The 57671-nt window shown below is 71.2% G+C and carries 56 protein-coding genes and 2 pseudogenes (1 of these 58 running past the window's edge); 47 read left to right on the top strand and 11 right to left on the bottom strand.

Annotated features, from left to right (window positions below; all coding sequences use genetic code 11):
- The 19 genes from Aru02nite_RS30975 to Aru02nite_RS30885 form a co-directional block, all read left to right on the top strand.
- Positions 1-795: the 3' portion of a carboxypeptidase-like regulatory domain-containing protein gene (locus tag Aru02nite_RS30975; protein WP_203663624.1), read on the top strand. It extends 780 nt beyond the left edge of the window; only the last 795 of its 1575 coding nucleotides appear in the window; its start codon lies off the left edge, out of view; its stop codon occupies positions 793-795.
- Between the two features lie 51 nt (positions 796-846).
- Positions 847-2169, top strand: coding sequence for a histidinol dehydrogenase (gene hisD, locus Aru02nite_RS30970; protein ID WP_239077058.1), 1323 nt, complete (start codon positions 847-849; stop codon positions 2167-2169).
- A complete protein-coding gene (locus Aru02nite_RS30965) occupies positions 2166-2996 on the top strand; it encodes an SDR family NAD(P)-dependent oxidoreductase (protein ID WP_239077057.1) in 831 nt (276 codons plus the stop codon). Before hisD ends, Aru02nite_RS30965 begins: the two co-directional genes overlap by 4 nt.
- Positions 2993-4066: a 3-hydroxyacyl-CoA dehydrogenase family protein gene (locus Aru02nite_RS30960; protein ID WP_203663623.1), complete on the top strand. Its 1074-nt coding sequence runs from the start codon at positions 2993-2995 to the stop codon at positions 4064-4066. Before Aru02nite_RS30965 ends, Aru02nite_RS30960 begins: the two co-directional genes overlap by 4 nt.
- On the top strand, positions 4063-4989 hold the full coding sequence (locus Aru02nite_RS30955) for a dihydrodipicolinate synthase family protein (RefSeq protein WP_203663621.1): 927 nt from the start codon (positions 4063-4065) through the stop codon (positions 4987-4989). The genes Aru02nite_RS30960 and Aru02nite_RS30955 overlap by 4 nt, the downstream gene beginning before the upstream one ends.
- A gap of 104 nt (positions 4990-5093) precedes the next feature.
- Entirely contained in the window at positions 5094-5435 is a 342-nt protein-coding gene (locus Aru02nite_RS30950) for a RidA family protein (protein WP_203663619.1), read from the top strand.
- A gap of 36 nt (positions 5436-5471) precedes the next feature.
- Entirely contained in the window at positions 5472-6299 is an 828-nt protein-coding gene (locus tag Aru02nite_RS30945) for an IclR family transcriptional regulator (RefSeq protein ID WP_203663617.1), read from the top strand.
- Between the two features lie 89 nt (positions 6300-6388).
- Positions 6389-7972 (top strand): ABC transporter substrate-binding protein, encoded by a 1584-nt coding sequence (locus Aru02nite_RS30940; protein WP_203663616.1) that lies wholly within the window; start codon positions 6389-6391, stop codon positions 7970-7972.
- Positions 7969-8976 (top strand): ABC transporter permease, encoded by a 1008-nt coding sequence (locus Aru02nite_RS30935; protein ID WP_203663615.1) that lies wholly within the window; start codon positions 7969-7971, stop codon positions 8974-8976. The genes Aru02nite_RS30940 and Aru02nite_RS30935 overlap by 4 nt, the downstream gene beginning before the upstream one ends.
- A gap of 156 nt (positions 8977-9132) precedes the next feature.
- A complete protein-coding gene (locus tag Aru02nite_RS30930) occupies positions 9133-10005 on the top strand; it encodes an ABC transporter permease (protein WP_203663614.1) in 873 nt (290 codons plus the stop codon).
- A complete protein-coding gene (locus tag Aru02nite_RS30925) occupies positions 9998-10834 on the top strand; it encodes an ABC transporter ATP-binding protein (protein WP_203663613.1) in 837 nt (278 codons plus the stop codon). The genes Aru02nite_RS30930 and Aru02nite_RS30925 overlap by 8 nt, the downstream gene beginning before the upstream one ends.
- On the top strand, positions 10831-11673 hold the full coding sequence (locus Aru02nite_RS30920) for an ATP-binding cassette domain-containing protein (protein ID WP_239077056.1): 843 nt from the start codon (positions 10831-10833) through the stop codon (positions 11671-11673). Before Aru02nite_RS30925 ends, Aru02nite_RS30920 begins: the two co-directional genes overlap by 4 nt.
- Positions 11670-12647: a Gfo/Idh/MocA family protein gene (locus Aru02nite_RS30915; protein WP_203663612.1), complete on the top strand. Its 978-nt coding sequence runs from the start codon at positions 11670-11672 to the stop codon at positions 12645-12647. Before Aru02nite_RS30920 ends, Aru02nite_RS30915 begins: the two co-directional genes overlap by 4 nt.
- A gap of 94 nt (positions 12648-12741) precedes the next feature.
- Positions 12742-13485, top strand: a complete 744-nt coding sequence (locus Aru02nite_RS30910) for a creatininase family protein (RefSeq protein WP_203663611.1) — start codon at positions 12742-12744, stop codon at positions 13483-13485.
- A 10-nt stretch (positions 13486-13495) separates the two neighbouring features.
- On the top strand, positions 13496-14272 hold the full coding sequence (locus Aru02nite_RS30905; RefSeq protein WP_203663609.1) for an amidohydrolase family protein: 777 nt from the start codon (positions 13496-13498) through the stop codon (positions 14270-14272).
- A complete protein-coding gene (locus Aru02nite_RS30900; RefSeq protein ID WP_203663607.1) occupies positions 14269-15387 on the top strand; it encodes a mandelate racemase/muconate lactonizing enzyme family protein in 1119 nt (372 codons plus the stop codon). Before Aru02nite_RS30905 ends, Aru02nite_RS30900 begins: the two co-directional genes overlap by 4 nt.
- A gap of 24 nt (positions 15388-15411) precedes the next feature.
- On the top strand, positions 15412-16956 hold the full coding sequence (locus Aru02nite_RS30895) for a hypothetical protein (RefSeq protein ID WP_203663605.1): 1545 nt from the start codon (positions 15412-15414) through the stop codon (positions 16954-16956).
- Between the two features lie 62 nt (positions 16957-17018).
- The gene (locus Aru02nite_RS30890) at positions 17019-17909 is read left to right on the top strand and encodes an amidohydrolase family protein (protein ID WP_203663603.1); all 891 of its coding nucleotides are present in this window, start codon (positions 17019-17021) and stop codon (positions 17907-17909) included.
- A complete protein-coding gene (locus Aru02nite_RS30885) occupies positions 17906-18655 on the top strand; it encodes an amidohydrolase family protein (RefSeq protein ID WP_203663602.1) in 750 nt (249 codons plus the stop codon). Before Aru02nite_RS30890 ends, Aru02nite_RS30885 begins: the two co-directional genes overlap by 4 nt.
- 350 nt (positions 18656-19005) lie before the next feature.
- Here Aru02nite_RS30885 and Aru02nite_RS30880 read toward each other — a convergent pair whose 3' ends face one another.
- Positions 19006-21027 carry an AfsR/SARP family transcriptional regulator gene (locus Aru02nite_RS30880; protein WP_239077055.1) on the bottom strand — a complete coding sequence of 674 codons (2022 nt, stop codon included), beginning with the start codon at positions 21025-21027 and terminating at the stop codon, positions 19006-19008.
- A gap of 27 nt (positions 21028-21054) precedes the next feature.
- Between Aru02nite_RS30880 and Aru02nite_RS30875 the strand changes: the two genes are divergently transcribed.
- Together Aru02nite_RS30875 and Aru02nite_RS30870 are read left to right on the top strand one after the other, a co-directional pair.
- Entirely contained in the window at positions 21055-21933 is an 879-nt protein-coding gene (locus Aru02nite_RS30875) for an alpha/beta fold hydrolase (RefSeq protein WP_203663601.1), read from the top strand.
- 134 nt (positions 21934-22067) lie between these two features.
- Positions 22068-22493, top strand: a complete 426-nt coding sequence (locus Aru02nite_RS30870) for a hypothetical protein (RefSeq protein ID WP_203663600.1) — start codon at positions 22068-22070, stop codon at positions 22491-22493.
- A 196-nt stretch (positions 22494-22689) separates the two neighbouring features.
- On the opposite strand, the gene Aru02nite_RS30865 is transcribed toward Aru02nite_RS30870, so the two are convergent.
- Entirely contained in the window at positions 22690-22917 is a 228-nt protein-coding gene (locus tag Aru02nite_RS30865) for a hypothetical protein (protein ID WP_203663599.1), read from the bottom strand.
- Between the two features lie 754 nt (positions 22918-23671).
- On the opposite strand from Aru02nite_RS30865, the gene Aru02nite_RS30860 reads away from it, so the two are divergent.
- Complete coding sequence (locus tag Aru02nite_RS30860) at positions 23672-24022, top strand: hypothetical protein (protein WP_203663598.1); 351 nt, start codon at positions 23672-23674, stop codon at positions 24020-24022.
- A 170-nt stretch (positions 24023-24192) separates the two neighbouring features.
- On the opposite strand, the gene Aru02nite_RS30855 is transcribed toward Aru02nite_RS30860, so the two are convergent.
- On the bottom strand, positions 24193-24807 hold the full coding sequence (locus tag Aru02nite_RS30855; protein ID WP_203663597.1) for a hypothetical protein: 615 nt from the start codon (positions 24805-24807) through the stop codon (positions 24193-24195).
- Positions 24808-25101: 294 nt separating this feature from the next.
- The gene (locus tag Aru02nite_RS30850; protein WP_203663596.1) at positions 25102-26280 is read right to left on the bottom strand and encodes an ROK family transcriptional regulator; all 1179 of its coding nucleotides are present in this window, start codon (positions 26278-26280) and stop codon (positions 25102-25104) included.
- A 216-nt stretch (positions 26281-26496) separates the two neighbouring features.
- On the opposite strand from Aru02nite_RS30850, the gene Aru02nite_RS30845 reads away from it, so the two are divergent.
- The 8 genes from Aru02nite_RS30845 (at position 26497) to Aru02nite_RS30810 (ending at position 35509) form a co-directional block, all read left to right on the top strand.
- Entirely contained in the window at positions 26497-27945 is a 1449-nt protein-coding gene (locus tag Aru02nite_RS30845) for an ABC transporter substrate-binding protein (protein ID WP_203663594.1), read from the top strand.
- Between the two features lie 27 nt (positions 27946-27972).
- A complete protein-coding gene (locus tag Aru02nite_RS30840; RefSeq protein ID WP_203663592.1) occupies positions 27973-28902 on the top strand; it encodes a carbohydrate ABC transporter permease in 930 nt (309 codons plus the stop codon).
- Positions 28899-29723: a carbohydrate ABC transporter permease gene (locus Aru02nite_RS30835; RefSeq protein WP_203663590.1), complete on the top strand. Its 825-nt coding sequence runs from the start codon at positions 28899-28901 to the stop codon at positions 29721-29723. The genes Aru02nite_RS30840 and Aru02nite_RS30835 overlap by 4 nt, the downstream gene beginning before the upstream one ends.
- A gap of 55 nt (positions 29724-29778) precedes the next feature.
- Positions 29779-31224 (top strand): aldehyde dehydrogenase family protein, encoded by a 1446-nt coding sequence (locus tag Aru02nite_RS30830; protein ID WP_203663588.1) that lies wholly within the window; start codon positions 29779-29781, stop codon positions 31222-31224.
- Positions 31225-31338: 114 nt separating this feature from the next.
- Complete coding sequence (locus tag Aru02nite_RS30825) at positions 31339-32361, top strand: Gfo/Idh/MocA family protein (protein ID WP_203663586.1); 1023 nt, start codon at positions 31339-31341, stop codon at positions 32359-32361.
- 125 nt (positions 32362-32486) lie between these two features.
- Positions 32487-33527: a pyridoxal-phosphate dependent enzyme gene (locus Aru02nite_RS30820; RefSeq protein ID WP_203663584.1), complete on the top strand. Its 1041-nt coding sequence runs from the start codon at positions 32487-32489 to the stop codon at positions 33525-33527.
- On the top strand, positions 33524-35092 hold the full coding sequence (locus tag Aru02nite_RS30815; protein ID WP_203663582.1) for an N-acyl-D-amino-acid deacylase family protein: 1569 nt from the start codon (positions 33524-33526) through the stop codon (positions 35090-35092). Before Aru02nite_RS30820 ends, Aru02nite_RS30815 begins: the two co-directional genes overlap by 4 nt.
- Positions 35093-35275: 183 nt before the next feature.
- A complete protein-coding gene (locus Aru02nite_RS30810) occupies positions 35276-35509 on the top strand; it encodes a hypothetical protein (protein ID WP_203663580.1) in 234 nt (77 codons plus the stop codon).
- 389 nt (positions 35510-35898) lie between these two features.
- Here Aru02nite_RS30810 and Aru02nite_RS30805 read toward each other — a convergent pair whose 3' ends face one another.
- The 4 genes from Aru02nite_RS30805 to Aru02nite_RS30790 all read right to left on the bottom strand — a co-directional run bounded on the left by Aru02nite_RS30805 (position 35899) and on the right by Aru02nite_RS30790 (position 40279).
- Complete coding sequence (locus Aru02nite_RS30805) at positions 35899-36564, bottom strand: TMEM175 family protein (protein WP_203663579.1); 666 nt, start codon at positions 36562-36564, stop codon at positions 35899-35901.
- Between the two features lie 250 nt (positions 36565-36814).
- Complete coding sequence (locus Aru02nite_RS30800) at positions 36815-37762, bottom strand: sigma-70 family RNA polymerase sigma factor (protein WP_203663578.1); 948 nt, start codon at positions 37760-37762, stop codon at positions 36815-36817.
- Positions 37763-37772: 10 nt separating this feature from the next.
- On the bottom strand, positions 37773-38972 hold the full coding sequence (locus Aru02nite_RS30795) for an NAD(P)/FAD-dependent oxidoreductase (RefSeq protein ID WP_203663727.1): 1200 nt from the start codon (positions 38970-38972) through the stop codon (positions 37773-37775).
- A 476-nt stretch (positions 38973-39448) separates the two neighbouring features.
- On the bottom strand, positions 39449-40279 hold the full coding sequence (locus Aru02nite_RS30790) for a patatin-like phospholipase family protein (protein WP_275408760.1): 831 nt from the start codon (positions 40277-40279) through the stop codon (positions 39449-39451).
- A 187-nt stretch (positions 40280-40466) separates the two neighbouring features.
- Here Aru02nite_RS30790 and Aru02nite_RS30785 point away from each other — a divergent pair, with 187 nt between their 5' ends.
- The 15 genes and pseudogenes from Aru02nite_RS30785 to Aru02nite_RS37650 all read left to right on the top strand — a co-directional run bounded on the left by Aru02nite_RS30785 (position 40467) and on the right by Aru02nite_RS37650 (position 53472).
- Entirely contained in the window at positions 40467-40670 is a 204-nt protein-coding gene (locus tag Aru02nite_RS30785) for a MerR family transcriptional regulator (RefSeq protein WP_203663576.1), read from the top strand.
- A gap of 495 nt (positions 40671-41165) precedes the next feature.
- On the top strand, positions 41166-42128 hold the full coding sequence (locus Aru02nite_RS30780; protein WP_239077067.1) for a serine hydrolase domain-containing protein: 963 nt from the start codon (positions 41166-41168) through the stop codon (positions 42126-42128).
- Between the two features lie 167 nt (positions 42129-42295).
- Entirely contained in the window at positions 42296-42460 is a 165-nt protein-coding gene (locus tag Aru02nite_RS30775; protein WP_203663574.1) for a hypothetical protein, read from the top strand.
- 311 nt (positions 42461-42771) lie between these two features.
- The gene (locus Aru02nite_RS30770) at positions 42772-43668 is read left to right on the top strand and encodes a metal ABC transporter substrate-binding protein (protein WP_203663572.1); all 897 of its coding nucleotides are present in this window, start codon (positions 42772-42774) and stop codon (positions 43666-43668) included.
- A complete protein-coding gene (locus Aru02nite_RS30765; protein WP_203663564.1) occupies positions 43665-44387 on the top strand; it encodes a metal ABC transporter ATP-binding protein in 723 nt (240 codons plus the stop codon). The genes Aru02nite_RS30770 and Aru02nite_RS30765 overlap by 4 nt, the downstream gene beginning before the upstream one ends.
- Positions 44384-44971, top strand: a pseudogene (locus Aru02nite_RS30760) (metal ABC transporter permease); the annotation flags it as partial. The gene Aru02nite_RS30765 and the pseudogene Aru02nite_RS30760, both read left to right, overlap by 4 nt.
- Before the next feature lie 71 nt (positions 44972-45042).
- On the top strand, positions 45043-45120 hold the full coding sequence (locus Aru02nite_RS37655) for a hypothetical protein (protein ID WP_345710183.1): 78 nt from the start codon (positions 45043-45045) through the stop codon (positions 45118-45120).
- Positions 45117-45995, top strand: a complete 879-nt coding sequence (locus Aru02nite_RS30755) for a WD40 repeat domain-containing protein (RefSeq protein ID WP_203663560.1) — start codon at positions 45117-45119, stop codon at positions 45993-45995. Before Aru02nite_RS37655 ends, Aru02nite_RS30755 begins: the two co-directional genes overlap by 4 nt.
- Positions 45996-46734: 739 nt before the next feature.
- Positions 46735-47970, top strand: a complete 1236-nt coding sequence (locus Aru02nite_RS30750) for an FAD-binding oxidoreductase (protein ID WP_203663558.1) — start codon at positions 46735-46737, stop codon at positions 47968-47970.
- 13 nt (positions 47971-47983) lie between these two features.
- Complete coding sequence (locus Aru02nite_RS30745) at positions 47984-50617, top strand: sensor histidine kinase (protein ID WP_203663556.1); 2634 nt, start codon at positions 47984-47986, stop codon at positions 50615-50617.
- Complete coding sequence (locus Aru02nite_RS30740) at positions 50610-51032, top strand: roadblock/LC7 domain-containing protein (RefSeq protein ID WP_203663554.1); 423 nt, start codon at positions 50610-50612, stop codon at positions 51030-51032. The genes Aru02nite_RS30745 and Aru02nite_RS30740 overlap by 8 nt, the downstream gene beginning before the upstream one ends.
- Before the next feature lie 9 nt (positions 51033-51041).
- On the top strand, positions 51042-51422 hold the full coding sequence (locus tag Aru02nite_RS30735) for a DUF742 domain-containing protein (RefSeq protein WP_203663553.1): 381 nt from the start codon (positions 51042-51044) through the stop codon (positions 51420-51422).
- Entirely contained in the window at positions 51403-52005 is a 603-nt protein-coding gene (locus Aru02nite_RS30730) for a GTP-binding protein (RefSeq protein WP_203663552.1), read from the top strand. The genes Aru02nite_RS30735 and Aru02nite_RS30730 overlap by 20 nt, the downstream gene beginning before the upstream one ends.
- 35 nt (positions 52006-52040) lie before the next feature.
- Positions 52041-52928: a TIGR03619 family F420-dependent LLM class oxidoreductase gene (locus Aru02nite_RS30725; protein WP_203663551.1), complete on the top strand. Its 888-nt coding sequence runs from the start codon at positions 52041-52043 to the stop codon at positions 52926-52928.
- Between the two features lie 73 nt (positions 52929-53001).
- Positions 53002-53472: a M23 family metallopeptidase gene (locus Aru02nite_RS37650; RefSeq protein WP_373325022.1), complete on the top strand. Its 471-nt coding sequence runs from the start codon at positions 53002-53004 to the stop codon at positions 53470-53472.
- 372 nt (positions 53473-53844) lie between these two features.
- Here Aru02nite_RS37650 and Aru02nite_RS30715 read toward each other — a convergent pair whose 3' ends face one another.
- The 3 genes from Aru02nite_RS30715 to Aru02nite_RS30705 are packed head-to-tail and all read right to left on the bottom strand — an operon-like array spanning position 53845 to position 55353.
- Positions 53845-54336 (bottom strand): SRPBCC family protein, encoded by a 492-nt coding sequence (locus Aru02nite_RS30715; RefSeq protein WP_203663549.1) that lies wholly within the window; start codon positions 54334-54336, stop codon positions 53845-53847.
- Positions 54336-54983 (bottom strand): SRPBCC family protein, encoded by a 648-nt coding sequence (locus Aru02nite_RS30710; RefSeq protein WP_203663548.1) that lies wholly within the window; start codon positions 54981-54983, stop codon positions 54336-54338. The genes Aru02nite_RS30715 and Aru02nite_RS30710 overlap by 1 nt, the downstream gene beginning before the upstream one ends.
- Position 54984: 1 nt before the next feature.
- Positions 54985-55353 carry an ArsR/SmtB family transcription factor gene (locus Aru02nite_RS30705; RefSeq protein WP_203663546.1) on the bottom strand — a complete coding sequence of 123 codons (369 nt, stop codon included), beginning with the start codon at positions 55351-55353 and terminating at the stop codon, positions 54985-54987.
- A 154-nt stretch (positions 55354-55507) separates the two neighbouring features.
- Here Aru02nite_RS30705 and Aru02nite_RS30700 point away from each other — a divergent pair, with 154 nt between their 5' ends.
- Positions 55508-55708 carry a hypothetical protein gene (locus Aru02nite_RS30700; RefSeq protein WP_203663545.1) on the top strand — a complete coding sequence of 67 codons (201 nt, stop codon included), beginning with the start codon at positions 55508-55510 and terminating at the stop codon, positions 55706-55708.
- Positions 55709-55965: 257 nt separating this feature from the next.
- A pseudogene (locus tag Aru02nite_RS30695) lies at positions 55966-57637 on the top strand (alkaline phosphatase D family protein).
- The last annotated feature ends 34 nt before the right edge of the window (positions 57638-57671 follow it).

Genomic DNA, 57671 nt, shown 5'->3' with positions numbered 1-57671 from the left:
TTCGACCGGCCGGAACCGCTCAACCAGATCGGCGCCGACGAGCAGCCCCTCGACCCGATCCGCGGCCGGCAGCCCTGCCACCTCGCGTCGGCCGAGTGGCGGCTGCTGAGCTGGTTGGAGCGCAACGGATACGGCCACGACCTGTACGCCGACGCCCACCTGCACGACGGCACCCTCGACCTGGACGACTACCGGGTCCTCGTACTCAACACCCACCCCGAGTACTGGTCGGCCGAGATGTACGACCGGGTGTGGTCCTGGGTGCACGAGCGCGGCGGAAAGCTCGCCTACCTCGGCGGCAACGGGGTCGACTGCGAGGTCGAGTTCGTCGGCGACGCGCTGCGGTTTCGTACCGAGGCGGTCGAGGACGGGCCGGACGAGGGCCGGATGGCGCGCAGCCACCGACCGACCAGCGCGCTGCTCGGCGTCGTGTTCACCAGCGCGGGCGCGATGACCGCGGCACCGTACCGGGTCGTCGACGAGAAGCACTGGGCGTTCGCCGGTACCGGGCTGGTGGCCGGTGACGTCTTCGGTACGGCGACGTTGCACGAACGGTGCTCCGGCGGCGCGTCCGGCCACGAGACGGACAAGACCGGGGCGCACACGCCGGACGGCGCGGTCGTGTTGGCCCGCGGTACCAACGTCGACGACGGCGGCGCCGAACTCGTGCACCTGACCACCGCGAGCGGCGGCGAGGTGTTCGCCGCCGGCTCCATCACCTGGTCGACCTCGGTACCGGTGGACGCCGCCGCGGCCGCGATCACCCGCAACGTGCTGGACCGGTTCCTGGCCTGACCGCGAGGCCGGGCACCGAACGACGACCACGAGACAAGGGATGAGTGGGGCATGACCACGAGCCGGATGCTCAAGAAGCGCGCGGCGACTGCGGCAGGAGCCGGAGCCGACGACGGGGTACGGGAGCGGGTCGCGGCGATCATCGCCGACGTGCGGCAGCGCGGCGACGCGGCGGTACGCGACCACTCGGTCAAGTTCGACGGCTGGTCGCCGGCCTCGTTCCGGCTCGCGCCGGACGAGATCGAACGGATCGTCGACGGGGTGCCGGACCAGGTGCTTGCGGACATCCGGTTCGTGCAGGACCAGGTACGTTCGTTCGCGACGCACCAGCGCGAGTCGCTGCGCGACTTCGAGGTGGAGACGCTGCCCGGGATTCGGTTGGGGCAGAAGAACATCCCGGTCGCCGCGGCCGGAGCGTACGTGCCCGGTGGGCGTTACCCGCTGACCGCGTCGGCGCACATGACGATCGTGACCGCCAAGGTCGCCGGGGTCGACCGGGTCGCCGCCTGCACGCCGCCGATCCGGGGCGAGATCCCGGCGGCCACGATCGCCGCGATGCACCTGGCCGGCGCCGACGAGATCCTCCTGCTGGGTGGGGTCCAAGCGGTCGCGGCGCTCGCACTCGGTACCGAGACGATCGGCCGGGTGAACCTCATCGCCGGCCCCGGCAACGCGTACGTCGCCGAGGCGAAGCGGCAGCTGTTCGGTGAGGTCGGCATCGACCTGTTCGCCGGGCCGACCGAGATCCTCGTCGTCGCCGACGAGTCCGCCGACCCGTTCGTCGTCGCGGTCGACCTGCTCTCCCAGGCCGAGCACGGCCCCGACTCTCCCGCCGTGCTGATCACCACCAGCGAACGGCTCGGTACCGCGGTGCTCGGCCACATCGACGCGCTGCTGCCCGGCATGCCGACCAACGACATGGCCGGGCCCGCCTGGCGCGACCACGGCCAGATCCACGTCGTCGACGGCCTCGACGCGGCGTACGCGCTGGCCGACACGTTCGCGTCCGAGCACGTCGAGATCCTCACCGCACAGCCGCGCGTCGCGCTGGACACGATGCGCGACTACGGCGCCCTGTTCCTCGGTTCCGGTACGTGCGTCTCCTACGGCGACAAGGTGATCGGCACCAATCACGTGCTGCCGACCCGCGGCGCGGCGCGTTACACCGGCGGGCTGTGGGTCGGCAAGTACCTGAAGACGGTCACGTACCAGGAGGTGACCGATCCGGCGGCGAGCGCGCGGTTGGGGGAGATCTGCGGTCGCGCGGCGCGGGTCGAGCTGTTCGAGGGGCACGCCCGCAGCGGCGATGTCCGCGCCGCGGCGTACCGGGGCACGCCGCTGTCCTGGACCGACCACGTCCTGGACCGCGCGTGATCACACCACGCCCCGGCCCGCCCGTCGAGGCGACCGAAACGGCGGCGGCAACCGCGTCGGGGGGCCGCGCCGCGCCGTTGGCCGGCCGTACCGCGCTGGTCACGGGCGGCGGTCGGGGGCTCGGGTACGCCATCGCCGGGGCACTGACCGGCGCGGGAGTCCGGGTTCTCGTCACCGGGCGCGACCGGGCCACGCTCGGCGCCGCGGTCGCCGACGGTACGGCCGTCCGCGGCGAGGTGTGCGACGTGTCCGACCCGGCGCGGGTCGCGGCGCTCGCCACTGCGCTCGCCGGTGAGGACGTGTCGATCCTCGTCAACAACGCCGGGATCCCGGGTCCGGTCGCGCCGCTTCACGAGGTGACGCCCGCGCAGTGGGACGAGGTGTTCGCGGTCAACGTGCGCGGCACCTACCTGGTCTGCCGGGCGTTCCTCCCGGCGATGGTCGCCGCAGGCCGTGGGGATGTGATCAACCTGGCGTCGGTGTCCGGCAAGCGGCCGCTCGCCGGCCGCACCCCGTACTGCGCGGCGAAGATGGCCGTGCTGGGGCTGACCCGCACCCTGGCCGTCGAGGTCGGCGAGTCCGGGGTCCGGGTCAACTCGCTGTCGCCCGGACCGGTCGACGGGCCGCGGATGGACCGCAACTTCCGGCTGGAGGCGGACCGGACCGGGACGAGCGTCGCCGACGCGCGGCAGGCGTTCGCCGGCCGCGCCGCGTTGCGACGGCTGCTCACCGAGGGCGAGGTCGCCGCCGCGGCGCTGGCGATGCTGGCCATGCCGGGCCTGTGCGCCGCCGACATCGACCTCTCGGCCGGGATGGTGGCCCCATGACCCGGCAAACTGGTGCGCCGCAAGGAAACCCGGCCGCGAACCGGAACCCCGGCACGACCCCGGGCGGCGGCACGAGCCATGACGTCGGCGCGGGCTGGAGCGCCGGCGCGGAGGCTGCCGGCGACGCCGGGACCGCGGGCCGGACCGGGCCGGTACCGCCACGGTCGGTGGCGGTGATCGGTGCCGGGACGATGGGGCACGGGATCGCGCGGGTGTTCGCTGCCGGCGGCGTGCCGGTCCGGCTGGCCGACCGTACCGTCGAGCTGGCGCGGGCCGGCCGGGACGCCATCGCCGCCAGCCTGCCCGAGCGGGACGCGACCGTGGTCGACCTCGTCACGCCGGTCGGCGACATCGCGGAGGCGGTGACCGGAGCCGCGCTCGTGATCGAGGCGGTACCGGAGGATCTGGCGCTCAAGCAGGTGGTGTGGCAGGCGATCGGGGCGCACGCACCGCGTGACGCGACGCTCGCGAGCAACACCTCCTCGTACGACATCGGGCTGCTCGCGACCGCGGCGGGGGCGCCGGCGCGGGTGCTCGGGATGCACTGGTACAACCCGGCGTACCTGGTGCCGTGCGTGGAGGTGGTGCGCACCGCGGCGGTCGAGCCGGGCCGCGTCGAGGCGGTACTGGGCTGGCTGACCGCGCTGGGCAAGCGGCCGGCGGTGACCGCCAACACGGCCGGATTCGTCGGCAACCGGCTGCAGTTCGCGATGGTGGCGGAGGCGTTCCGGTGCCTGGCGGAGGGGGTCGCGACCGCTCGGGACATCGACGCGATCGTGCGCGGCTCGTTCGGCTTCCGGTTGGGCGACTACGGGCCGTTCGAGATCGCCGACCTGGCCGGACTCGACGTGTACCGGGCGATCCTCGACTACCTCGCCGAGCATCTCGGCGAGCGGTTCGCCACGCCGCCGAACCTGGTCGAGCTGACCGCGGCCGGGCGGTACGGCGCCAAGTCCGGCGGCGGCGTGTACGAGTGGCCCGGCGAGACGGCCCGGCGCGCCCGGGCGGACCGGGACCGCCGGCTGGCGGCCCGGCTGAACAGCATCGATGCGGGAGGGCAGAACCGATGACGGACGCGGCGGAGCTGATCAGGGGCGTTTCCCCGGTGCTGGAGGTGCCGTTCCACGACGACGGCTCGCTGGACGAGCCGGGTTTCGCGCGCGTGGTGGACCACGTGCTGGGCTGCGGGGTGAGCAGCGTGATGTTCCCGGGGTACGCCTCGGAGTTCCTCAAGCTGACCAGCGACGAGCGGGACCGGCTCAACACGGTCCTGCTCGACCGCACGCGGTCCCGGGACGACGTGGCGGCGGTCGTCGCGGTACAGGACCACGCGACGCGGCTCGCCGCCGACCATGCGCGCCGGCTCGTCGACGCCGGCGCCGACGCGGTGAACCTGCTCCCGCCGTACCAGCTCGGGCCCTCGGTACGCGACATCCACGAGCACGTCGAGACGGTCGCCGCGGCAGTGCCGGAGACACCGATCGTGGTGCAGTACGCGCCGGAGCAGACCGGTACGGCGCTCGACGCGGCGTCGATCGCCGCGATCGCCGCGGAGCGCCCGAACGTGCGGATGGTGAAGGTCGAGTCGACGCCGCCCGGCCCGTTCATCGCCGACCTGGCCCGCCAGGACCCGGTCCTGCCGGCGATGGTCGGGTACGCCGGCGTGCAGCTGCCGGACGCGTTGCGGCGCGGCGCGGTCGGCGTGCAGCCCGGCTGCTCGTTCACCGAGCTGTACGTCGACGTCTGGGAGCTGTACGCGGCCGGCGACGAGAAGGCCGCCTTCGACCTGCACCGCCAGTTCCTGCCCTACATCTCGTACTGGATGCTCGGCTCGGAGTTGATCGTGGCGGCCGAGAAGCTGATCTCACAGCGGCGCGGCCTGTTTCGCAGCGCGTACTGCCGGGCGCCGGCGCACCGGCTCGACGCGGAGGAGGTCGCGATGGTCGACCGGTTTCTCGCCGAGTTCGCGGACCGGCTGCCCGACCTGTCCTGACCTGCCGGGACCGATCGTGCGTCCCTGACCCTTTGGAGGAACCATGGAAGCCGTCCCGCTGGCCACCGCGGCCGCGCCGGCGCCGCGCGGCGCGTACGAGCAGGGTGGGTGTCGTCGCCGGTGACTACGTCTACACCGCCGGGCTCGGGCCGCTCGATCCGGCCACGAGGGCGATCGTCGGTACGGAGGCCGGCGAGCAGACCCGGCAGGTACTGCGCAACCTGGCCGCGATCCTGGCCGAGGCGGGCGCCTCGCTCGCGGACGTGGTCAAGGTGACCGCGCACCTGGCCGACGGCGAGCGGGACTGGGACGCGTTCGACACCGCGTACCGGGAGTTCTTCACCCCGCCGTACCCGGTGCGCACGACCGCCGGGTCGCAGCTCGGCGACATCCTGGTCGAGATCGACGTGGTCGCCTACCGGCCGCGCGATCGAGCGGCGGATTAGGCTCGGCAGCGGACACGGGTGATGGTGAGGGGTGGCATGGCCGGCTCGAACGGTGACGGCAGGACGTCCGGTGACGGCAAGGCGCCGTCGCCGGCGGTGGACCGGGCGCTGACGGTGCTTGAGACGCTGGTGGCGGCCGAGGAGCCGATGACGCTGACGATGCTCGCGCAGGTCACCGACATCCCGCTGGCGACCTGCGCGGCGATCACCCGCACCCTGGAGCTGCGGGGGTACGCGGCCCGCCGGGTGATCGGCCGCAGCCACTTCTGGCGGCCGACGCTGCGGCTCAACGGCCTCGCCGCGCAGCTGGTCAAGAAGGTCGACCTGATGCGCACCGCGCGGCCGTTCCTGAAGCGGCTGGTCGACTCGATCGGCGCGCACGCGCACCTGGGCGTACTGGAGGGCGGCCAGGTCATCTACGTGGCCAAGGTCGCCGCGCCGGGCATGCTGCAGTACGACACCTATCCGGGCAAGGCGTCGCCGTTCAACCTGACCGCGCTGGGGCGGGCGATCGCCGCGCAGCTGCCGGTCGACGCGGTCGACGCGCTGGTCAAGAACGCCGCCGTCGGCCGCGGGCCGAAGGCACATCCGATCCAGGTCGCCGAGCTGCACGCCGAGCTCGCCGAGGTGCGCGAGCGCGGGTACGCGACCGAGGACGAGGAGGAGGACCCGGGGATCGCCTGCGTCGCCGCGCCGTTCTTCGACGTCGACGGTGCGGTGGCCGGTTCGATCGGGGTCACCGGGTACGCGGAGCAGCTGCGTTCGACCGGGTTCGAGGAGATCGGCGCGCAGGTGGTCGCCGAGGCGGCGGCGCTGGGCCGGGAGTTGCAGGCCGGTACGGTCCAGCTGCCGTACGGCATGTAACCACTTCCGACGTCTTGTCATGACCTGCGCCGGGGACATATTCTTTTCCAAATCTTGAATCTATCTTCGAAATACGGAAGGTAGGCTTCGTGAAGATCACGCGTTCCCGGCTGGTTCCGGTCTGCGGCCTGGTGATCGGCGCGCTCGCGCTGACCGGCTGCGGCGCCGGACATGGTCCGGCGGAAACCGTGCACAAGGTCGGCGCCACCGCCGGCGGCCCGATGCGTACCGGTGGGACACTCCACTTCGGACAGTCGCAGGGCATCACCCAGCTCGACCCGAACACGATCGCGAGCAGCTCCCAGACCCAGCTGCAGACGCTGCTGTGGGACGGGCTGACGACGTACGCGCCGGACATGTCCGTGCGGCCCGACCTCGCGACGTCCTGGACCCACTCCGACGACTACCGGCACTGGACCTTCCGGCTGCGCACGGGTGTCCGGTTCGACAACGGAAAGCCGTTCACCGCAACGGACGCGGTCAAGAACATCGAGCGCGTACTCGACCCGAAGACCGCCGCGCAGGCCGCCGTCAAGATCTCGATGATCGACACGGTCCGGGCCGTCGATCCGGCCACGCTCGCCGTCGACCTGAAGACGCCGAACCCGCAACTGCCCAACGGCCTGGTCGACGTCAAGATGACCGACGTCGACCACATCGCCGACGTCAACCGCACCGCCAACGGCACCGGGCCGTACAAGCTGGCGAGGTTCGTGCCGAACCAGTCGGTCACGGTGGTGCGCAACGACCGGTACTGGGGACCGCGACCGAAGTTCGACCGGATCGAGATCCAGCGGTACGCGGACGCGACCGCCGCGCAGAGCGCCTTCCTGTCCGGCGAGCTGGACGTGCTGACGGAGTTGACGCCGGACACGGCAAGCTACCTGGCGGTCGGCACGACGCTGCTCGGGGCGCCACAGCCGGCCGGCGTCGCGGTGTGGGAACTCGACACCAGGTCCAAGCCGTTCGACAACCCGAAGGCACGACTGGCCCTGTCGTACGCCGCCGACCGCGCGGCGATGAACCAGGCGGCGTACGCCGGCAAGGCGGTCCTCAACGACACCGACCAGCCGGTCAACCCGCAGAGTCCTTACTACGCAAGCGATCTGCCGCACCACGCGTACGACCTGGTGAAGGCGAAGAAGCTGTTCGCCGAGGCCGGTGTCAAGCCGGGCACCACCCTGACGTTCTGGACCACCGCCGGGGCGAACCTGGAATGGACCACGATGGGGCAGATCCTGCAGAGCGACCTGAAGAAGATCGGCATCAACCTGCAGATCCGCAGCAACGAGGTGGCCACCTGGGCCGCGAAGGCGTACCCGAAGGGCAAGCGCTACCCGGGCCTGATCTACCCGAACTTCCTGTCGTTTCCGCCGCCGCCCGCCGACTACGCGATCAGCTGGTACTCGAACGAGGGCACCTGCGAGTGCAACTGGACCGCGCCCGACACGTACGAGCGGGCCGCCGGCGCGGTGTCCCGGGGCGCCGGCACGGATCGGGCCCGCGGGTTCACCGATGCGCAGCGGGTCCTCAACGCGAACGTACCGATCGTCACGCTTGCCAACACGTCGCCGCTGTCGGTGGCGCAGACCAACGTACGCGGGGTCTGGGTGCAGAGCGAGGGAACGCTGCACCTGGAGCGCGCCGGATTCGCCGCCGGGAGCCGCTCGTGATCGCCTACATCGTCCGCCGCCTCTGCCTGTCGCTGCTCATGATCGCGCTCGTCTCGGTACTCGTGTTCGTCGTGTTGCGGCTGCTGCCCGGCGATCCGACGATCACCCGGGTCGGTGCCGCGCAGTCGATCGACGCCAAGACGCTCGCCCAGATGCACCACCGGCTGGGGCTCGACGACCCGATCATCGTCCAGTATGGACGGTGGATCGGCGGGCTGTTCCACGGCGACCTGGGCCGCTCGTACTTCAGCGAGTACCCGGTCGGTGAACTGATCGGGCAGCGGGTCGGCGCCACGCTGCTGCTCGCCGTCGCTGGCCTGATCCTCGGCGTACTGATCAGCCTGCCGCTCGCGCTGCTGCCTGCGATCTCCCGGCGCCGGATCTGGCGCCGCCTCGTCGGCGGGTACGCCACCGTCGGGATGGCCGCGCCGCCGTTCGTCTTCGGCATCATCCTGATCGCCGTGTTCAGCGTCGGACTCGGCTGGATGCCGACCGGCGGCTACCAGTCGCTGTTCGCCGATCCGTTGCACAGCCTGCGATTGCTGGTGCTGCCGGCGCTGACGCTCGGCATCACGCTGTCGGCGCCGCTCGTGCACTACCTGCGTACCTCGATGCGGGAGGTCGACAGCGCCGCGTTCGTGCGTACCGCGACCGGCAAGGGGTTGCGCCGCCGGCAGGTCGTCAACGGGCACGTACTGCCCAACGCGATGCTGCCGACCGCCACCGCGTTCGGGGTCATGATCGGCTCGGTGCTCGGCGGAGTGGTCGTCGTCGAGTACGTGTTCCGCTGGCCCGGCCTCGGCTCACTCATCGTCGACGCCGTCCTGCAACGCGACTACGCGGTACTCCAGACCGCGGTGCTGCTGGTGGCCGCCGCGTTCGTGCTGGCGAACCTCGTCATCGACATCCTGCTCGGGGTGCTCGATCCGCGGCTGCGGGTCGGCGGCGCACGCGCCCGGCGCCGTACCCGCACCGCCGTCGCGGCCGTGGGAGGTGCCCAATGAGCGAGCGTCAGCGAGCGAATCAGAGGCATTGCGCGTGCTGGTGTCTCGTCGGCGTTCCGACGAAGGAGGAACGGCGATGAGCGGGCGTCAGCGAGCGATTCAGAGGCATTGCGCGTGCTGGTGTCTCGTCGGCGTTCCGACGAGGGAGGTGCGGCGATGAGCGTACTGTCGGTACGCCCCGAGGCGGCCATCGCGCGCTCGCGCGCCGGGGTGTGGCACCGGCTGGTACGCCGGCCGGCCAGTGTGGTGTCGCTCGCGATTCTCGTGCTGCTCGTCCTGCTCGCGGTGTTCGGGCCGCTGCTGTTCGGATCGCCGGACGCGATCGACGTACCGGCACGGTACGCGGCGGCGTCCTTCTCGCACCCGCTCGGTACCGACGAGCTCGGCCGTGACCTGCTCAGCCGGATCGCCGTCGGCGGCCGGGTGTCGCTGGCCATCGGGCTCGCGGCCACCGCGATCGCGATGGTGCTCGGTACGGTCTGGGGAGCGGTCGCCGCCGCCCGCCGCGGCTGGCTGGACGAGATCCTGATGCGCATCGGGGACGCGTTCCTGGCGATCCCGATGATCCTGTTCGCGCTCATCGTCGTCGCCGCGTTCGGCGGGGACGCGCTGACCCTGGCACTCGTCATCGGGCTGCTGATGGCGCCACTGACCGCGCGGATCGCGCGGGCCACGGTGCTCGGCGAGATCTCGACCGAGTACGTGCGCGGACTTCGCGCCGTCGGCGCGTCCGAACCGCGCATCCTGTTCCGCGAGATCCTGCCGAACACGACACCCGCGCTGATGGCGCAGGCGTCGCTGAACATGGCCACCGCGCTGATGGTGGAGGCCTCGCTGAGCTTCCTCGGCCTCGGCGTCCAACCGCCGACCGCGTCCTGGGGAACGCTGCTCCAGCAGGGGTACACGAAGCTGTTCGAATCGATCTCCTACCCGCTGGTGCCGGCGCTGGTGGTGGTGATCGCCATCGCCGCGTTCAACACGGTCGGCAACGGCCTCCAGCGGATCCTGATCGGGGACGACCGTGACTGACACACCGGTACTCGACATCCGCGACCTGACCGTCGGCGTACCGGGCCGCGACCTGGTACGCGGCGTCGACCTGACCCTGTCCGCCGGCGAACGGGTCGGGCTCGTCGGCGAGTCCGGCAGCGGCAAGAGCCTGCTGTCGCTGGCCGTCATGCGGCTCAACCCGCCGCCGACCCGCATCACGTCCGGCTCGATCCGGCTCGCCGGCCGCGACCACGTGACCGCGACCGAGAAGGAGCTGCGGCAGGCCCGCGGCGCGGCCGTCGCGATGGTCTACCAGGACCCGCTGACGAGCCTCAATCCGGTCCGTACCGTCGGGCGCCAGATCGTCGAGGCGGTCCGGGCGCACGCCGACGTGTCCCGCGCCGCCGCCCGCCGCCGCGCGGTCGACCTGCTCGGCGAGGTGGGCATCCCGGACCCGGCGGTCCGCGTCGACGCGTACCCGCACGAGTTCTCCGGTGGGATGCGGCAGCGGGTCGTGATCGCGATGGCGCTCGCCGCCGAGCCGGCCGTACTGATCGCCGACGAGCCGACCACCGCGCTGGACGTCACCACGCAGGCGCGCATCCTCGCGCTGCTGGACCGGATCGCCGACGAGCACGGTACGGCCGTCCTGTTCATCACGCACGATCTGGCCGTCGCGGCCGGGTTCTGCCGCCGCGTCGAGGTGATGCGGCGCGGCCGGATCGTGGAGAGCGCGCCGACCGACGAGGTGTTCGCCCACCCGCGACACCCGTACACCCGCGGTCTGCTCGACGCGCTCTGCACGCTGGATGTCGACCCGGCCCGCCCGCTCGCCGTACTCGACGACATCGAGGAGGATCCGCGATGAACGAGCGCGAGCACCGTGTGCCCGAGCCTCGTCGGCGTTTCGAGGAACCGGGAACGTCGGCCGAGGACGATGTCCTGCTGGTGGCCGACGGGCTGGTGATGGACTTTCCCGGCACCCGGGCGGTGGACGGGGTCAGCCTGAGCGTGCGCCGTGGCACCACGTTCGGGCTGGTCGGCGAGTCCGGGTGCGGCAAGTCGACACTGACCTCGCTGCTGCTCGGGCTGCTACGCCCGACCGCGGGCACGGTCCGGTTCCGCGGTACCGAGCTGACCGGGCTGGGTGGCCGGGAGCTGCGGCGGCTGCGGGCGCACATGCAGGTCGTGTTGCAGGACCCGGTCGGCTCGCTGAACCGGCGCAAGACCGTCGGGCAGATCATCGGCCTGCCGCTCGCGGTCCACGGTGCCGGCGACGCCACCGCACGCCGGGCCCGGGTCGCCGAGCTGCTGGAGCTGGTCGGCCTGCCCACCTCGTACGCGTCGCGCCGGCCCGCCGAGCTGTCCGGCGGGCAGTGCCAGCGGGTGTCGATCGCCCGCGCCATCGCGCTGCACCCCGACCTCGTCGTACTCGACGAGGCGGTGTCGGCGATCGACGTGGCCACCCAGGCGCAGATCCTCAACCTGCTGCGGTCCTTGCAGACCGAACTGGGCCTGACCTACCTGTTCGTGTCGCACGACCTTGCCGTGGTGCGGTACATGGCGCCGGAGATCGCGGTCATGCACCGCGGGCGCATCGTCGAGCAGGCGCCACGGGAGGACCTGTTCGCCAGCCCGCGCGAGGAGTACACCCGCACCCTGATCGAGGCGATCCCGCGGGTGCCGAGCCGGGAGGCGACGCCGTGATCCGGCTGGCGCTCGTCGGCCTCGGCGACATCGCGACGCAGGCGCACCTGCCGGCGCTGCTGCGCTCGGCGCGGGTCGAGGTGACCGCACTCGTCGACCCGGTACCGGAGCGGCTCGCCGCGGCGGCCCACCTGGTACCGGGGGCGGCCCGGTACGACTGCCTGGAGCCGGTGCTCGCCGACCCGGCGATCCCGGCCGTCGTACTGGCCACCCCGCCGTGGATCACCGCCGGGCTGGTCCGGGACGCGCTCGCCGCCGGCAAGTACGTGCTCGCGGAGAAGCCGCTCGGCACCAGCCTGGCCGAGGTCGAACGGCTCACCGAGATGGCGCACGACCGGCTGCAGGTCGGGCTGACCTACCGGCACGATCCCGCCCTGGACCGGCTGCGGGAGTGGATCGCGGGCGGGCTGCTCGGGTCGCCGCTGCTGATCCGGGCACACATCTACGACGAGCCGCGCGCCGACGACGGTCCGTACGCCCGGCGGATGCTCGGCACGCTCGACCACGGGGCGCCGGTCGTGCACGAGGGCGCGCACCTGTTCGACTGGCTGGCGTACCTGCTCGGCGGCGGGCCGAGCGAGGTGGCCGACGCGTGGGCGCTCGCGACCGAGCCGGGGCTCGGCGCGCCGAACCTCGGCGGCGCCCGGCTGGTCTGGCCGGACGGTACGACCGCGGTCACCGAGTTCGGCTGGTGGACCGACGCGCTGCCGCGCTGCGAGGTCAGCGTGCTCGGCGCCGACGGGTACGCAGTGCTCGACGGTTTCACGTTCGACCTCGAACTGCGCACCCGGGACGAGACGCGGGCGGCGCGGTTCCCCGGCGACCGGACGACCCGCTCGTTCGACCGGCAGCTCGACCGGTTCGCCGACCTGGTGACCGGCCGTACCGACCGCGCGGTGCCCGGCCTCGCCGAGGGGCTCGCCGGGCTGGCGCTGAGCGAACGGATCGTGGCGATGGCGGGAGGACACCGGTGAGATCGCTGCCCTGGCAACGGATCCCCGCGACGGCCGGCGGGCCCGTACCGGCGCGGGCCCGACAACCGATCGCGACGAGGGCGGGAGTACGGCAGTGACCGCGTGGACGTGGCAGCAGACCGACCGGGACCGGCTCGCCGCGGTACTGCCGGAGGCGCTCGTCGTGCTTCCGGTCGGCACCGTGGAGCAGCACGGCCCGCACCTTCCCACCGGTACCGACGCGATGATCGCCGGGGCGGTCGCGGCGGCCGCCGTGCAGCGGGCCGCGGCGGATGCACCGCGCGACCTGGTACTGGCGCCGACCGTGCCGTTCGGCGCCTCGGACCACCACTTCGCGTTCGGCGCGACCCTGTCGCTGTCGCCGGAGACCACCACCGCGGTGCTGAACGACCTGGCCCGGTCGGTCGCCGCGGACGGCGGGCGCCGGCTGGTGCTCGTCAACGGGCACGGCGGAAACCGCGGTCCGTGCCACTCCGCGGCGGCGTCCGCGGCGACCCGGCACGGCCTCGCCGTCGCGTACCTCGACTACTGGGAACTGTTCCCGCACCACGCCTTCAGCGCCGACCCACCGAACGTGCCCGGGCACGCCGGCCGGTTCGAGAGCGCGCTGATCGCCCACCTGCACCCGGAACTCGTCGGCACGCTGCCGGACCGGGCCGCGCAACCGGCGGTACCGGAGGCGGCGAACGTCACCGTGCACACGCCGCGGCTGTGGCACACCATCGACGGCTACACCGACCGCCCCGCCGCCGCGACCGGCACCGACGGGGCCGCCTGGTTCGGCGCGCTCGCCGACGCCCTGGCCGACCGGCTCGTGACCCTCGCCCGCGACCTGTAGGGACCGTCCCGTGGACATACCGATCGTCGACTTCCACACGCACACACCGGCCTGGGACCACGCGTCCTGGCTGGCCGGTACGGCGTTCACGCCCGCCGACTTCACCGCGTTCCTGGACTCCGCCGGCATCCGCGCGGCCGTGGTGCTCAGCCACGACGGGCTGTTCCACGCCACGCCCGAGGCGAACGACCGGCTCGCCGAGTTCGTCGCCGCCGACCCGGACCGGATGGTCGCGTTCGGCACCGTCAACGCCCGGTACCCGGGCGCCGTCGAGGAGATGGAGCGCTGCTTCGGCACGCTCGGCATCCGCGGGCTGAAGATCCATCCGTGGCTGCAGGGCGTGTCCATGCACGAGCCGAGCCTCGACCCGATCGCCGAGGTGGTCGCCGCGCACGGCGGGATCGTGCTCTGCCACGACGGCACCCCGCCGTACGCCACCGCCACCCAGATCGCCGCGTTCGCCCGCCGGCACCCGACGGTACCGGTGGTGCTCGGGCACGCCGGGCTGCACGACACGTGGCGGGAGGCGATCGCCGCGGTCACCGAGACCGCCAACCTGTACATCTGCCTGTGCGGGGTACCGCCTTATGCGGGCCGGCAGATCATCGAGCGCTGCCCGACCGACCGGGTCCTGTTCGGCTCCGACGCCGGGCTCTCCGACCAGGTCGGCCAGGCGTACGCGGTGGCCCGCGCGCACGAGATCACCCGCTGGGGCGTCGACGAGGCGACCCTGCGCCGGGTGCTGTACGACAACCCGCGCGACCTGCTGGGAGGGTGGCCGCAGTGACGTTCACGATCCGCGCGGTGCAGACCGCACCGATCAGCCTGACCGCCGACCCCGACCTGACCGTGCACGGCGCGAAGGGCGCCCACGACCGGTCCGACTTCCTGCTCGTCCGCGTCGTCGCCACCAATCCTGCCGGCCGCGAGATCACCGGGTACGGGGAGGTCAGCGCCACGCCGCTGTGGAGCGGCGAGGACGGCACCACCGCCGCGCACCTGATCCGTACCGTGCTGACGCCGGTATTGGTGGGGATGGCGCTGGGGCCGGTCGGCGCCGCCGAGGCGGCGATGGACCGGGTGCTCGCGGCCAGCCCGTTCACCAAGGCCGGAGTCGCCACGGCGCTGTGGGACGCCTGGGCCCGGGTCCTCGACGTACCGCTGGCGGTGGCGCTCGGCGGCCCGTACCGCACCGAGGTGCCGATCAAGCTGTCGCTGTCCGGCGACGGAGATGTGCTCGACACCGTGTACCGCGCGGCCCGCACCGCCGGGTTCGGCGCGTTCAAGGTCAAGGTGGGGCTCGGCGTCGACGGCGACCTGGCGCGGGTGGCCCGCGCCCGCGAACTCGTCGGGCCGGACACGTTCCTCGGCGTCGACGCCAACGGCGGCTGGAGCCGCGCCGAGGCGGCGCGGGCGGTGGCCGGGCTCGCCCCGTACGACGTGGCGTTCGTCGAGCAGCCGGTCGCGGCGACCGACCTGGAGGGGTTGCGTGCCATCCGGCAGCTCGGCGTCACGGTGATCGCCGACGAGTCCGTGTTCGACCTCGCCGACCTGGTACGGGTCGTCCAAGCCGACGCCGCCGACGTGGCGTCGGTGTACATCGGCAAGGCCGGCGGCCCCGGCCGGGCGGTGCGGCTGGCGCAGGTCGCGTCCGCGTTCGGGATCCGGTCGCTGCTCGGCTCCAACGGCGAGCTCGGCATCGGCGCCGCCGCCCAGCTGCACGCCGCCTGCGCCATCCCCGACCTCGCCACCGACCTGCCGTCGGACATCATCGGCGCGCACTACTACACCGACGACATCCTCGCGGAACCGTTGGACAGCAACGGTTCCACGGTCCGGCTGACGGACCGACCGGGGCTCGGCGTCACGCCGCGCCCGGACCTGCTCGACCGCTTCTCCTGACCCCTCAAGAGAAGGAGACCGTTCATGCGCAGAGCACCCCTGTCCATCGCCGTGGCGACGATGCTCGCCCTGATCGCGGGCGGCGCCGCGCCGGGCGCGGCCCGTACCGTGGCGCCGTCGGTGCGGCCGGCGGCGCACACCACGTCGCTGCCGGCACCGCGGTCCGCATCCCGACCGTGGGTACCGGCCGACGGCGTGCGCGCCACCCACCCCGGCGGCAACACGATCGGCACCCAGGTACGCGAGGCCACGCCGCGCGCCGACGGGTACCGGCACATCGACACGCCGCGGCTCGTCAGGAAGCTGAAAGCGTTGCACGTCAACACGTTCTACTACACGGTGTGGGACGAGCCGACCGACTGGAGCGACCTGGTCGACGAGTTCGCGCCGGCCGCGCAGAAGGCGGGGATCCTCGTCTGGGTCGGGCTCGCGCCGCCCAGCGAGTGCTTCCCGAACTCCGACGCGCACCTGGCCGGGCGCTGCTCCCGCCCGTACGAGACGGACTTCCTGACCTGGGCCAAGCAGGTCGCGGACCTGTCGGTGAAGTACCCGAACGTGGTGGCGTGGGCGATCGACGACTTCCTGATCGGGGACAACGCGAAGCTGTTCACCCACGACTACCTGGCGCAGATGCGGCAGACCACGAAGTCGATCAACCCGAAGCTCGGGCTCTACACGATCGCGTACTACGACACCGCGGTCGATCCGTCGTTCTACGACAAGTACGGCGACGTCATCGACGGCGTGGTCTACCCGTACCTGGGGCGCGACAACAACACCAACGACGCGTCGGCGGTCGGCGAGAACCTGGACAAGATCCTGCCGCTCGCGAACGCGAAGCACCTGAGCGTCATCCTGCTCGACTACTCCGGACGCGAACTCGACAGCACGCTGGCGCCGACCGCCCGGTACGTCAACGACATCCTGAACGTCGGTATGCGCTACACCCGGGAGAGGAAGATCGACGGGGTCATCTCGTACGGCACCCAGCTGACCGGGCAGAACCTGATCGACCCGAGCCAGGGGCCGCGGCAGGGCGACGGGCGGCTCGCGCTGACCGTGCAGGCACACGTCGGTACCAGGACTGGCGACTACGCGGAGGCGTCCCAGGAGGTCACCGTCGACCCGAAGTCCCCGCGGTACGAGCTGTCCTGGTGGCAGCGCGACCCCTACTACGGCGGGCTGAGCGGCTACCACTTCATGCAGGTGCTCATCGACGACCAGATGGTGTGGCAGTCCGACGTGACCAACTGGTTCAGCTTCATGTGGGTCAACGGTTCCGACACCCAGGGCCCGGTGGACGTGACCCAGTTCGTCCAGGGCAAGAAGCAGGTCAAGATCGCCTTCCGGCTGTACGAGAAGCAGGGGGTCGGCGACTACTACGTCGACGCGACCTTCGACGACCTGTCGTCGATCGGGCTCGGTGTCAAGGATCCCGGGTTCGAGGACCCGTCGGCGTGGACGATCAGCGGTAACAGCCAGCACGTCAACGCCACGGTCTTCGTGTACCACCGGGACGAGCCGACCCGCATCTTCGACACCGTGGCGGGGCAGTTCGCCCGGCCCTGACCCGTGACCGGCGCGCACCGGCCCGGCCATACCGAGAACGCAAGCGAGACAAGGAAACCGTTGTGATCGTCGATGTCCACGCGCACACCCCCACCCACACCGGACCGGTACCCGACGCGGACCGGTTGACGTACCAGGGGTGGCGGACCGACCGACCGGTGACGACCACGAACTCGTGGGACGACTACGACGCCGCCATGGCCGACGCGGACGTCTCCATCGTGTTCAACATCGCGGTCGACGACCCGCTCGCGTCCACCGGGCTGGACTACCGTCCCGAGGACACGAACGCGGCGACACTGGCGTTCACCCGGGCCGCGCCGTCCCGTCGGGTCGGGTTCATGTCGGTGAACCCGACCCGGCCGGACGCGCTCGACCAAGCGGAGCGGTGGCGCGCCGAGGGCCTTGTCGGCATCAAGCTCGGCCCGAACTACCAGGAGTTCGACCCGCTCGGCGCGCCGGCGCTCGCACTGTACGGCTGGGCGGAGCGCGCCGGGCTGCCGATCCTGTTCCACCAGGGCGCATCGCCGATCCGGCACGCGCCACTGCGGTACACCTACCCGCTGGTCACCGACGAGGTGGCGCTGAGGTTCCCGGAGCTGCGCATCGTCATGGCGCACATGGGACACCCGTGGGGCAAGGAGACCGTCGTGACGATCCGCAAGCACCCGCACGTGTACGCGGACGTCTCGTCGATCTACCTGCGGCCGTGGGTGTGCTACGAGTCGCTGCTCGCGGCGGTCGAGTGGGGCTGCGCGGACAAGCTGCTGCTCGGTTCCGACTTCCCGATCGCGAACACCGGCGAGGCGATCGCCGGCATCCGCCGGGTCAACGACATTCTCGCCGGCACCGCGCTGCCACGGGTACCGGCGGAGCTGATCGAGAACATCATCCACGCCGACGCGCTCGGCGCGCTCGGCCTCACCGACGCGATCACCCGGGAGCCATGGTGACGATCTCCGGCGCACACGTCCTCGACGCGCACGTACGCATCGGTGCGTCACGGGAGGCGGCGCTCCCGGTCGACACCCTGCTGGCGACGATGAACCGGCTGGGCATCGACGCCGCGCTGATCGCCCCGCCGGAACGCTGCATCGCCTACCACAACGCCGAAGGCAACGCGCTGACCGCGGAGTCCGCCGCCGCATCCGGTGACCGGCTCCGCGCGTACGCGGTGGCCAACCCGTGGCGTGGCACCGACGCGATCGCCGACCTGGACCGGGCGCGGTCCGCCGGCGCGGTGGCGCTCGCGGTCGACCCCGTACTGCAGGGTTTCGACCTGCACGATGGGCTGCTGGATCCGTTGCTGCGCAAGGCATCGGAGTGGAACTGGCCGGTGTACGTGCGCACCGGCACGCCGCCGACCGCGTTGCCGCTGCCACTCGCGTCGCTGGCCCGGCGCCATCCGGACGTCACGTTCATCATGGGCCGCAGCGGCGCCACCGACTTCTGGATCGACGCCGTACCGGCGCTGCGGTACGCGCCGAACCTGCTGGCGGACACCAGCTACGCGCCGTGGGACACCGTACTGTCCGGCTTCGGCGCCGATCCCGCGGTCGGACCGGGACGCGTGGTGTTCGCCACCGACGCCCCGTACACGGTGCCGGACGTGGAACTGCAGCGCATCCTCGACTGGCCGCTGCCCGCAGCCGACCGCGCCCGAGTCCTCGGCGAGAACCTCGCTCACCTGCTGCCCTGACCACCAGGTCGGAACCGACCTCGCCGGCTTGCCGGAATCGCTGCCGCACACCGCAACGCGAGCGGCGGTGGTGCACGGCGGCGCCAATCCCGGCAACCTGCTGGCCGTGACACGTCAGCCGTGGCTTCCCATCGACGCCAAGCCCGTGCTGGGCGCCGATCCTGCCGGGTGACGTGCTCACCATCGCGATGGGCTCCGGCAGGGTGGGCGCCGTTCCCGCAGCGACACCGCTCGCGTTGGCGCTGCGGCCCTCTCGTGATCATCGCTCATATCGCCCAACAGCGGCACCCCGTACCTGACCAGCAAAGCACCACCGACGCCCCACCAGCCGGACCATTCCGCGCGAGCTCCTACTTTGCTCCGACGCATGCGTCCGCCTCTGCCAGGTACCGCGCCACCGGGCCCAGGGTCAGCATTCCGCTGGCGGCGCCGGCGTGTTCGGCGCGGGCATCATGCAGGGCGGTCGCAGCGTGCGCGGCGATTCCGCGCTCGTCGAGGCGGGTGGCGGCGTGGGCGGTCAGGCACCACATGGCCTCCTGCATGTGGTCGTGCGGTGGTTCGGGCGCTGCGGTGAGGGCGGCGCGGGCTTGCTCGGCCTGGCCTTGGGCGAGCAGTACGAGGGGGCGCGTCCAGGGCGTGTAGGGCCCCCAGTCGAGGTGTGGGTCGGTGGGCGCTGGCCGGTCGTGCAGGAGGCGCAGCCCCAGAAGCGCGAGGGGAAGGAGACCGCGGTGCAGTCCGGGCATTCCGGCGCTGCGGAGGGCGTGCTCGGCGGCGCGGTAGTGCTCTGCTGCTGTGGCGGCGGTCGGTCCGCCAGGTTCGGCGCTGCGGGCGGCCGTGGCCTGGGCCCTGTACCACCTGGTGAGGACGGGGACGAGGGGCGCCTCGGTGGTGGCGGCGAGCTGGTCGGCCGCGTTGGCGTGCGTCGTTGCGGTGTCGAGGTCGCCGAGGGCGGAGGCGGACTGCAGGCGGACGAGTCGGCCGAGTACGGCGAAGTTCGGCAGCTCGTGCCGGGTGGCCAGGTCCAGGATCTCGGCGCCGGTCCTGTCGCGTGCCGCGGCGAGCCCGGGGTGGGTGAAGGTCTGCAGGAACACCCCGTTGAGGGCGAAGGCCAGCAGGGCGGGATCGGCCAGGTGCCGTGCCAGCTCCTCGGCCTGACGGGCCGCCTGCTGCGCGTGCTTCAGCTCGGTCCCGGACAGGTCGGCGGTGCGGCTCTCGACGGCGACCGTGGCCAGGAGTCGGGCGCGCAGGTCGGCGGGGCCGTCCGGGCCGAGCCCGGTGAGGGTGCGTTCGGCAGCCGCGACGACGGCGCGGGACTGGTCGGGGTCGTCGGCCCGGCTCCAGATGGCGGGTACGTCGTAGGCGCCGATGATCCGGGCGGTCAGGGAAAGGTCTCCCGTGCGTTGCGCCGCATGGATGGCGGCGAGGCGGTCGCGCCGAGAGTGAACGAGGGCCTCCCCACCCGCCAGCGCGAGGGTACGGGCCAGATCCACGGTGGTGCGGGGGCCGAGCCGGACGCCATGGCCGGCCCACCCGCTACGGCCTCCGTCACGGGGTACCGAGCCCTGGAGGATGTCGGTCTCCAGGCGCTGAAGGTCGACGCTGGGGTCGAGTCCGAGTTGGTCAACGAGCATCGCCCGGGCGCGGCGGAGGCTGGCCAGCGCATCGGCCTGGCGGCCCGCGCGGTACAGCGCGCGGGCAAGGAGTTCCCAGGCCGGCTCGCGCCACGGATGTTCGGCGACGTGGTCGCCCAGCTCGGCGACGAGGTCGGCCCCTTCCCCGGAGTCGAGGAGGATGCGGGCGCGCAGTTCCACCGCTTCCAGCCTCAACTCCTCCAGGCGGGCCCGCTCGCGCAGCGCCCATGCGGAGCCGGTCACTTCGGCGTAGGCGGGTCCGCGCCAGGACGCGAGTTCCGTGCTGAGATCGGTCACCGCGTCGGGGTTGCGGCGGGTTCGAGCCAGGGTGTCCTGGAACCGGTGGACGTCGACGTCGTCGCGCGGCAGGCGAAGCGCGTACCCGGGACCTTCGGTGACGATGACGCGCGGCGGAGTGCGGGGTGGCCGGTCGGGTTCAAGGGCGCGGCGCAACGCGGCGACGAACGTACGCAACGCACCCACAGCCCGTGCCGGCGGGTCGGTCCACAGGTCGTCGACAAGGGTGTCGGTGGTGACCATCCGTCCCTCGGCGGCGACGAGCCGGGCGAGCACCTCACGGTGGCGGGGACCACCCAGGTCAGCAGGGCTGCCGTCGTCACGGAAGGCCCGCACCGCACCGAGCACGTCTATTCGCATGCCCCCATCCTCCGTGCCGAGAGCCGGCTGCGCCGACGGTACTGATCGGCTGCTGATTACCCGCGTCCACGCTGATCCGGTCACGTCCCCGACCTGAAAGGGTGCCTACTCATGGCGCTCACCAGTCCCGGCTTCGATCACCTCCGCCTGCCCGGCGCCAACGGTGTGGAACTCGCTGCAGCCGTCGGCGGCAGCGGCAGCCCGGTCGTGCTGTTGCACGGTTTTCCCCAGACCCACCTGATGTGGCGACACGTCGCCGAGCGGCTCGCTGCCGACCACACGGTGATCTGTCCTGACCTGCGGGGCTACGGCGCCAGCGACAAGCCGAACGCCACCGACTCCGAGGTGTACGCCAAGCGGACCATGGCCGCCGACGTCGTGACCCTCGCGGCGGCGCTCGGCCATGAGCGCTTCGCCCTCGTCGGCCACGACCGGGGCGCCCTGGTCGCCTTCCGGGCGGGATTGGATCACCCCGAGACCATCACGCACCTGGGCATCCTCGACGTCGTGCCGACGCTCGACATGTGGAACGTTCTGCATGGCGTCTCGGCTGCGGTCGGCTACCACCTCTTCCTGATGGCACAGCCGCCGGGCCTGCCGGAGACGATGATCGCCGCCAGCGCGGACACGTTCTTCGGCTCGTTCCTCGACGCCTGGGCCAACGACCCGACCGCCATGCCCGAGGACGTGCGCGCCGAGTACCTGAGCGCGAGCGCCGCGGCGGTGACCTCGATCGTCGCGGACTACCGGGCCTCGGCGGACATCGACGTCGTGCATGACCAGGCGGACCTGGACGCCGGGTCGCAGCTGGCCATGCCCGTGACGGTCATCCAGCAGGACTGGGGCGCGCAGCTGGGCTACGACGCTGCCGGGGTGTGGAAGGCGTGGGCGCCAGACCTGGACCACCGCCTGACGCGAGCGGGCCACTTCATGGCCGAGGAGGCACCCGAGGAGATCGCGGCGGCGATCCAGGGCCTGCTGGCCCGCTGAAGCGCATCACGCGCGCGACAGCGGCCATGAAAGACGCCTACCCGCGTCAGACGACAACGCTCAGCGATCACCGTCTCGCGGAGAATAGCCCAATCGGTCCGGTAACACCCGGCTGTTACGGTGTTCGCCACATCGTGACGATCACGGAGGTTGGGATGCGGGTAGGCGTCGGTGCGGGGCTGCTGGCGGTCGCGCTGCTCGCCGGAGGCTGTGCTGGTACACCCGTGTCGCTCGACTCCCGGCCGACGGATGAGGACTCCGCGCGCGACCTCGCCCGTACCGTCGCTGGCCGGGCGCACTGCGCGGGCTTCGAGGACTACCGGCTGGACGGCACGACCTGGCAGTTCACATGCCAGATAGGCGCGAGCGGTGAGCGCATGTTCGGCATCCGCATCACCAACAGCGCCACCGCGCAGGCCCGAGCGGCCCGGCGCCTCGCCGATCGCAGCACCCCGTATCGTGCCGGCCGATACTTCCTCGTCACCGAGTTCCTCGCTCCCGGCCGAACAAGCACCCCGGCGCACCTGACCCCGTTTCCGGGCCGGCTGGTCACGTCCTGACCTCGCGCCGAGCTGCTCTTGCCCGGTGAACCAGTGCAGCCAGGCGACGGTGCGGTCCGGCCCCCTCCATCCGGCCGTCGCCTAGCGGAGGGTCCTGTGTACACGAACTGGAAATGTAGGAGCCGAACGTACCGACGTAGAGCACTGACAGGATCCACAGCTGTGGCTGGCGGAGCGCCTCCCGCGCCGCGCTGCTCTATGCCAAGGAACTTCCAAGCGAAATTGGCGCGGCGCTGGCCACGGCCGCGACCGACTCGTTCACCAGCGCGCTGGCTTGGACCGGTGGCTCGCCGCACTGATCCTTCTCGCGGTAGCGATCTTCGCCGGCGTCATGCTCCGCGGAGTCTCCGCGCAGGCCGACCTTGCCGAGACCGATCACCGACAGCGGTAGCTCGGGAATCGGTGGCGAGCGGGCATATGACATGGCCGGTACTGCGCCCTGGACCCCGGTGCTTCAGGGCACCGGGATCGCCTCATTCCCTTGCTGCTGCTCGGCTATAGGTTGGCGCCCGGCGACCCACACGCCGGGTGAGGTCGGGGGAGACGCCTGGAGGAAGTCGGCGGCGTCGTGCCGGCCGAGGCGACGCCGACGGTCCTCGGGTACGTCTCGCTTCGGTCTCGCCGCGGCGCAGCGGCGACGGCCGGGAACCGCGGCCACGGCCGTCCCGACTGATACCGGTGTGCCGATGAGTGTCGTTGCGGTGTCGGGAGGTGGGCATGTCGTCAGTGGTCGGGGCTCCGCGGTCGGTGGAGCTCGCGGTGGGCGCGGCGGAGCGAACCCGGCGGTCAACCTGAGCGTGGTGTGTAGCGCAGGCTGAGGTCAGACGCGGCCGCGATACGAGACAGAGCGGCACGACTGGGGTTGGGTCGTCCAGTTTCCACGAGGCTGAGATGCCGCGGCAAGACAGCAGCGCCGTGCGAGAGCCATCTAGCTCTTGCGTCGCTCGGCACGCCAACGTTGATCAACGCCCGGGTCGCGGGCTGGTGTCAGCCCCGAGCGTCACCTGCTGTAGGCGCTCTCACCGTCTCATTCCCATCCAGCTTGGGCGATGATTCCACGACCTCTCAGGTCATCGACATTACTGTTCGGGCTCGCAAAGCTCGAGGTTATGAACCTCACTGCCTCCTCATCCCCGACGCCGCACGCTCAAGCAACGGATCGTTGGTTGCGGACAGTCTTGCTGGTCGACGCGGCCGTGACCGGAGCCAACGGAGTCGCCTACCTCGCCGCCGCAACGCTGTTGACCACGCCGTTGGGGCCGCCGGTGCCCCTGTTGCTGGGCATCGGCGTGTTCTTGGTCTGCTATGCGGTGGTCATCGTGCTTGTTGGCCGGGCGCGGCCGATCCCTGTTGTGGGCGCCTGGTTCGCTATCGTCCTGAACCTCGCCTGGACCACAGCATCGCTGACCGTGGCCTTCACAGCCGAACGGCTGACCGCGGCAGGCCGAATCTGGGACGTGCTGCAGGCGCTCGTTGTGCTCGGATTCGCGGTGGCGCAGATGATGGGCCTTCGCAAAGCTCGTCAGTGACCGTTCCGAAGATGGACCACGGGCCGGCGACCGCCGGGCGACTCGCCGGGCCGACCGGCCTGACCACCGGCGCGATCACCGGCATGATCCGCCGCCTCACCGACGCCGGTACCTCGCCGCCGACCGCGGCACTGTTCGCGGCGGTACAAGGCCGGCGCAGACAGCCGGGCCTACGGCAGTTGCGCCAGATAGTCGAATACCGCTGGGGAGAGTGCGCTCTCGTCCCGCTCGTCGTGGACAACCTCGAACCACGCGGTGTTCTCGACCCAGAACCTGTAGAGGAAGGACTCGAAGTCGTCGGCCACAGTGGCCAGCTCGAAGTTCAGGTGCGCGGCGGACGGCAGGGGCAGATCGTCGCCGTACCGCTGGCCCGCCGCGACGACTTGATGGCGTCCGTCGGAGAGAATGTGCAGGTACCAGAGGATGCAGTCCTGCGAGTCGGCGAGGACGCGGAGGAGACGGTCACCGTTGCCGAACGGGCCGGGGATCGTGGAGCGGCTGACGTCCCAGTAGCAGTCGGTGCAGGAGGGGATGGCCGCCTGCAGCTCGGGCTGGTCGAAGAAGGTGGTGACAACGTCCGGGATCTGCCGGCGTAGTGCTGTCGGCAGACGGTCGGCCCCCGCGCTTGCGCGAACCTTGCCCGGCGGCAGCCAGCCGAACGTCCCGTCGAAGAGGTGATCGGGCAACGCGGGGAGCTGGTCGACATCGTAGAAGCTGTATGTGCCGTCGCACCGGCGGTACGGGCCGAGGCCGACGCCCAACCATCCTGTCCGGAGGAAGTCCACGGCGACACCGTACTGGCCATCGACAAGGCGATCCGGGAGCAGGCTGGCCCGCGCGAACCCTCACCGACGCCAAACGCTTCTTCGGCTACTTCGACCCCCCGCCCAGGACCCCAACGCGACCCGCCACAGCAACACCTCCACCGTCCCGTCCGGACCGTGGCGCGCCAGTTGCCACCCGTTGGCCACTCCAACATGTTGATCAACGACGGCTGCGCGTGCAGCACCCGCACCGGCCAGCGGCCGGGCGGCACCGGCACGGCGTGTGCCTCCGCCCGGTGTGGGAGTGGGTGTGGCTCAGACGGTGAACTGAAGCTGGTCGGAGAGTACGAGGCCGGCGGCGCCGAGCAGGGCGGCTCGGTCGTCGTCACCGCCCAGTACGACGGTGGGGCGGCCGCCGGGGTGCTCCGGCACCAGGTCCCGCGCATGCTGCTGGATCGCCGTGGCGAACGGTTCGCCGCCACGGGCCGCATCGCCGTGCAGCACGTACCGGTTGGCGGCGAGGGTCTGTTGCAGGTTGGCGATGCCCACCGCGAGATTGCGCGCGTACGTGTCGCGCAGTCGCGCCGCCGCCGGATCCTTGGCGGCGAGCCGGCACAGCTTCGCGGTACTGATCCGAGCCGCGTCCGGCAGTCCGGCCTCGGCGGCGCGCCGCCGCAGCCAGTCGAGCGTCGCGATCGTCTCCCAGCAGCCGCGCCGGCCGCACCGGCACAGTTCCCCGTCCACTTGGACGAACGTGTGCCCGAGCTCGCCACCTGCGCCGGCCGGCCCCCGGTGCAGATGCCCGCCGAGCATCAGCGCGCCACCCAGCACCTCGCCGGTGTACAGCACGGCGAAGGTGCTGATCCCGCGACCGGGGCCGAACCATCTGTCGCCGAGTAGCAACGCGCGTGGATGGTGGTCGAGCAGCACCGGCAGGCCGATACGGCTGGCGAGCGCCGGGCCGAGCGCCAGCCCGTCGAGTGCCGGCGCGAGGTTGACCTCGACGATGCTGCCGCGGTCGGTGTCGACCATGCCACCGACGGCCACGCCGACTCCGAAGGGCGGGCGCTTCGCTGCGGCCAGTACGGCCTCCAGGGAGGCGCCGATGGCGTCGGTCGCCTCGCGTGCGCGGCGGCCGGTGACGGGCAGACGCCGGGTGTCCTGGGCGAGGATGTCGCCGGTCATCGAGACCAGCGCGGAGCGGACGCGGCCCTGCAACACCTGTACGGCGCCGATCGGGCTCGCGGTGGGGGACAGCGTCAGCGGGCGGGCCGGCTTGCCGCCGGCGCCGCCGGCCGGAAGTGGGGCACCTTCAAGCAGAAATCCGTTGTCCACCAACGGTTGCACGATGGCGGTGATGGTCGACCGGTTGACTCCGGTGTAGCGCGCCAGCTCGGCACGGCTGGTCGGGCCGAGGTCGAACAGCGCCTGGAGTACGCGCCCCCGATTGGCCCGGCCCACAACCGCGGCCGAGATCAGTGGTCGGGTCGGCATGTCGGTGGGTGGTGAGGTGGCCATGGCTGCTGTGCCCCGTTCGGATCACGTGTGGCTGCTGACCGTACCGGGTCCACGGTGTGGACTCTCCTTGACATCCTGCCCTGCCAGGTTAGTTTGAGCGAGTCCCGAACATACCAAACGCCGCAACGGTGCGTTGGTCGGGGAGACGCCGACCCTGCCCTGCACCCGCGGAGACGAGGGAGGAGGCCGCCAGTGCGACGACGTACTGCACTCCGCGCCGCCGCGGTCGGACTTGCCGCGGCCGGTACCGCCGCAGGGGCGAGCGGATGCGGCTCGGGCGACACCGATCCGAAACAGATCAGCGTGCTCACCGTGCAGGATCCGTTCTTCTACGCCGTACAGCGGCTGTTGCCGGAGTTCCGTCGGCAGACCGGCATCACCGTACGGTTGGAGGGGCTCGACTACGACACGCTGAATGCCCGCTCCACCAACGCTTTCCTCACCAAGCAGAACAGCATCGACGTGGTGTCGCCGGACTCGATGTGGCTGTCCCGGTGGGCCAACAGCGGCTGGCTCGTCAGCCTCGACGACCTGATCGCGCGGGACCGCGACGAGGTGCGGCCCGACGACTTCATTCCCAGTACGATCCACAGCCTCAGCGAATGGGGCGGGCACGTCTACACGCTGCCGGCCGCCGCGTACAGCCAGGTCGCGATGTACCGCACCGACGTGTTCGACCGGCTCGGCCTCGACGCGCCGCCACGGCGCACCGACCAGTCGTGGACCTGGGACGACTACCTCGACCGGGTACGGGCCATCGACGGACGCCGCGTCGGCGGCCGGACGATGCACGGCACGGTGGTGTCCGGTGCGGGCCCGCAACCGATCGTCCACATGTACTCGCAGCTGGCCGCAAGCAACGGCGCGCGCTGGTTCCGCTCGTTCCCGGGCTCGAAGCGCTGGGACTTCACCCCGACCCTCGACTCGCCCGAGAACCGCACCGCACTGAGCATGTTCCACCAGCTGTACCGCAACTCGCCGGCGGCTGCGGTCAACTACGTCTGGTTCGACGCCGGCACCGCGTTCAGCTCCGGCACCGTCGGGATGTTCTACTGGTGGACCCCGTACATCCGGCTCATCACGCGGACCACGTACATGGGGAAAGCGCAGTCGCCGGTCGTCGGGCGCTACGGGGTGGCGCCCCTGCCACAGCGGCCCGGCTATCCGCAGAAGACGAGCATCGGTGGCTATGCCTTCGGCATCAGCAAGTACTCGGCGAAACGCGAGTCGTGCTGGCGGTTCATCAAGTGGGTGACGAGCGCGGCGACGCAGCGGAAGATGGCGCTGCTGCCGGACAGCCTGTTCGCCGACTTCGCGCGGGCCTCGCTCTACGGCGACGAGCAGGTCACCCGCCAGTACCCGTTCCTGGACGTGCAGCTGCGCGGACTGCGGGACGGCGACGGCAAGGCGGTACGGCCGCCGAGCATGAACTACACCACGATCGAGGGCTACTACGGCCGGCGACTGAACAAGGTTCTTGCCGGGCAGGACAGCCCGGACAGCGCGTTGGCCGCGGTACAGCGGCAGGCCGTCGACACGATGGGCATCGACGGATTCCTGCCGTGGCCACGCGCCAGTTACCCGGACACCGTCGACCGCACCCGCGACCTGCTCCAGCGGCTGTCCGGCCGACCCAGCTGACCACGCCCCGCGGCGAAGGAGAGATCCGTGATCGTCTCGACCACTCGCGTGCCGGCGAAGGACCGATCGCGCACCCGACGCGGTTTCCTGCGCGGCCCGGCGCCGTGGCTGCTGCCCTCGATGGCTGTGCTGATCCTGCTCAGCCTCTACCCGCAGATCCAGGCGTTGCTCAACAGCGTTCGCCTGTACAACCTGAGCATCGCGTCGAACCCGTTGCGGTTCGTCGGCCTCCGCAACTTCGCGTACGCGTTCGCGGACGAGCAGTTCGTCGGTGCGATCGGCCGGACGATGCTGTTCGCGGTCGTCACCACCGGTGCGGAACTGTTGCTGGGCTTCGGTGTCGCGCTGCTGCTCAACAAGAAGCTGCGCGGGGTGAAACTCGCGCGCAGCCTGATCATCCTGCCGACCGCGATCGCCCCGGCCGTCGCCGGACTCGCGTTCCGCTACTTCTACCAGACGGACGGGATCGCGCCGACGCTGCTGTCCGCGGTCGGCGTGACACCGCCGGAGGCAGGAATCCTCGGTGACACCAAGACCGCGCTGGTGGGCATCATGGTCACCGAGGTGTGGCAGTGGACGCCGTTTGCCGCGCTGATCTTCCTTGCCGCCCTTCAGGGCGTACCCCGTGACGTGCTGGAAGCCGCGGCGATCGACGGTGCGGGCCGGCTTCGGACCACCTGGTCGGTGGTGCTGCCGCTGATGCGCTCGGTGATCGTGACGGTGGTGCTGTTGCGGTTCATCGCGACCGTCAATGTCTTCGACATCGTGTACGTGCAGACCCAGGGCGGGCCCGGCGACGCGACGACCACGTTGGGACTCAACATCTTCTACACCGGACTCACGTACTACAACATCGGCTACGCGTCGGCGCTGACCTGGCTGGTGACGCTGTTCGTCGCGCTGCTGATCAACGTGTACCTGCTGACCGCCGGTCGCAGGTCGGGAGGTCTGTCATGACCGCACGCCTGACCCGGGTGCTGTGGCACCTGCTGCTGCTCGTGGTGGTACTGGCGTTCGTCGCGCCGATCGTGTGGTTCCTGTTGCTCGCGATCCGGCCGCCGCAGAGCGGTACCGCCAGCTCGCACTCGCTGCTGTTCGTGCCCGACCTGAGCGCACTGAAGTACGTGTTCGTCTCGCCCGGCTCGGGCCGGTCCGCGCTGTGGGCGAGCCTGATCCAGGCCGGTGGCGCAACGCTGATCGCGATGCCGTTGGTGATCGGGGCAAGCTATGGGCTGACCCGCTTCACGTTCCGCGGCCGGTCCGTCCTGTCCACGTGGTACCTGGGGCTGATGCTGGCGCCGCCGGTGGTGTTCGTGCTGCCGCTGTTCGTCGTGCTGTCGAAGGTCGGCCTGATCGGCGGCAACATCGGCGTGATCCTCGCGTTCCAGACGTTCGCGGTGCCGCTGGGTGTATTGCTGCTGCGCGGTTTCTTCGCCGAGATCCCGGTGGAGATCGAGGAGGCGGCGCTGGTCGACGGCTGCGGCAGGCTCCGCAGCCTGGTCACCGTGGTCCTGCCGATGGTCGCGCCGGGACTCGTCGTTTCGGGTGTCTTCGTGTTTGTGTTCTGTTGGAACAATCTCATCTTCGCGATGCCGATGACCGGCGGCGACTCGGTGCCGCTGACCGTACGCGCGCTGAGCTTCTTCGCCACCTCCGGCATCTCGTGGAACTACATCGCGGCCACCTCGGCGGTCAGCATGGCCGTGCCGATGCTGCTGTTCTGGCTGTTCCGCCGGCACATCGTCAGCGGCCTCACCTTCGGCGCGGTCAAGGGCTAGTTCGCGCGGCCTCCGAATCGACGGCGGACCGTCAGCACTTTCGAGGGAGACCACAGTGGACACTCAGGGACTGTTCATCGGCGGCGAATGGGTGGCGTCGGACTCCGGTGAGACCTTCGCCTCGACGAACCCGGCCGACGGCACCCCGGTTGCGGTACTGGCCCGGGGCAGCAGGTCCGATGTGGACAGAGCCGTCGCGGCGGCGCACGCGGCGCTCGATTTCCGGTATACGCCGGTGTGGGAGCGGGCGGCGCTGTGCGAGCGGATCGCCGAGGCGCTGAGCGAACGGCGGGACGCGCTCGCCTCGGCACTCAGCGCGGAGCAGGGCAAGCCGCTGGCCACCGAGGCGTACGCGGAGGTCGGCACAGCGATCGACGGGTTCCTCTCGGCCGCAGCACATGTCAAGCACCTCGCCGGGGAGGCGTTGCCGCTCGCCGATCCGAACAAGCGCGCGTTGAGCCGGTACGAGGCGCGCGGTGTCTACGCGATCGTCACGCCGTGGAACTTCCCGGTCAACATCCCCACCGAGTACCTGGCGCCGGGCATCGCGACCGGCAACTGCCTGGTCTGGGTGCCGGCCCCCACCACGAGCCACTGCGCGGTACTGCTTGCAGAGTGCCTGGCCGGCGCCGGCGTGCCGCCCGGTGTCCTGAACCTCGTCACCGGCGACGGAGCGGTCGTGGGGGATGCGGCCGTCACGCACCCGGGTACGCATGCTGTCGGGTTCACCGGCAGTACCGCGACCGGGCGGCGGATCGCCGAGCGGGCGGCGGGCAAACCGCTGCTCCTGGAGCTGGGCGGGAACGGGCCGACGCTCGTGTTCGCCGACGCCGATCTGGACGCCGCCGCCGGATCGCTCGCGGCGGGTGCGTTCTTCAACGCCGGCCAGTGCTGCTCGGCAACCGAACTGGTCCTGGTCCAGCGGGGTGTCGCCGACGAGTTGGCGGAATTGCTGGTGGCACAGGCGAACCAGGTGCGGCTCGGCGACCCGAAAGCCGCCGGTACGACGATGGGGCCGCTGAACAACGCGCCGGTCGCAGCGAAGATGGACCGGCACGTCGCGGACGCCACCGCGCGCGGGGCGCGGCTGGTCGCTGGCGGCCACCGGGTACCGCATCTCGGCTCCGAGCTGTACTACGCGCCGACCGTGCTGGCCGACGTGAGCCCCACCGCGGAGGTGTACGTGGAGGAGAGCTTCGGCCCGATGCTGCCGTTGGTCGTCTTCGACACCGAAGCCGAGGCGATGGCGCTGGCGCACGGCGCGCAGTTCGGGCTCGTCGGATCGGTGTGGACGCGCTCCGCCAGCCGCGGTTTCCGCGTCGCCGAACGCCTGCGTACCGGCATCGTCAACATCAACGAGCACTCCGGGTACTGGGAGATCCACGTGCCGTTCGGCGGTGGCAGCGGTACCGGCAGCGGAGTGGGTCGGCTCGGTGGCATGGCCACGCTGGAGGCGATGACCGACCTGAAGACCATCACGTTCGACCTGAACCGGTTCTGAGGCATGTCCCGACGTCCGCGCGGGACCTCGGGACAAGCCCGGTCGGCAACGCAGAACCGTTCCCTGCCAAACGATCCCGACTTTGCTGCGGGAGAAACACCTAGGAGGACACACATGCCGGAGAAGCTCAAGGTCGGCGTCGTCGGACTCGGCATCTGGGGACAGAACCACCCGATGGTGTACGACGACTACGAGCGCGCGGAGTTGGCGGTGGTGTGCGACCTGGACGCCGAGAAGGCGAAGAGCGTCGCGGCGAAGTACGGCTGCGAGTGGACCACCGACGTGCGGGAGCTGGCGGCGAGCGACGTCTCGACGTTCAGCGTCGCCACGCCGGACCACGCGCACTCGGCGCCGACCCGTACCCTGTTGGAGGCGGGTAAGAACGTCCTCGTCGAGAAGCCGCTGACCACGGATCTGGCCCAGGCAAAGGAACTCACCGAGCTGGCCGAGTCGAGCAGCGGACTGTCCATGGTGGACTTCCATCTGCGCTGGGACCCGCAGTGGGGTCTGATCAAGGAGACCGTCGACGCGGGCGGGATCGGTGCGCCGGTGATGGGCTACATTCGCCTGTCCGACGCGATCGAGGTGGCGGAGAACTGGCTCGGCTGGGCCGGCAAGTCCGGACCGCACTGGTTTCTGTACCCGCACACCATGGACATGATGTGCTGGGTGCTCGGACAGCGCCCGAAGTCGGTGTACGCGCGGGGTCACAAGGGCGTTCTGGCCGCGAAGGGCGTCGACACGTGGGACTGCATCCAGACGATGGTCGAGTTCGAGACCGCGAACGTCACGTTCGAGACGTCCTGGATCGTGCCGGACGCGAATCCGAGCGTCCTGGACTGCCACATGTCCCTGTACGGCGAGGCCGGCAAGATCGACTACGACCAGGACTACAGCGGCATCTCGTTCGTGACCGACAAGTACACCTACCCGTGGGTTCCGTTGGGGCGCAAGAACCGTTGGGGGAAGCTGGACCACTACATGTACCAGCCGATGCGGTACTTCGTGGACTGCGTGCTGGACGGGGTCACGCCGGAGGGCACGTTCCGTGACGGGTTGGAGAACGTGGCGATGATCGAGGCTGCCCTGCGCTCGCTGGAGACAGGTGCCCCGGTGGCAATGGACGACCTGCGCTGATGACGACTCCACAGTGGACATACGAGTGCGCCGGGTGCGGCGCCGGCTATCCGTCGTCGCATGTCGGGCACTGCGCCGGGTGCGGCCACCCGGTCCTCGCCGCACCCGTCGGTCCCGTGTCCGCTGTGGAGTCTCACGGTTCCGGGATCTGGCGGTACCAACACCGGTTGCCGTTGCCGGATCTGGCGCGGCTGAGCCTCGGCGAGGGAATGACCCCGGTCGTCTGCGCGCCAGAGCTGGCGGAGTTGGTCGGGGTGGCGGAGGTGTGGCTCAAGCTCGACCAGCTGAACCCGACCGGTTCGTTCAAGGACCGGGCGGTCGCCGCGGGGGTGGCGCATGCGCTGGCGAACCGCGCGCCCGGGGTCGTGTGCGCGTCCAGCGGCAACGCCGCCGCCTCGGCCGCCGCGTACGCCGCCCGCGCCGGGCTGCCTGCGATCGTGCTTGTCCCGGTGGGTACGCCAGCGGCGAAGGTGGCGGCCGCAAACGCCCACGGCGCCCGCATCCTCGCCGTACCAGGCGGCTACAGCGCGGCGTTCGCGCTCGGCGCCGAACTCTGCGCGGAACTGGGCTACGCCAACGTCGCCACCACGTACGTCAACCCGCACGCGGTGGCCGCACTGCGCACCGTCGGCTACGAGCTGCACGAGCAACTGCCGGGACTGACCGACGTGTACGTGCCGACCAGCGCCGGCCCGCTCGTCCACGGCGTCGTAGCGGGCTACCGCGACCTCGGCGTGCCGGTACCCCGGCCGGTCGTCGCGCAACCCGCCGGCTGCGCCCCGATCGCCCGCGCGTACCGGGCGGGGCACGACACCGTCGAGCCGTGGCGGCACGTGGACACCCGGGTTTCGGGGCTGGACGACGCGCTCGTCGGTTACCCGACCGACGGTACGCACACGTTGCGGTCGCTGCGATCCGCCGACGGGCGGGCGGTGGCGCTCGACGACGACGAGATCGATGCCGCGCGCCGGCTGCTGGCACGTCAGTGTGGAGTGCACGCCGAACCGGCCGCCGCCGCCTCGGTCGCCGCGCTGCTGCGCCCCGGCACGCACCGCCACAGCGACCGGGTCGCATGCCTGATCACCGGGCACGGTATGAAGGCCGCCAGCGATCCGCCAGTACTGCCCACTGTGGACAGTGTCGATGCGGTGCGGGGCCTGATGTGAGCGCGACGCTGCTGCGCGGCGGCACGGTCTTCGACGGCACCGGTGAGCCCGGTGTCCCCGCCGACGTACTAGTGCGCGGCACCACGATCGAGCAGGTCGGGCCGGCGTTGCAGGCGCCGAACGACGCCACCGTTGTCGACCTCACCGGCCGGTACGTGGTGCCCGGGCTGATCGACGTGCACACCCACGACGACGTGGCGATCCTGCGCCCCAGCGGTACCGAACCGAAACTGCGGCAAGGCGTCACCACCGGCGTCGTCGGCAACTGTGGGCATGGCTGCGCACCGAGCGCCCCGGGCGGCTACCTGTCCGACTACTCCGCACCGGTACTCGGTGCCTTCCCCGACACGCGCTGGCCGAGCTTCGCCGACTACCTGGACGATATCGCCGCTTCGGGCCGGAATCTGCACGTCGCCGCGCTGGTGCCGCACGCGCCGTTGCGCACCGCCGTACTCGGTCCGTGCCGCCGGCCGGCCACCGCCGGCGAGGTACCGCGGATCGCCGGGCTGCTCGACGAGGCGCTCGGCGCCGGCGCTGCGGGACTGTCCGTCGGTCTCATGTACGCCCCCGGCAACGCCGCGACTCCCGCGGAACTCCACGCCCTCGCCCGCGTACTGGCGCGGCACGGCAAGCCCCTCGTCGCGCACCTGCGCAGCGAGGGCGACGCGATCGAGGACTCGCTGGCCGAGGTCGTCGACGTGGCCCGGCGCGCCGGCTGCCCGCTGCACCTGAGCCACCTGAAGGTCGTCTCGCCCCGCAATGCCGGTCGGATGCCGGCGCTGGTGGCCATCCTCGACGCCCACCGCGCCGACGGGATCGACATCACCGCCGATGCCTACCCGTACCCGGCCGGCAGTACGACCGTGTCCGCGCTGTTCCCCGCGTGGGCGGTGGATCGGGGCGTCACCGGGCTGCTCGACGCCCTGGGCGCGCCGGCCACCCGCCGCCGGGTACTGGCCGACCTGCGCCGCCCGTGGAAGGAGCTGGAGAACAACTACCTCGCGCTGGGGCCGGAGCGCATCCGGCTCGTCGGCCTCTCCCGGACCGAACTGGACGGCCGTACGCTGGCGGAGTTGGCTGGTGACACCGACCCCGCCGAGTGCCTGGCCGATCTGGTGCTGGCCGAGCGGGCGGCGCTGTCGGTGATCCTCTTCCAGTCCGACGAACGCGACCTGCGGGCGGCGTTGTCCTGGCCGTGGACGATGATCGGCTCCGACGGACTGCCGGTCGCCGGCGGCGCGGTCCATCCCCGCCTGTACGGCACGTTCCCGCGCGTGCTCGCCCGCTACGCCGACCGGCTGCCAGGACTGTCCTTCGCCCAGGCGGTACACCGGATGACCGGCCTGCCCGCGCACCGGTTCGGGCTCGCGGGTCGGGGTTCGCTCGTACCGGGCGCCGCCGCCGACGTGACCGTCGTTGATCCGGCGCTGCTCGCCGACACCGCCACGTTCGACGATCCGCGACGCTTCCCGACCGGTATCGCCGTCGCGCTGCTCGACGGCCGGCCTACCGCTGACCGCACCGGCCGACTGCTCCGGGTACGTCGCTCGGGCGCAACCCGCTGAAGCAGACCGATACGCGCCGGATCAGTCTGCTCGACGAGGGCGGCGTCGAGACGACGTACGTCTCCGTCTGCGCCCGGTAGGACCGCCAGACCTCGGACCGCGTCCAGCCCCGCGGATGCGACGCGGACCAGCGTGTCCGGTGCACGGCCGGCCGCGACCGGTTCGATCAGACGACACGTCCAAGTGACCGACAGCGGCCGTGCGGTCGAGATGTCCGCCGCCCACCAACGCCCGCGGCAGAGTGGCTGGATCCGCGCCGATGACCCGACGCGCTTCTTCGGATTCGGTTCGAACCGCTCGGGTGCCAGCCGAGCAGAGTGCAACGCATCCCTGCCGACCAACATGGCGCCGGCGTGCTGTACGAACACGGCCGAGGCAACAACGGAGAACAAGTACGACATTCAACGAGTCGAGTGACGACAACGGTGCCAACACGTGCAGTCGATGCCGGCGACCGGTCGACCAGCCCGGCTGGGTCGGTGCCGCTCTCGCACAGCAGGAGCTGTCCGAGTTCCGTCAGGCTCAACGTGCCGCGCTGCTGGAGCAGGCGCAGCACCGTGGCCTGGGAGGGTGATGTCGTGCGGCTTGAGGGCCCGGGGCAGCAGCCGGTTGCCCTCGCGTTGGGTCGCCAGGATCGCGAACCGCAGGTGTTCCGCCCGACGCACGGAGGGCCTGCCGGGCGGCGGGGACGGCGGAGAGGAAGTCCTTGACCGCGTTGGCGTAGCCCACGGGGTGGGAGAAGGCGGCTGAAGGCGTCGGGCCAACCGGCCGGGCCGACGACCTCAGTGGCAGTTCGGGGAGGTCGGTCATCCGGTCCGGCGCGCGGGCGCGAGTTGGTCGAAGCAGTAGTAGACGGCGAGAAGGGCGTGGGTGGCAAGCATGGCGACCGGGCTGACATAGGCCAGGCCGACCGCCGCGAGGTAGACCACTCCGCCGAATCCGAATCGGCGCCTCGCCGCCCGCAGGTCCTTGGCCGAGACGGGCGTGTGGAGGCGGCGGGCGTCCCGCGTGTAGGCGAAGAAGAGCAGGGAGAATGCAGCACCCATCACGACCATGTTGGCGGCGTAGACGGCGGCCGCGGTGTGGCCGTCGCGGCCGGGAGTGGTCAGGTAGGCGGCGAGCATCCGGGTCGGGTACGGGATGACGGAGACGGTCAGCAGCAGGAACAGGTTGGCGAACAAGGTGCGGCGATCCACCCGATCGGCCAAGGCGCACATGGCGTGGTGGTTGATCCAGATGATGCCGATCACGAGAAAGCTGACCAGGTAGGCGAAGTAGGAGGGCCACTCGTGGGCCAGCGCGCTCGCTAACGAAATGCCGTGCAGACTGCCAGGCTCGGGGAAGCCGAGGTCCAGGACGAGCAGGGTGATCGCGATGGCGAACACTCCGTCGCTGAAGGCTTCCATGCGCCCGGTGCTGAAGTCGGCGCGCCCAGCGGATCCAGCGTCGGCGGGGACATCCGATTCGGTCATACCCCATCCTCGCCTCGATGTGCTTCGAGCGAAGCCCGCGCCAGGCGCCACCGCACGCCCACTCACCCGAACAAGCGAGGATTCGCACCCGTTCGCTCCCCGCCGCGTGACATGGGGAACCTTCACCGCCCGTCAGCGGCCGCGGCGGGTTGCTGGCGCGGGCAAACCCACCAGATGCCCTCCAGCGCCGCTGTACCACCGATCGGCGGGGTCGGCCTGTCTGTGTTGCCCAGGTCGGTTCGGTGTGCGGTCACCAGTGGGGGATGAGCGGCGGGTCCGGTTCGTGGTGCCGCCAGGCTTCGGTGAGGCGGGCCAGGCGGGTGGGGGCGGCGATACCGCGCACGGTGGCGATCTTGCCGTCGGCGATGTCGAACGTCACGGCGCCGACCACCAGGTCACCGAGTACGAAGAGGATCGCCGGGGCGCCGTTGACGAGCGCGTAGTGGACGGCGGGTGTGCCTCCGGCGAGTCGCCGTTTCGCGGGCGTGGGTGTGAAGCCGGCCCGGGCGACGGCGGCGATGCGCTGCGCGGTGTCGTACTGCAGCAGCGTCTCGGTCAGGCCGGCGCCGTCCGAGATCGCGATCGCGTCGTCGGTGAGTAGCGCTACCAGCCGTTCGGTGCGGCCCGAGGCGGCGGCCGCGAGGAATTCCTCGACGATCCTGCGAGCAGATGCCGGATCGACGTCGCCGCGGCGGTGGGCGGCGGTGATGCGCCGCCGGGCCCGGTGCAGGTCCTGCTGGCTGGCGGACTGGGTGATGTCGAGGATCTCAGCGATTTCGGCGTGGCTGTAGGAGAACGCTTCGCGCAGCACGTAGACGGACCGTTCGACGGGTGACAGGCGCTCCATGAGCGTCAGCACCGCCAGGGAGACCGAATCGCGCTGCTCGAACGTGTCGGCGGGCCCCAGCATCGGGTCGCCGTCGAGAAGCGGTTCGGGCAGCCAGGCGACGGTGCGCTCGCGTCGGGACTGTGCCGAGCGGAGCCGGTCGAGGCACAGGTTGGCGACCACCTTGGTCAGCCACGCTTCCGGCACCTTGATCTGCTCCCGGTCGGCAGCCTGCCAGTGCAGGAACGCGTCCTGCACCGCGTCCTCGGCGTCGGCGGCGGAGCCCAGCAGCCGGTACGCCAGCGAGGCCAGCCGACGCCGGCTGGCCTCGAACCGGCTGGTGTCAAAGGGATCAGTGCCGGTACTGTCCACGCCGACCAACCTAGGCGGCCACGTGACCGCGGTCCCGGCGGGGCACACCCAGCGCGGCGGCCAGGCGGTGCTTGCGCCTGGGCATGCCGAAAGTTGGGTGCGAGACGGTCCACAGCGCGATCCGGTTGATGCTCTCCTTGATCCGCGCAGCCGTCCGGCCGCCCTGATACGTCGGCTTCGGTTGCCCTTCGTCGTCGACCGTCTGCAGCATGCCGTCCCGCCGCCCGAGGGTGATGTAGTTGTACGTGTAGACCAGCTTGGTGTTCGGGATCTTGCTGCCGGTCAGGCGCCCGACGATCGCCTCGATGGCCTGCCGGCCGGTGAAGCCGGCCGAACCGCAGGACATCGGCAACGGCCGTCCGTTGTCGCCGATGGCGCAGACGCTGTCGCCGACGGCGTACACGTTCGGGTGCGAGGCGGACCGCATCGTGCGATCACCGACGATCTGGCCGTTCTCGGTGACCTCCAGGCCGCTGGCCGCGGCGATCGGTCCGGCCACGAACCCGGCCGCCCAGATGGTCGCGTCGGACGCCAGGGCGGTGCCGTCCGTACACAACACCCGCGTTGCCTCGACGGCTTCGACGCTGGTGTGCTCCAGGACGGTGACGCCGAGCCGGTCGAACGCCTGACGCAGGTGACGGCGGGCCCCGGCGGAGAGCCGGGTGCCCAGTTCGCCGCGGGCGACCAGCGCCACGGACAGGCCGGGCCGGGCTTCGGCGATTTCTGCGGCGCTCTCGATGCCGGTCAGACCGTCGCCGACGACCAGCACCCGCTCACCGTTACGCAGATTCTTGAGGTGCTCGCGCAGGTGCAGCGCCGAGGGCCGGCCGGCGATGTTGAAGGCGTGTTCGGCCACGCCGGGTACGCCGTGGTCGGCGACGTGGCTGCCGAGTGCGAAGACGAGCGTGTCGTAGCGCAGGTCGCCGCCGCCGTCGACGTCGGCGACCGTGACGACGTCGCGCCCGGGATCGACGGCGGTGACTCGCGCCACGCGCAGTCGTATCCCGGTGCCCGCGAAGGCGTCGGCCAGGCGCAGGGCCTTGAGATCTCGGCCAGCGGCGAGTTCGTGCATCCGCATCCTTTCGACGAAGTCCCGCTCAGCGTTGACCACGGTGATCTCGGTGTACGCCGGCGACAGCCGGCGGGCCAGGTTGCCGGCCACGTAGGCCCCGGCGTAGCCGGCGCCGAGAACGACGATGCGGTGCTTCATGTGTCGCTCCTGTCCGTTCGCTTGCGTTCGGTGGCTTGAGCGAAACGGCGCCCCGATTCCTGACAGGAAACGCGTGTGACCTACGCCATACCGTGGTCGAAGCGCGGTGCGCGCTGTCGCGGGTCGATGGCACATCTGCGCTACGCAGCGTTCGGCGTGGCGAGCCCGACCAGCCGCGCCGGTGAGGTGCTGGTGCGACCCCAGCGCGATCCCAGCCCCCACCGCACCCGGCCCGCTGCCTCAGTCAGTACGACCGCGACGTGCCCTGAGTCGGGCAGCGAAACTCGCCACCCGGCAGCAGCGCGAGCGCGTCACGATGCAGGACACCGGCAACTACTCCGAAGCCGACCTCGTGGAGCGTTCCGTCTCTCTCGCCAGCGTCTACCGCTGCCCCGACCGCTAACGCGCCACCGCGCCGTCCTGGTGCATCGGGCGTTGGGCAACAGACCCGGTCGGTTCCGCACTTGGCCGCGGGTTCACTGGGTTCGTGCGGCGATGGTGGGCGCGGCGGCCAGGCCGTCCTCGAAGCCGAGTACGGCGGCTACGCCCCGGACGTCGGGGTCGAACGGGTCGGGGCCGAACCCTGCGAGCGCCCGCGCGGACGGCTCGACGAGTACGGCTCGGTCCAGGACCGCCTGTCGCTGGGCGGTGCCGTAGGCCGGTGACTCCGGTGTCGGCCGTAGCACCACGACGCGGTCGAAGTCTCGGGCGAGCTCGGCGTTGGTCAGCGAGAACGTGCCGCCGTCGAGGTAGTCGTCGCCGTTGATCCGCACCACGGGCCACAGTCCGGGGACGGCGCAGCTGGCGGTGAGCGCGTCCACCAGACCCACGCCTGATTCGGCGGTGAACACGACCCTGCGGCCGTCGGTACGGATCGCCGTGATGCTGAGCGTCCTCGGCCAAGAGTCGGTGGCCACCCGCCGGGCGATCGCATCCCGTCGCCGGTTCGGGTCGATCCCCGACCTCTGCCGGGACAACCGCGCCAAGCGTCCGGCCTTCACCTCGATCGGATCGGCAGTGTCGTGGATGGCCAGTACGTCCGGCATTACGTCGGCCAACCGCACGGCTGGCGCGAGTTCGCGATTGCGGCGCGTCTTGCGAACCATCTTGTCGAATTCGTTGCCTGCAGACCCGGCCTGAAGCACGGCCGCTGCCGTGGCTGCTCCGGCGGACGTTCCGAACACGCGATGGGCGGCGGCCAACCGGAGTGCCCCGGCGTCCTCGAGAGCGGCGAGCACCCCGATGGTCCAGCCGATCCCGGCCAAGCCGCCGCCCCCGAGTACGACGGCCGTCGAGTTTCCCGACATGAACGCTCTCCCCATCTGGTATGGACGCACTCGCCGGGCGGATCCGGCGTCGGGCCGTGTCAGTACGCTAAAGTCTGACATCGGTGTGAGAGTCAAGAAGGTGAGGCGTGGGTCGCATGCGCATGGGGGAGATGGTCCGGCGGACCGGAGTGAGCGAGCGGCTGCTGCGCTGCTACGAGCAGCAGGGTTGCTGACGCCCACCCGTCTGCCGAGCGGCTACCGGGTCTACGACGAGGCGCACATCGACATGGTGTTCCGCGTGCGTCGCCTGATTGCCGCCGGCCTGAACACCGCCACGATCGCCACCGTCTTGCCGTGCCTGTACGAAGACGGTCCGCACCTGGCGCCAGCCTGCCCGGACGTGGTCGCTGCAGCGCGCCTGCGTGATTGAGCAGCCGGACTGGCTCCGGTCAGGTGTTCATCGACCTCGCCTCGATCAACCTGACGTGGCTGGCAGCGGTCCTCGTTCTACCACTGCCCGTGCTGGATCACCGCACGTCCGGTTGACCCGCAGCGGATCCCTACGGCCCGGGCCGTCGTGCTGGAACAGACGGGCCACATGCCTCACATCGACCAACCAGACCAATGGATCGCAGCGGTGCGAGATTCCTGGCGTGACGTCAACCGAGTACGGGTGCGACGCCGGCCACCTGGGTCACTGATCCAATTTCCCGGGCCGCTGGTCCTTTGGCGGGATCGCGGCCGTGCCGTATCCCAGCACGCCACTGCTTGCGCCGCCCGATCTCGACCAGGTCTACGCGCGTGCGGAGCGCGACCTTGCAGCCAGACCGAACGCGGCAGTGAACTGGCCCGCAACCAGTTCGGCGGTGACGGGACGGTCGTGTTCTGGTTAGGGTCGCTGCTTGTGACGGACGCGTTGACGGCGGTGCTGCGTCAGGAGCTGGACCGGTCCCGGAACTCTTGGCCGCGAGGTGTGGGTGTGATCGCGGCGGCTCAGGTCGGTGACCGGGTGAGCCATGCGGTGGTCGGCACCGTCAACGATGCGGGTGATCATCCGACGCCGGACACCGTGTTTCGGATCGCCTCGATCAGCAAGGTGTTCACCGCGTTGGCGTTGGCTGTCGCGGTGAAGCGTGGTGAGGTGGGCCTCGACGAGCCTGCCGAGATCTACCTGCCTGGCGCGTTCCGTCTACCCCGGTACGACGGGCGGCCTATTTTTGTGGTCGACCTGGCCACCCACACCTCCGGGCTGCCGCGTGACCATACCGGCACCGACTCTCTCGACGGTCTCGCAGCCACCCTGGCCCGCACGACGCTGGCCAGCCCGCCCGGACAGTTCCATCGGTACTCGAACATGGGTGTGGCGCTACTGGGGCTGCTGCTGTCCCACGCCGCAAACACCAGCTACGAGACGCTGATCGCCGACCGGATCTGCCGCCCGCTCCAGCTCGGCGACACCACGCTGGCCCCCACCCAGTCGCAGACTCGGCGTCTGGCGCAGGGCCACGATCCCGATGGCCAGCCGGCCGTGGTGCCCACCATCCACGTGGGGGCGCCGTCGGGCGGCCTGTACTCGACCGCCACGGATCTGCTGCGCTTCCTGCGTCTGCACCTCGGCCAGGTTCCCCACGCCGAACTCGCCCCGGCTGCGGCCGTGGCCCTTGCCCCACGCTTCAGCACTCCCGACGCCCACACCCTGGGGCTGTGCTGGCACCACACCCAACTGCCGAACCACGCCACCAGCATCTGGCACAACGGCGGCCTGCCCGGATTCCACAGCTACGCCGCGCTGGTACCCGGCGCCGACACCGCCCTGGTCGTACTCGCCAACCAGGACACCGACCTGGAAAGCACGGCCACCACCATCCTGACCCGGCTCACGGACTAATCGAGGTCCCGCCGCTCCGCACCCGCGGGGCCGCGTGTAAACGGCTGCTATCGGGGCTGTGGCTCACCGTCGCGCGGCACACGGCGGGAGCCGGGTTCGCGTCCATCGAGATCCGGTACCGACCAGCGTGACGGCCGGATGGGGCTTCCCGGGTGTCAGGTCTGTAGGTGGTGCTGGGGTTCGCGTCGATCAGTGCACGGATCAGGTGCGGGCTGGGCTGGCTCGCCGGCGTGCTGGGCGCGCGCGACGCTGGCACCGTGTTCGATGCGCGCACGCAGCACCCCATCGGCCGCTGCCCGCTGCGCCCTTCGGCATCACGCCGTGATCGTTGAGGGCGGGCGGTTCTCAACGCGGCTCTCACGGGCCCGCCCGACGGCTCAGACGTTCTTGCCGCCGACTCTGGCGGTTCCGGATCCTGGGCCAGCCGAACTGTGCGTAGCGCCGATGCCGCGGGTGAACACGTCGATCGGAGGCATCGGGTCGCCGGGCCCGGCCGCGGTGGTGTCCCGACGTCGTGATGGACGGCCAACGACGGCGTGTAGCGTACGGCGCTCAGCTTGTTGATAATGAGATCCGTTTTCAGTACGCTCTCGGTGTGTCTCGCCGACTACGTGTGGCTCGTGTGCCTGTCCTTGCTGCTGCCGTGCTGCTGGTTCCGTTGCTGCTGGCCGGTTGTGGCACCTCATCGTCCGGGTCGCCAGGGCGGTTGCGGGTGGTGGCGGACTTCTATCCGGTGCAGTTCCTGGCCCAGCGTGTGGGCGGTGATCGGGTGTCGGTCGCCGACCTGACCCCGCCGGGTACGGAGCCGCACGAACTCGCGGTCGACGCCAAGGGGGCCGGGGCGCTTGCTGACGCAAACGTGGTGTTCTACCTGGGTGCGGGGTTCCAGCCCGATGTGCAGAAGGCGGTGGGCGAGCTTCCCCGGTCGGTGCGCCGCACGGATCTGCTCTCCGTGCCGGGGGTGAATCTGCTGCCGGCACCGTCGGTACTGGGGAGGGAAGCTCTGGCGGGTGGGAAGGACCCGCATGTCTGGCTGGATCCGCTGCGGATGCGGGCGATGGCCGCCGCGGTCGCCGGGGCGTACGAGCGGGCGGACCCGGAGCATGCCGATGGGTACCGGGACAACCTGGCTCGGTTGCAGCGTGACCTCGACCGCCTGCACTCCGATCTGCGGGCGGATCTGACCGGATGCGCGCAGACCTCGATCGTCACCTCGCACGCCGCGTTCGGCTACTTCGCGCGCCGGTACGGGCTGCGCCAGATCCCGATCGCGGGGCTGTCCCCGGATGCCGAGCCCGACGCGAAGACACTGGCGACGATCTCCCGGCAGGCGCGGAAGGCCGGTGTGCACACCGTGTACTTCGAGGAGGCGCTGCCGCCGAAGTTGGCCGACACGGTGGCGGCCGAGATCGGTGCCCGGGTGGACCTGCTCGCCGCGCTGGAGTTCGACCCGACGCGGGCGTTGGGCGCGGGGCAGGACTACCTGACGGTGATGCGCGGCAACGGCCGCCGTCTGCACTCGGGGCTGGAGTGCCGGTGAGCCCGGTTCTGCAGGCCCGCGGCTTGAGCGTGCGGTACGGGCCGATCACGGCCCTCGCGAACGTGGACTTCGCCGTAGCCGCGGGTGAACTCGTCGCGCTGGTCGGTCGTAACGGCGCCGGCAAGTCCTCTCTGCTGCGCGCGTTGGCCGGGCTGGTCGCCTACCGCGGCACGGTGGAGCATCATCCGGCCGCGTGCCCGCGAGACCGGGGCCGGGTTCGGGTCGCGTACGTGGCGCAGCGGGCAACGCCGCGGTGGGACCTGCCCGTGTCGGTACGACAGGTGGTCGGCACCGGTCGACTCGATCCGCGGCGATGGTGGCGGCGGCCCGGTGCCGGGGATCGACAGGCGGTCGACGCTGCGCTGCGCCGGGTCGGTGTCTGGTCGCTGGCCGACCGGCCGGTGCAGGCCCTGTCCGGCGGGCAGGCCCAGCGGGTACTGCTGGCCCGGGCGTTGGCGCAGGAGCCGGACGTGCTGTTGCTGGACGAGCCGTGCGAGGGCCTCGACGCGGCGAGCACGGGCGCGCTGGTCGACGCATTGACGGCACTGGCCGCCGACGGGGTCGCGGTGTGCTGCGCGCTGCACGAGATCGACCTGGCCCGTGGCGCGTTCCGGCGCGCGGTTGCGGTGGACCGGACCGTCCTGGCCGATGGCCCGGCCGGTGAGGTGCTGTCCCGCGGTCGCGTGGCTGACCTGTTCGGACTGGCGGGCACGGGATGACCGGCATCGGCTGGCTGACGCAGTCCCTGTCGTACCCGTTCATGCAGCGGGCCGCGCTCGCCACCGTCGCGGTCGGGGTCGCCGCGCCGCTGGCCGGGGTGTGGGCGACCAGCCGGCGCCTGGTCTATCTCACCGACGCGATGAGTCACGCCATCCTCGCCGGGGTCGCCGCCGCCGCGCTGCTGGGTTCCTCTCTGCTGGCCGGCGGGCTGGTCGCCGCGGTGGTGATGGCGATCCTGGTGGCCGTACTCGTAGTCCGGGCGCGGCTGCCGGAGGACAGCGCGATCGGTGTGGCCGGGCAGGGGCTGTTCGCGTTGGGTGTCATCGGTGTGTCGCTCAACGCCGAACCCCGGGCGCTGTCCCATGTGCTGTTCGGCAACCCGGTCACCGTGACCGCCGGCGATGTGGCGGCCGAGATGGTGTTGGCTGTCGGGATCGTGGCGGCCGTGGTCGTCTGCCTGCCGGTACTGGTCGCGACCACGCTCGACACCGGGCACGCCCGCACTCTCGGCGTACGTACCGGAGTGGCCGACACGGTGCTGATCCTCGGCCTGGGTCTGGTCGTCGTGATCGGCCTGACCACCGTCGGGGCCTGCTGTTCGACGGCGACGAGGGACGGCGCTGGCACGACGGCGAGACCCGTACCAACCGCCTGGTGTTCATCGGCCGCAACCTCGACCGCGCCGAGCTGACCGACGGGTTCGTCGGCTGCCTGACCGGAGACGCCGCGTGAGCACCACGACCACCGACCCGGATCTGGTGTGGCAGGCCGACATCGACGACGCCCCCGTCTCGGTCAGCGCCGCCGGCGGACTGGTCGCCGTCCTCGGCGCCGAAGGCGCCTGCGCCATCCTCAACGCCGACGACGGCGCGCCGATCGCGACGTTCACGGTTGACGGTGGCCTGCACACCGAGTTCTCACCCGACGGGGCTCGGCTCGCCGTCACCGGCCCCACCGGCCACGCGATCTGGCACGCGGCCGATCGCACCCTCGACCGGTACGAGACCGGGACGTGGTCGTCGGTGGCCAGGTGGAGCCGCGACGGCCGTGTCGCCGTCGCCGACGGCCGCCGGGTCGTCGTCCGGGCCGGTGACGGCGCCGAACTGTGGCGCACCGACGAGGCGCCCAGCACGCTCACCGACCTGACCTGGTTCAAGGGTGGCCGCGAAGTCGCCGCCTGCGCCTACAACGGCGTCTACCGCTACGCCCCGCACCGCCGCGACCCGGTCGGGCACTTCGCGTACCCGGGGTCGCACCTGGCTGTCGCCGCGACCAGCAACAGCCGGTGGATCTGCACGGGCAACCAGGACCGCAGCGTCCACATCTGGCGCGCCCGGGACGGCCAAGAACTCGAAATGCCGGGCTACCCGGACAAGGTCACCCGACTGGCCTTCGACCGCACCGACCGCTGGCTGGCCAACGACGGCGCCCCCGAGATCACGATCTGGGACTTCGCCGGCAAGGGCCCGTCAGGCACCAGCCCGCGCCTGCTGCGCGGCCACGACGTCGTCACCGGGCATGTCGAGCATGTCTTCTACCCGATCTTCCCGCCCAACACCCATGCCCAGCAGGTACTGGCCTGGCTGCATGACCACCCGGCCACCTAACCCCTACCGGCGGCGCGCACAGCACACCGCCAGCGCCGAAGTGGTCGCGCCCCGGCTACACGTGACGCGCCGGGGAACCGGGTACCGCATCCGCGCGAGGCGTGCGCCATCTCGCGTTCGGGCACGGCATCCACCACTGCCTCGGCACGCCGCTCGCCGGACTGCAGGGACGCATCGCCCTGGTGCGCTGCTCGAGCGGGTACCGGGTCTGCGCCTCACCGATCCGTTAGGGAGCCGGAGCGGCCGCGGGGCCTGCTGCTCAACGGGCTGCACGCACTCCCGGTCCGCGTCGACTGATCCCGGTCGACGCAAGCATCGGCCCGCCGCTCCGATACCGAGCCGCACTCCGACACCCGAGACGCACTCCGACACGAGGCCCCGCTCCGGCACCGGGGCCGCGCTCCAGGCGCACACTGCGGCGGCGGATCCCTGCGCGGGCGCGGTGGTCGGACCACATTGGTCGGACGGGTAGCGCCATCCGGGACCCTATGATCGCTGCCCGTATTGTCACCAATGTCGGAGCGTGTTTGTTCGGGCGATGTCGTCGGGAGTTATTGTCATCGCAATGGGTGAACCATAAGATCCTGCCGTGTTGACCAGCGGTTTCGCCGATGGTGCAAATGCGCCCAGCAGTCTGTCCGCCCTTCGAGAGCTCTTTCCTGGCCGTTGCTGGCTTCCCGGCGATCCCGACTGGGACGAGGCCAGGGTCGCCTGGAACCGCTTCTACGACCAGCAACCGGTGGCGGTCGTCGCCGCGCGCGACGTCGCCGACATCGAGACGCTGGTCCGCTTCGCCGGCGAGGCCGGGGTTCCGGTCGCCGCGCAGCCCGGCGGGCACGCGCCCACGGCCGCCCAGTCCGGCGCCATCATCCTCCGCACCGCCGCGCTGGACGAGGTCGTCCTCGACCGCGACGCGCGGCGCGTCCGGGCCGGCGCCGGCGTCAAGTGGCAGGCCGTACTGGACGTGCTGGACGGCACCGGTCTGATGGCCGACATCGGCAGCAACGGCGACGTCAGCGTCGTCGGATACCTGCTGGGCGGCGGGATGTCGTGGTTCAGCCGGGCGCACGGCCTCGCCGCGAGCCGCGTCGTGTCGTACGACGTGGTCGACGCGACGGGGACGGCGCGCACGGTCGACGCCGACACCGACCCGGAGCTGTTCTGGGCGCTGCGTGGTGGCGGCGGCGACTTTGCCGTCGTCACGGCGGTCGAGTTCGGCCTGTTCGAGTGCGACCGGCTCTACGGTGGGGCGCTGCACTGGCCCGGCGCGCGCAACGAGCAGGTGCTCTCCGCCTATGCGGCGGTCACGGCGGCGGCGCCCGCGGCGCTGACGCTCTGGGTGTGGTGGGGGACCTGGCCGGACGTCGACGGCCTGCCGCCGGAGATGCGCGGCCAGTCGTTCATCACGGTGAACTTCACGTACCTCGGCTCGGCCGAGGACGCCGAGCCGTACCTGGCTGAGCTGCGGGCGGTCCCCGACACGGTGCTCGACACCACCGGGGACGTGCAGCCGTCGGCGCTGCCGCTGGTCGCCGGTGAGGGCGACCACCCGCGGCCGGCGATGGACTGGGCGCAGCTGCTGTCCGAAGTGGACGGTGCCGTCGTGACCAGCCTGGCCAAGCTCACCGGCCCGGCCAGCGGCTCGCCGCTGATCATGTGCCTGCGGCACCTCGGCGGGGCGTTCGCCACCGACTGCGGCGGGGCCGCCGGCTCGATCACCCAGCCGTACCTGCTGCTCGCGTTCGGGATGCCGATGGCGCCCGGCGTGGCGGAGCAGGTGCACGAGCACTGGGCGGGGCTGGAGCGCGAGTTCTCCGCCTACCTGGACGGCAGCACGCAGTGCAACATGCTGGGCTACGAGCACCGGCCGCACCACGCGTTCCCGTCGGAGACGCTGGTCCGGCTCCGGGACGTCAAGCGTCGCCACGACCCACGGGGCACGATCCGCGGCAACCGCCCCGTACTCAGCGACTAGCGGCGGGAGCCCGATGACAACCAGACGCCGTTCGGTACGTTTCCGGATCGGCACGCTGCTGCTGGTGACGTTCGCCGCGCTGACCCCGCTCTGGGCGTACGCGATGTACCTCACCGTTCCCGGCGCGCTGACGCTCAACCAGATCGAGGACCGCCACTTCACCATCGGTATACCTGCGGACAACCTCGACGTCGCGCTGAGCGCCGAGCGGAAGGCGACGGTCGTCTACCTCGCCGACCGGGCCGCGGGCAAGACCCCGCTGCTCAAGGCGCGGGCGGCGACCGACAAGGCGGCCGACGCGTTCCGGACCACCGGGGTACAGGGCGTGCACGACGTCGGGACCACACAGTCCGACAAGGTCCTGCCGTCGCTGCTCGGCCAGCTCGACAAGCTCGGCCGGCAGCGGTCCGCCGTCGACGCGGGCGCGGCCACCCCGAACGACGTCTACACCTACTACGGGTCGGCCATCGAGAGCGGCCTGCGGATGCTCCTCTCGATCACCAGCCAGAACGGCGGCGACTCGGACCTGCAGACGCAGGGCGAGGCGCTGTCCCGGCTGACCCGCTCCCGCAGCGTGCTGGACGAGGTCGACGCGCGCATCTCGGCCGCGATCACCGCCGGCCGGATGACCGCCGACGAACGATACGACCTCTCCCAGGCGGTCGGCGCCGTCAAGGGTTCGTACGCCACGGCGGTGCCGAACCTGCCGCCGGCCACCGCCAGGGAGTACACGAAGCTGGTGGACAGCAGGCAGATGGCGACGCTCCAGTCGCTGGAACGTACGGTGGTCGAGACCGCGCCCGGACACGCGATCACCGTCCGCGCGGGCGAGTGGGACGCCGCGTACGGGGCGGTGCTGAAGCAGCTGCACGCGCTGGAGCTGAACACGGCGCTCAGCCTCGGCGAGTCGGCGAAGCCCGTCGCCACCCAGATCCTCATCCGGGCCGGCATCGCCACCGGGTTCGGCCTGATCGGCTTCGCCGCCCTGGTCATCGTCTCGGTGCGGATCGGTCGCGGCCTGATCCGCGAGATCACCGTGCTGCGCAACCGGATGGACCAGACCGCCACCGTCGACCTGCCCAACCTGGTACGCAGCCTGCGCGCCGGCGCCGACAGCACCGAACTGGCCCTGTCCGTGGGCGGTGCCCGGCTCCGTACCCGGGAACTGGACGACCTCGGCGGTTCGTTCGACCGGGTGCAGCGCGTCGCGGTCGACTCGGCGGCGGGCGAGTCGCAGCTGCGACAGGGCGTCTCCCGGGTGTTCGTCAACCTGTCGCGGCGCAACCAGGCGCTGCTGCACCGGCAGCTGAAGCTGCTCGACGAGCTGGAACGCGCGAGCGTCGACGCCGACCAGCTGTCCTCGCTGTTCACGCTCGACCACCTGGCGACGCGCATGCGCCGGCACGCGGAGAGCCTCATCATCCTCTCCGGCGGTACGCCCGGCCGCGGCTGGAGCAGCCCGGTGCCGGTGCTCGACGTTGTCCGGTCGGCCGTCACCGAGGTCGAGGACTACCCGCGGGTGACGGTGTATCCGCTGCCGACGGAGAACATCGTCGGCGCGGCCGTCGCCGACGTGATCCACCTGCTGGCCGAGCTGATCGAGAACGCCGCCCTGTACTCCCCGGCCGACGCGCCGGTCCAGGTGCGGGGCATCCGTGCGGCCAACGGTCTCGTCATCGAGATCGAGGACGCGGGCGTGAGCATGAGCCAGGAGACCATGGCGCAGCTCAACCAGCAGCTCAGCGACCCGCCCGAGTTCGACCTGACGGACGCCACTCAGCTCGGCCTGTTCGTGGTCGGGCGGCTCGCCGCGCGGCGCGGCATCGCCGTCTCGCTGCGGTCCTCGCCGTACGGCGGGACCTCGGCCGTGGTCCTGCTGCCGCCGTCGCTGCTGGAGAGCCGGGCGGGCGCCCCCGTGGCCGGTGCACCCCGGGCCGACACGCAACCGACCGGTGCGCCTCCGGTGGAACGGCCGGCCGACCCCGCGGAGCGCCTGACCGGGGAGACCGTGCGGAGCCTCGCCCCCGAGTCGCGGCGCCCGGACGCGGAGCCGGCGCCGGCCGACGTGCCAGGCAACGGACACCGACCGGCCCCGCCGGCCCGTCCGGCCGCACCTGTCTCCCCGCGCCGGGACCTCCGCGGCTCCGACTGGTTCGCCTCGCCGTCGACCGCCGACACCTCGACGGTGATCCTGCCGGTCGTCGACGACCGCGCCGACGGCACGCCGGGGTACGGCGACGGGACGGCCGCACGACGCGACGACCCGGCCGCTCGGCACCGGGCACCGGACTCCACCGGCCGGTACCCGAGGCGGGAGCCCGGTGCCAGCCTGGCGCCGGACCGGTCCAGATGGGCGGAGGGCAACATGCCGAGCATCGGTACGCTGCCGTCGCCACAGAACCCGCTCGACGTCCGGCCCGACCCGAACCGGCCGAAGCTGCCCCGGCGCGCCCGGCAGGCGAACCTGGCGCCCGGACTGCGCGGGGCACGCAACGGTGACCAGAACGCCGCGGCGGCTCCGACGGCGCGTTCGCCGGAGGAGGCCCGCGCGATGATGTCCGCCGTACAGCAGGGTTGGGCCGGAGAGCGGCCCGACATCGATCACCGACGTACCGCCACTGCGCAGGAGCGTGACCGGAATGACTGACACAGATTCGCGTTCTGGTGGCCTCACCTGGTTACTGGACAGCTTCGCCGAACGGGTACCCGACGTCCGACACGCGGTGATCCTGTCGAGCGACGGCATCATGATCGCCAGTACCGCCGGGCTCGCGCGAAACGACGCCGACCACCTGGCCGCCATCGCGTCCGGGTTCCAGAGCCTCGCGGCAGGTGCGGGAGAGACGTTCGACGTCGGCGAGGTCCGGCAGACGGTCGTCGACCTGACCCGCGGGTACCTGTTCGTCACCGCAGCCGGCGAGGGTGCCCGGATCGCGGTCCTGGCGAGCTCGGGTGCCGACGCGGGACTCGTCGCGTACGAGATGTCGATGCTGGTGCGGCGGATGGGTGAGCACATGACGACAACTCCGAGGCACGAGGCCGGTTTGTTCGGGACCGGGTGAGGTGCTGCGATGGCACGTCACGAGTCACCGGACGGTGAGTGGCTCGACCAGGAGGCCGGCCCGCTCGTCCGTCTGTACGGGGTGACGCGCGGGCGGACCCACGGCGAGGCGGTCGGGCTCGACCTGCTCAGTGTCGTGGTGACCGAGGCGCATCCGCCGTCGGACGCCCGCCTCGGCCCGGAGCACCTGGCGATCCTGCGGCTGTGCCGGCGCCCGCGCGCCGTCGTCGAGATCGGCGCCGACCTCGACCTGCCCATCGGCGTGCTCCGGGTCCTGCTGTCTGACCTGGCCGCGTACCAGCTCATCACGATCCGACTGCCGAACCAGGCCGCGCTGCGCCCTGACGCACTGCTTCTGGAGGAACTGCTCCATGGCCTTCACAACCTCTGACCCGCAGGGGGCGGAGCCGGATCCGATCCCGCTCAAGATCCTCATCGCCGGCGGTTTCGGCAGCGGGAAGACGACGATGGTCGGCTCCATCAGCGAGGTACGTCCGCTGAAGACCGAGGAGCAGCTGTCCACGCTCTCCGTCGGCGTCGACTCGGTCGCCGGCGTGGAGACCAAGCGGACCACCACGGTCGCGATGGACTTCGGGCGCATCGCCATCACCCCCCGCCTCACGCTCTACCTGTTCGGCACGCCGGGGCAGGAGCGGTTCTGGTTCATGTGGGACGAGCTGTCCCGCGGCGCGCTCGGCGCCGTGGTCCTCGCCGACACCCGACGGCTGCCCGACTCGTTCGCCGCCGTCGACTACTTCGAGCGGCGCAACATGCCGTTCGTGCTCGCCGTCAACTGCTTCGACGGCGCCCCCCGGTACCTCGCCGAGGAAGTGTCCGACGCGCTGGCGCTGCCGCCCTCGGTACCGGTGGTGCTCTGCGACGCGCGGCACCGCGAGTCCACCAAGTACGTCCTGACCACACTCGTCGGTCAGGTCCTGGCCCGGCTCACCGAGGCCGGCCAGCCTCCACAGTAGACAGTCCATGATGGACAGCAAGGAGCACGCGAAGCATGCGGATCGGGTTGTCGCTTCCCCAGTACGGACCGCTCTGCCGGGCGGCGGACGTCGCGTCGTTCGCCCGCGAGGCCGAGGCCATGGGGTACGGATCGTTCTGGGTGGGTGACCGGATCCTCACCCCGGTCGAACCGAGCGACATCTATCCGGGCTTCACCCCGGAGCATCCGTACCCGCCGGAGTTCACCGCGTTCCTCGACCCGCTGGTCGTCCTGTCCGCGGCGGCCACCGTGACCACCACGGCACGGCTCGGTACCAGCACCCTCAACGCGCCGTGGCACAGCCCGCTGCTGCTCGGCCGTACGCTGACCTCGCTCGACCAGCTCTCCGGCGGCCGGCTCGACGTCGGCCTCGGCATCGGCTGGATGCGCGACGAGTACTCGTCGACGAACACCTCCTGGGAGCGTCGGGGCGCGCTGCTCGACGAGATGCTCGACGCGCTCACCGCCATGTGGACCAGCGACCCGGTCGAGCACGACGGAGTCACCTGGCGGATCCCGCCGTCGCGGCTCGACCTGCGCCCAGCCCAGCGCCCGCACCCCCCGGTACTCCTGGGCGGCACCGGGCCCGCCGCGCTGCGCCGGGTCGGCCGGCGCGCCGCGGGCTGGCTCGCCGTACCGGTGCCGACGGCGGTGCTGGGGCCGATGTGGGACACGATCCGCGCCGCCGCCGACGACGCCGGCCGGGATCCCGACACGATCCGGCGCGAGTTGCGCATCAACCCGCCGGCCGGTACCGAACTGGTCGACGTGGCGCGCCAGGTCGCCGACGCGCGTACCGCGGGGATGGACGGCGCGTTCGTGGACCTGCACTACCTTGCCGAGGATCCGGCCCACGCCCTCGATCTCGCGTCCCAGCTCTGGAAGCTCCTCGAGGACAGCTAGGTCGCGTCGGCCCGGCGCGGCCGACCGGCCAACCCGGGGCACGGGCTGCGCGCCGGGATCGCCGGTCGCCGCGGTGGCCCCCCCGCGAGCGGTCGAGTTCCGCGCCAGCGGCGGCCCATCGTGTCCGGGTTCCGCACCGACGGCCGGCCCGACCACAACGGCGTCGACCTCGCCGCGAAGCAAGGCACCCCGATCCTCGCCGCGTACGCCGGCACCGTCACCGTCGCCGAGTGCGAACCGTCCATCGGCAACTGCAACCGGCCCGGCAGCGCTGCCACACCCGGCTGCGGCTGGTACGTCGACATCACAGCCCCGACCAGACCTCACCCGCTACCGCCACATGCTCCGCCGCCCGACCGTCCACGTTGGACAGAGGGTCAAGACCGGCCACGTCATCGGTGTGGTGGGGCAGTCTGGCAATGCCGACGGACCACACCTGCACTTCGAAATCCACCTCCACAAAAACCCCAGCCCGCCGGTGCAGTCGACCCGATCGCCTTCTACCAAGCCAGGCACCTCAAACTCGGCAGCCAGAAACCCGTAACACCAGGCGGAGATTGATCAACGGAGGGGCGCGCAGCCAAGAACGTGGCGCGGCATGACGCTGGATCATGTGGCGTGGTACGGATGTGGTCGTTGAAGGCCCCTGTCGAGTCCTGCAACCGAGGTGTGGCCGGAGCCCTCAACTACATGCGGCGCCGGAGGCGGGGCCCTGTGTGTCTCGGCTCGACCGTGCCGGTCCTCGGCGGCGTCCCAGGCGTCGATCATGCTGTTGAGGTCGTCGATCGGTCGGCCTCCGGGATGGGGACGTAGCTCGCCACGGAGTCGGATTACAACCTCGCCGGAATCGACTTCGGCCTCACGGCCCGGCTGGTGGGCTTGCGGGATGAACGTGTTCGTCGCTGACTGCGATGGATCAGTTCGCCCTTCCGCGGACGTCCGTCCCGTCTTCGGCGAACGCCTTGAAGTCCTCCATGTGTTGTTTCGACTGCTTGCGGAACATGCTCGGCAGGAGCAGTGCGATCAACCGCATCACGAGGCCGTCGAACTGGAACTCGCTCTCGCTCTCCCACAGGGTCGTGCTCGGGCCAGCGTCGATGATGCGGTCCCGCTGGGCCTGCCACATACCCCCGCCGACGATCTCGCGGTCGTAGTGCACGACGACCGACCTCGGGATGGCGCGCAGGTCGGCGGGATCCACGCGGGTGATGGTCTCGGTGGCTTCCATGCGCTGCCTGCCCGTCTGGAACACGACTCGCGAGGTGGTCCCGAGGTGGCCGTGCACCCCGTTCACGGGCTCGTGCAGTACCAGGCCCCGCAGCCACTTCGGCATCTGCGCCGGGTCGGAGAGCAGGTCGACCACATCCTGGCGCGGCACAGCGATCTCGATCGAGACGGTGTACTTCATCACTCGGTGCCTCCGGGGGCGTAGAACGCGGAGGTGGCCGCCACGGCGGCCGCCACCCGATCCGGGTCACCGCCGGCGGCCAGGTGAGCATCGCCCCACGCTGCGGCGCTGCGCCGTACGAAGTCGTGTCCCTCGGGCGTGGTCCGGAATCGCTCGTGGTCGAGGCTTTCGCCGTCGGCGAAGAAACCGGCCAGCATCAGCAGATGCAGGTCCCAGCCCACGCCGCCGGCACCCGGGCCGTAGGTCGGGAACATGGGCTCGGCGACGGCCGCTGCGTGGACCAGCTCGAACTCGGTGCCCCCGGCGGGGCTGGGGGACAACAGCACCTCGACCTCACTGGTACCCGGCCATTCATCGGCCTCCGGCCCGAACAGCCAGGACACTCGCAGCCGTCCCGGCGGGTCGCAGGCGAGGATCTCTCCGTGCTCGCCGCCGTCCAGCTCGAACGATCCGCCGAGTCGCAGGTCCCCGGTGACTGGCTTCAACCAGCGGCCCAACCGCTCGGGGTCGGTGATGGCGCTCCACACGTCGTCGACCGACGCGTCGTAGTGACGCCTCAACTCGATCGTGTACGCATCGCCAGCGGGGAGCATCCCCGTGCCCATCGTCCGCCGCGCGGCGGCCAGCTCGTCCAGTACGTCCTTCACGTCATGTGCCTTTCGCTGGTGGATCGGCCCGGCCAGCACGCCGGATCCGGGCCGCCCGCTTGCCGCGGGCCAGTTCAGTGCCCAGGGCATCGAGCCGCTGGTCCCAGAACCCGCGAAACCGATCCAGCCACTCGTCAGCCTCACTCAGCGACGTGGGGTTGACGGCGTAGAACCGGCGGGCTCCCTCAGGCCGGACCGACGCGAACCCGTTCTCACGCAGAACGCGCAGATGCTGCGACACGGCCGGCTGAGACAGCGCGAACTCGGACCGGATCACGTCAGTGATCGCACCCGAGGTCTGCTCACCGTCGGCGAGCAGCTCAAGGATGCGCCGGCGCACCGGGTCACCGAGGATGTCGAACGCGTGCACGACCAGAAGCATACCAACCCTCGCTTATATAAGCCGCAGGTGGTACTTCGGGTCCGCGGTGTCCACGCCCATCGGCATCCGATACGTCCCGGGTGGGCGGGGCGGTCGGCAGCCCCGGCCAAGATCGCCGGCGGAACGGCCGTACCTCGTCGGTGTGGCCACCCCACCGGACGAGTCCGACAGCCGCGTGCGGTTCCTCGGGAGCAACCAGGACCACCCGGAACGGCAGCAGTGCCGCGCCGCTCTTGCCGAGCACGGGTCAACGCTGCGCACACTTCTGGCTGACGGCGCCCTGCCACACGGCTTGATCAGCGACGACGATCGCGCGGTACTGCTCGACGCCTGCGCCACGTGACGGCCGGCGAAGCATGCGGCCAAAAGGGATCATCGAATCAGGTTGGGCCCGAAGGCGTTCTGCAGTGCATGAGAACGTTCCTTCGTACGGACTTCGGTTGAGTGCGGTCGGCCGCTGAACCGGTTACCGCGAGCGCCGCCGCGCTCGGACGGGCCGCAGCGCCGGCGCCTGGCCGATCCACCGACGGCCCCTCGCACCGTTACTCCGTTGGTGGTCGCCGGTACGGGGCGAATGTCGGGCATGATCGGAGCGTGGAGATCTCACCGCGGCTGGTGCTGGGGCCGGTGTTGCGATGCGTCACGAACGACACGGCGAGCATCTGGGTGGAGGCGGACTCGCCGGCGCGGGTCGAGGTCTGCGCCGGGGACAGCACCGCGGACGCGGACACCTTCACCGCGTTCGGGCACCACTACGCGCTCGTCGTACTCTCCGGCCTCGGGCCGGGGGCGGACCTGCCGTACACGGTGCGGTTGGACGGCGAGCAGGTCTGGCCGCCTGACCGCTACGAGTACCCGCCGAGCCGGCTGCGTACCCGGGGTGGCCCGAGCCCGACGGTACGGGTGATGTTCGGTTCCTGCCGGGAGGCGTCCCCGTACACCGACGACGCGTACCCCCCCGGACGCGTTGGACACCTTCGCCCGCGCGTTGGCCAAGGGCAGCGCGCCGACCCCGGATCTCATGTTGCTGCTGGGCGACCAGGTGTACGCGGACGAGATCTCCGCCGACACCAGGCGGTACCTTCGGGACCGGCGCGAGCACGGTGACGGTCCGACGGACGCGCCGGTCGACCAGGCCGGCGACTTCGAGGACTACACGAGGCTCTACCACGAGTCGTGGACCGATCCGGAGATCCGCTGGCTGCTGTCCACCGTGCCGTCCGCGATGATCTTCGACGATCACGAGATCGTGGACGACTGGAACACCTCGGCCGCCTGGCGCGAACGGGTCCGCGCCACGACCTGGTGGCCCCGCCGGATCGTGGGCGGCCTCGCCTCGTACTGGGTGTACCAGCAGTTGGGCAACCTCACACCGGACCAGTTGGCGACCGACGAGACGGCCCGCACGGTGTTGACCGGCGGCGACGCGTCGGCAGCGCTGGCCCGACTCGCCGTCGTCGGCGACCGCGCCGCCGATCCGCCCACACCGACCGCCGGCCCGAGCTGGAGCTACCGCATCGACCTGGCTCGTACCCGGGTGCTGGTGCTCGACAACCGCTGCGGCCGGGTACTCACGCCGGGCCGTCGGCAGATGCTGTCCCCGACCGACTGGGACTGGCTCGCCGAGCAGGTGCGCGGCGACTACGACCACCTGGTCCTCGGCGCGTCGCTGCCCTGGCTGTTGCCGCCGGCCATCCACGACCTGGAGACCGCCGACGAGAAGCTCGCCGACTCGCCCAGGTCACTGGTCGCGGCCGGCGCCGAGTGGGCGCGGCAGTTCGCCGACATGGAGCACTGGGGCGCCTTCCGGGACTCCTTCGAACGGTTCGGTGAGCTGCTGCGCGACGTCTCCGCCGGCAGGTACACGCCGCAACCGCCGGCCAGCGTCACCGTACTGTCCGGCGACGTGCACCACAGCTACGTCGCCGCCGCCGACCTCAGCCCCGGGCAGCGCAGCCGCGTGTACCAGCTGACCTGCTCGCCGACCCACAACCAGGCCCCACCGGAGATGAAGCTCGGCTTCCGGATCGGCTGGAGCCGGGCCGCCGCCCGGATCGCCGCCGGCATCGCGCGGCTGGCGCGGGTACCGCGGCCGGGGCCACGCTGGCACAAGCTCGCCGGCCCGTACTTCTCCAACGCCGTCGGGACGCTGGAACTGCGCGCACGCGCGGCCCGGGTCCGGCTGGACGGCACGGCGCGCGACGACACGGGCACCCCGGTGATGCGACCGCTGGCCCAGGTACCGCTGGCATGGCGCAGCGGCGAGCGCTAGCTGTACTGACCACAGAGGTTGGTGACGGGGACCA

This window comes from Actinocatenispora rupis, from assembly GCF_016861975.1.
Classification (GTDB): domain Bacteria; phylum Actinomycetota; class Actinomycetes; order Mycobacteriales; family Micromonosporaceae; genus Actinocatenispora; species Actinocatenispora rupis.
This window is presented reverse-complemented; position numbering and strand designations above follow the sequence as displayed.

Coding starts and splice junctions, on each gene's coding strand:
- hisD (WP_239077058.1), top strand. CDS start 847: ATGACCACGAGCCGGATGCTCAAGAAGCGCGCGGCGACTGCGGCAGGA.
- Aru02nite_RS30960 (WP_203663623.1), top strand. CDS start 2,993: ATGACCCGGCAAACTGGTGCGCCGCAAGGAAACCCGGCCGCGAACCGG.
- Aru02nite_RS30955 (WP_203663621.1), top strand. CDS start 4,063: ATGACGGACGCGGCGGAGCTGATCAGGGGCGTTTCCCCGGTGCTGGAG.
- Aru02nite_RS30945 (WP_203663617.1), top strand. CDS start 5,472: ATGGCCGGCTCGAACGGTGACGGCAGGACGTCCGGTGACGGCAAGGCG.
- Aru02nite_RS30930 (WP_203663614.1), top strand. CDS start 9,133: ATGAGCGTACTGTCGGTACGCCCCGAGGCGGCCATCGCGCGCTCGCGC.
- Aru02nite_RS30920 (WP_239077056.1), top strand. CDS start 10,831: ATGAACGAGCGCGAGCACCGTGTGCCCGAGCCTCGTCGGCGTTTCGAG.
- Aru02nite_RS30895 (WP_203663605.1), top strand. CDS start 15,412: ATGCGCAGAGCACCCCTGTCCATCGCCGTGGCGACGATGCTCGCCCTG.
- Aru02nite_RS30875 (WP_203663601.1), top strand. CDS start 21,055: ATGGCGCTCACCAGTCCCGGCTTCGATCACCTCCGCCTGCCCGGCGCC.
- Aru02nite_RS30865 (WP_203663599.1), bottom strand. CDS start 22,917: ATGTCATATGCCCGCTCGCCACCGATTCCCGAGCTACCGCTGTCGGTG.
- Aru02nite_RS30850 (WP_203663596.1), bottom strand. CDS start 26,280: ATGCCGACCCGACCACTGATCTCGGCCGCGGTTGTGGGCCGGGCCAAT.
- Aru02nite_RS30835 (WP_203663590.1), top strand. CDS start 28,899: ATGACCGCACGCCTGACCCGGGTGCTGTGGCACCTGCTGCTGCTCGTG.
- Aru02nite_RS30825 (WP_203663586.1), top strand. CDS start 31,339: ATGCCGGAGAAGCTCAAGGTCGGCGTCGTCGGACTCGGCATCTGGGGA.
- Aru02nite_RS30805 (WP_203663579.1), bottom strand. CDS start 36,564: ATGACCGAATCGGATGTCCCCGCCGACGCTGGATCCGCTGGGCGCGCC.
- Aru02nite_RS30795 (WP_203663727.1), bottom strand. CDS start 38,972: ATGAAGCACCGCATCGTCGTTCTCGGCGCCGGCTACGCCGGGGCCTAC.
- Aru02nite_RS30790 (WP_275408760.1), bottom strand. CDS start 40,279: ATGTCGGGAAACTCGACGGCCGTCGTACTCGGGGGCGGCGGCTTGGCC.
- Aru02nite_RS30745 (WP_203663556.1), top strand. CDS start 47,984: ATGACAACCAGACGCCGTTCGGTACGTTTCCGGATCGGCACGCTGCTG.
- Aru02nite_RS30740 (WP_203663554.1), top strand. CDS start 50,610: ATGACTGACACAGATTCGCGTTCTGGTGGCCTCACCTGGTTACTGGAC.
- Aru02nite_RS30735 (WP_203663553.1), top strand. CDS start 51,042: ATGGCACGTCACGAGTCACCGGACGGTGAGTGGCTCGACCAGGAGGCC.
- Aru02nite_RS30730 (WP_203663552.1), top strand. CDS start 51,403: ATGGCCTTCACAACCTCTGACCCGCAGGGGGCGGAGCCGGATCCGATC.
- Aru02nite_RS30725 (WP_203663551.1), top strand. CDS start 52,041: ATGCGGATCGGGTTGTCGCTTCCCCAGTACGGACCGCTCTGCCGGGCG.
- Aru02nite_RS30715 (WP_203663549.1), bottom strand. CDS start 54,336: ATGAAGTACACCGTCTCGATCGAGATCGCTGTGCCGCGCCAGGATGTG.